Source organism: Kurthia gibsonii, assembly GCF_006539985.1.
In the GTDB taxonomy this organism is placed as follows: domain Bacteria; phylum Bacillota; class Bacilli; order Bacillales_A; family Planococcaceae; genus Kurthia; species Kurthia gibsonii.
This window is the reverse complement of the sequence record NZ_BJOB01000014.1, coordinates 1-57,055: the sequence shown is the minus strand read 5'-3', so window position 1 is coordinate 57,055 and position 57,055 is coordinate 1. Positions and strand designations below refer to the sequence as shown.

Genomic DNA, 57,055 nt, shown 5'->3' with positions numbered 1-57,055 from the left:
TGTCTTGGGAGCACTGTTAATAGGTATCCTACTTGTTTTCTATCCATAATGAATCTAAAAAGCGAGTAACACGTTCAGCGTGCTACTCGTTTTTGTTTTGAGTTTATATACTTCTTTTTATACGAGGATTCGATTATGCCATACACAATCACCGATAGAATCAATCCACCGAAATACACGATAATAATATAAGATGGAATTTTCTCTAGAGGCTGAATTTGTATAGAGGCATAGAGCAATATAAAAAAGAAAAACAGTGTCAAAGCGGATACGAGTGAAGTCCAAGAGCAATAGAGTTTGTACAGTTTCATACTTAGTTGTTTATCAAACTTTACTAAATAGCGATTGAATTTAATAAATCGAAAGCTTTTCAACCCTGCGAACAGTAAGATTGAGACAATCGGCAATATCCATAAAACATATTTTGAACCGTAGCCATCTGGACTACCTAGTAAATTAAAATGAATCGGAACTCGCTCATCTAACCCTTTCCAATACAACAGCAATATGACGATTTGAGCTAACATGAAAAATATGAAATCGCATCGAGGTAATATGTATGTTTGGGTAATGTAAGCTTCATTAGATCCCCTCCTACTTAAAATTTTGTAATTAAAGATTCACTATCAGCTAATGAAAAAGTAGTTTTCAACAAAAGCTTATACATCACATTTGAAGGCAATACTACATATATTTTAATCTAGCACCAAAAGGTCGTTTTCGTGCTACAATAAAATGGCAGCATTTTCAGCTGACTCCTTTTTCGGAAGGAGGTGTACTACATGCCTAAATACTCGCGACAAGAGAAAGTAAAGGCTGAGCGAAAGAAAAAGCGTGAAGAAGGACTGACCATCTTTCGATATGCAGCGGATCTATTTCGATTCGTGGATACAATTTATCGTTTCTTCCGTATGATGCTGTAAGAAAAAAGAGCGTTGATTCCAACTGGGCTCAACGCTCTTTCTATAGATTTAATACATAAAAAACGCCTGGTGACCAAACCAGGCGCTGTACTACATGTGATTCTCGCGACAAGAATCTTACTAACTTCATTGTATGATGATTATAGATAGAAGTCAATTAAATAAGATAGAAATAAAATAGGTTAATTAAGTGATATTATTATCGAAAGCATCTATGATTTCGTATTTATACTCAATTATCGATTATTTGTATAAATAAATAATAATCGATTATAATCGATACGATTTTAAAGTTGCCGTTTTAAAAATCGGTTTTATATTGAAAAGTGCAGCAGCAATTATTAAATATAAAAAGATGAGCTCATCTATATTCGATGAACCCACTTATTTTTATGATTTCGAACGTTTTTGAATCTCTTGTTTACTTTGCAAAATTTTATAAGCGAGATGTACGACAATTCCAAATAGCAGAAGTGCGAAAATAGAGGCTAAGCCGATAAAGATCGGTTCACCAAAGCGCCAGAAAGACTCCGGTTCTTTTGCGGCAAATGAACGTGAAATTTGTAGCAAGACAACAAAGAACAGTGTCACAATCGATACGAGCCCCACTTGTTTGACCTTCTTTTGCAAGAAGATCGCTTGCTCTTTACGCGATGTTAATTTCATTATGTAAAACTCCTTTAAAACATACTACCTTCTATAGTAATGGTTGAACTAAAAAGACGCAATTCTTTCCTATTAAATATGTATTCAGATGAAAAGGATAAGTAATTAAAAAACGAAACCGCACATATAGCGCGATTTCGTTTTTCTTATGCATGTTCTTCTTTAATTTCTTTCACGAGTGCTTCGTGTTGCTCTGGGTTGTATTCATTTTCTAGTTTTGATACAACAACTGTTGCTACGGAGTTACCAATTATGTTTGTGATGGCACGCGCTTCTGACATGAAGCGGTCTACACCGATTAGTAGGGCAATACCTGCTACTGGAATCATTGGGAACGCAGCTAATGTTGCAGCTAATGTAACAAAACCTGAACCTGTAACACCTGCAGCACCTTTTGATGTAACCATTAATACTAATAATAATGTTAGTTGTTGCCAGATCGATAGGTCAACATTGTAAACTTGTGCGATAAACATAGCAGCCATTGATAAGTAGATGGCTGTACCATCTAAGTTGAATGAGTAACCTGTTGGAATAACTAAACCAACGACTTGTTTTGAACAACCGAATTTTTCTAATTTCTTCATGATACCTGGTAAAGCTGTTTCTGAAGAAGATGTACCTAATACAAGTAATAATTCTTCTTTGATATAAGCAAGGAATTTGAAGATATTGAAGCCGAAGCCCTTCATAATACCGCCAAGAATTAAGAAGATGAATAGCGCCATTGTAATGTAGATACAAGCCATTAATAATGCTAAGCTTTTTAAAGAACCGAAGCCGAATGAGCCGATTGTGTAAGCCATTGCACCGAATGCTGCTAATGGTGAAATAACCATGACCATACCGATGATTTTGAAGAAGATTTCAGAGGCAGATGTCATAACCTTCATAACAGGTTGTGCTGCTTCACCAATTGAAGCAGATGCTAGACCGAATAGCGCCGCACATACTAAGATTGGTAATAAATCACCGTTTGCGATTGCGCCAACGAAATGCTCTGGAATAATGTTCATAATGAATGGTACGAAGCCAGACTCTTGTGCTGCTGCTTGATCTGTAAAGTTTTGAACAGCTGATGTATCAATTTTTGATACGTCAATACCTGTTCCTTTACCTGGTTGGATAATATGTACCACGATAAAACCAATTGCAAGTGCAACTGTTGAAACAATCTCGAAGTAAATTAACGCTTTACCCCCAATTTTACCAACTTTTTTCATATCCCCCATGTTACCAATACCAATCACAACCGTTAAGAAGATAATTGGTGCGATTAACATTTTAATTAATTTGATGAAAATGTCTGCTAGGATTTTTAAATCTTGACCGAATGTTGGGAAGACGCCACCAACGATGATCCCTAAGATGATCCCGATGACTACTTGAACCGTTAAGTTCTTATACCACTTTTTCTTTTTCATGTTCATCCCTCTTTGTTATTCAATTTTGTGATCGCTTACATGTATCATAAGCGCTGTTTTAGTACAAAGGAATAATTCGGTTATAAAGTTCTTTTTGGTCATAAAGTTCTTTTTACCGAAAAAGGATGAAAACGTTGATTTAACAGCATTTTAAAAGACTGAACAAAGGTGTCCAGTCTTGTATGAAAACGCTTTATGGTCATTTTTCTATTGTTGTAATACAGTTTAGGTATCTGTTTTTTTCTGAATTAATTGCTGAATTTCGTGTAGATAATGTGCATCACTACGATTTTCAAATGAACGATAGAGTGGCATAAACGCTTTTTTCCACGCTGTTTGTTGCTGCGGTGTTAAAGTGTGTATCTCAACGGAGAGATTCTTCAGTTGTTGTAAGTCATGATCGTTCATCTGCATAGCATTCTCCATATTCCATTCTGTTGCATCTTTTAACGCCTGCTCAATCAATTGCTGATCGGCTGGTTCGAGTTGTTGCCAAAACTGTTTATTAATAATGACCGCATAGGCAAGAATGCCATGATTTGAAATCGTTAAATGATTTTCTTTTTTATACAGGCTTTTTGAGTAGATATTTGAAATTGTATTTTCAAGTGCATCCATCTTTTGTTTATTGAGTTCTGTAAACAATTCGTCAAATGAAGAGGTTACAGGCGTTGCTTTCACTTGCTCGAATTGTTGTTTAAGCATATCACTCTCCATCGCACGCACGCGAAGCCCTTTAAAATCTTGTACGTCTTGAATGATTTCTTTTTCATTAATCATCTGTTTAAAGCCATTTTGCCAAAAGCCAAGTGCCTTCATATTTTCATGTTGGAGTTCGTTTAAAAGACGTTCACCGACATCACTTGTGAATACTTTTTGAACTTCAGCAGTGGATGAAAATAAATAGGGTAAATCTAGAACTTCCCAACTCGGTACTTCTTTTGTTACTTTAGAAAGAGTCGGGGCAATCATCTGAACGTCATTATCTTTTAGCGCTTGTAATTCATTCACATCATTGTAAAGCATACCATTCGGTGAAATTTCAACTTGAATACGATGATGCGAGCGCTTTTGAACGAGTTCAGCAAATTTCAACACAGCTTGTCCCTTCGGTGTGTCTTCTGCGACAACATGTGAAAAACGAATCGTAATTTGATCTTTTAATCCCTCTTGTTCTTCGTCATACGGTAATGTTTCGCTTTTGAAAAAGCCTTGTTCATAGCTCATATAACCGAGTAAAGCGATAACGACGAATAGAGCGGATAGCATATATGTACGCAACGTCGACCCTCCACTTTGATTTAATTTTTATTAGTTTAACATAATTGAAGTGGTACAATGTTAAAAAGTATAAGAGAGGTGGCTTGTTTGTTCAAACAAAAAATGACCTTAAATAAAGGGATGATTGCACTTACGTTCTTCATCATTGCCTTCTCATTATTGATTGCGGGCGTCTTTATTTTAGGGAGTATTGTCAATTCAAAAGAAAAAGAATTACAGAAGCAGTCGATGCTTGTAGCGAGAACGGTCGCGACATTACCTGAAATTGAAGAAATCTTACATAACGAGAATAATTTATCTATTGAAGCACAGGCACGTCGAATTAATCAAACCGTTGAACAGCTACGAACGGTCAATTCTGCAGACTATATTGTGATTATGAATATGGATCATATGCGATTGTCGCATCCTTTAACGAGTAAGCTTGGCACAGTTTCGACAACACCAGACGAAGAAGCAGCCTATTCAGAGCATTATTATACGTCGAAAGCAAAAGGTGAAGTGGGTGTAATGGTACGCGCCTTTGTACCGATCATGAATACTAAACATCAGCAAATCGGTGTTACAGTCGTTGGCTATCGTTTACCAAGTGTTCTTGAAGTGTTAGGTGGAATGAAGTGGGAGATTGCACTTGCACTGACACTATCAACTGCCTTTGGTTTATGGGGAGCGCTGATTCTAAGTCGTCGTGTGAAGAAGCAGATGCTGGATTATGAACCGCATGAGATTGCTAAATTATATACAGAGCGTATTGAGACATTCAATGCGATGCATGAAGGGATTATCGCCATTGATAAAGAGTTTACGGTGACCATCTTCAATCCGAAAGCGCGACAAATTTTAGGGATTGGCGAGCAGAATTTGCTCGGAAAGAAGATTTATGATATTTTACCTGATACACGCCTACCAGAGATTTTAGATTTCAATCAGCCCATTTACAATAAAGAGTTACATATTAATCAACATACGATTTTAAGTAATCGTGTGCCGATTGAAGTAGACGGTGAGACGGTCGGGGCGATTGCCATTTTCCAAGACCGTACAGAAGTGAAAAAGTTAGCGGAAGAGTTAACAGGTGTAAAAGAGTTCGTACAAGCGCTTCGCATTCAAAATCATGAGCATAAAAATAAGTTACATACGATTTCAGGACTTCTACAACTAGGTCACCATCAAGAAGCGATGGATTACATTGTAGAAGTGCAAACGACGCAGGAAAAAACAACGAATTTCTTAAATCAGCGCATTCAAAATCAAAATATTGCAGGTCTGGTACTGAGTAAAATCAATCGCGGGAAGGAACTGGGTATTGATGTCATGATGGACGAGCATAGTACACTTGAACGCTTACCAGAAAAACTTGATTTCCACGATTTTGTTGTGGTGTTTGGAAATCTTGTAGAAAATGCTTTTGATGCGCTGCAACTGACGAGTAGTTCATCAAAAGAAATCTTTATTAGTATTGACCAAAACGATGAAACATTATCGATATTAGTGGAGGATAATGGTGTCGGTATGACCGATGAACAAATTCAAAAGATTTTCGATAATGGTTTTACAACGAAGAATTCTGCCAATCATGGCATTGGTTTATATTTAATTTCAGATATTTTAAACAAAACGAACGGTAGTATTGATATTACAAGTTCGTTGAATGAAGGAACGAGTATTTTAGTTACATTTACAATGGAGTAGGGGGAACATCGCGTGATAGATGTTGTATTAATTGAAGACGATCCAATGGTACGTCAAGTCAATCGCCAATTTTTAGAGCAAATCGAAGGTATTCGTATTGTAGGAGTGGCGAAAGATGGAATTGAAGGGGTGGAGCAGCTGAAAACATTAGCGCCAGATGTAGCGCTTATGGATATTTTCATGCCAGAACAAGATGGAATTAAAACATTGCAACAAATTCGAGATCAAGGTTTACCTGTCGATGTTATTGCTGTAACTGCAGCGAATGATATGAAAACAATTGAAAAAATGCTGCAATTAGGTGTTTATGATTATATTATGAAGCCTTTTACGTTTGATCGTATGAAGCAAACCATTCAGCAATATTTAGCATATAAAGCGTATATTACGAAGAAGGAAGCACTCAATCAGGATGAACTGGATCAATTACTGCATCCAACAAGAGAGACCGACCATTATCATGATGCTTTACCAAAGGGATTAAATGGTGCAACCTTACAAAAGATTATTCAATTTATTGGGGAGCAAAAAGGTGCTGTTACAGCTATTGAAGTGGCGCAGGGGGTTGGTTTAGCACGTGTAACCGCAAGACGTTATTTAGATTATTTAGAGAAGCAGCGTCAAGTTGTCATTGATATTCAATATGGCGGGGTAGGACGACCCGTGAATCAATATCGTCTCGTGCAGAAATAAAGGTTTTAACTAAAATTAATAGGGAATATATGGATTATAATATTTAGTCGGAGGGTGTGAAAAAACTTGCTAATATTACTAATTCTCTCTATTATTGCACTAATAGGTATTCCTTTACTACTTGTGATATCATCGCTTAAATTTGAAGAACGTCAATTGGACGCGATGATTCATCAATACTATGTAGAGCATCGTACAGTTCGAAAAACGCAAAAGATGTCTGTAAAACCAGTCGTTGAAAAACAGACACAACAAAAAAGACCGTCTGCGAAAGACAAATCAAAACGTGCGTTTACACATACAATTCGTAAAAAGTTACCTGGTTATATTTATCCGTCACGTGAAGCAATGATTCGTGATCGTGCCAATAAAAACTAATTAATAGCTTTATTTGAGGGGTCTTTCACCCTCCTACATAACAAAGGGGTTCAAAAAATGCAGTCTTTAGTAAAACAATTACATTTTATTGAAAAAACAATTGTGCAACTATTTGATGAAGTGAATGAGCAAACATGGAAAGAACCAGAAGCAAAGAGGATTCGTTCTGTTTTCGAATTGTGTCATCATATGACCTACTTACCAAAAGCAGATTTAATGTTAGCAAATTCTGCGAGTCATCAGGAAATGGATGCATTTTATCAGCGCAATCGTTTGGAGACGATTTGTGAAATGAAACAGATGTTTATTTATCATATGAAGCAGCTTTACGCACATATTGAATGTATGCCAGAATGTGAAAAGCAGCGTGAATCAACCAGTTATTGGGGCGCTACATATACGCAACAAGAGTGGATACTAGAAATTCTAATGCACCTCATTCATCATCGTGCACAGCTATACCAACTCTTAATGCAACATCGAGAAAAACCTATCTCAATTTGTCTATTTCAATAATTTTCAGACTGTTTCCAAAAAGGAGACAGTTTTTTCTTTTATTTTGAAAAAGGTGCGCTATAATAAGAAAAACGAAAGAAGGCGAATGGGATGGAATTTAGTCAATTAGATGATGATGTTATTTATTTACGTCCACTTGTAATGGAAGATGCAGAAGCTTTATTTGAAGCAGGGAATCATGCGGAGATTTGGACATATACAGCACATACGATTCAATCATTAAAAGATGCAGAGGCTTATATTGAAGATGCCTTACATAAATCGAAAACGGAGCAAACTTATGCAATTGTAGATCGTCAGTCGAATCGCGTAATTGGCTCGACGCGTTTTTATCAAATAGATACTAAAAATCGTGCTGCAACGCTCGGTTACACGTGGCTAACCCCCGCATATTTTGGCACTTCGGTGAATAAGCGTTGTAAATATCTATTATTTCAATATGCTTTTGAAAAAGAAGGGCTTGAACGGATTCAAATCGTAGCAGATGAGCGAAATACACGTTCTTGTCGTGCTATTGAAGGGCTTTTAGCAACAAAAGAAGGGGTACTGCGTAAACATATTATTTGTAAAGATGGTTATATTCGAAATAGTGTTGTCTATTCGGTTATACGTGAAGATTGGCCGCGTGTAAAAGCGCATTTGGAGCAGGCGATTGGTTATAAAACAGTTTAAAGGAGAAAGACACAGCATGAGTACACTAACGTTCCGTATAGCAAAATTAGATGATTTAGAGCGCATTGTCGCGATTTATAATTCAACGATTGAAGGGCGTATAGTGACAGCTGATTTAGAAGCAGTCACTGTTGAAGAACGTACACCTTGGTTTCATGCCCATATAGCAGATCACCGACCACTATGGGTGATGGAATTAGACGGGGCGATTTGTGGCTGGATTAGCTTACAAGATTTTTATGGTCGAAAAGCCTATGATGCGACAGCGGAAGTGAGCATTTATTTGGATGCTGATTTCAGAGGACATGGCTTAGGCAAAAAGGCGATTCAATTCGTTTTAGATGCAGCGCCTTCTTTATCCATTCAAACCATACTCGGCTTTATTTTTGCTCAAAATGAACCGAGTATGAAACTATTTAAACATTTCGGTTTTGAACAATGGGCGTTCTTACCGGAAGTTGCTGAACTAGACGGTATGAAAAGAGACCTCGTTATTCTAGGTAAAAAAGTAAGTAAATAATGTAATGATAAGAAAAAACCAAAATCGCGCTTCGGCACAGTTTTGGTTTTTTCTGTTTATTTTTTAAGTGGTAACGCTAGAGGCTCATCTTGATAAATGGAATAGCTTTCTCCGCTTATCTCTACCTTTTCACAAGTCTTATCTGCACAATCAAACATATAATTGTTGTCTTTTGTTTTCACAAAAACAGACATGTAGTAAGGGAAAGCGCCACCTTTATAGCGATCTACACCATAGTTAATGGATAAAATTTGTTCTTTTTCTGCAATTTTCTTGTAATCATCACTTTCCATCGTCTTAACGACCATTTCACCTAAGATTTTATATTCTTTCTCTGTTTCTTCATAGCCTCGTTCAAAAAAGTACCATTTCCCAAGGAGGAAGAGGTTGAGAGCAATGCTGATTGTTAAAATACCAATAAGTAATTTCTTTTTCATGTATGTCAATCCTTTCCAAAAAATATTATATCATAGATAGTTGAAAAGAAATTGACATCTTTTTTATATAAGAATATGATTATATAAGTAAGTTATTATATTTTGAGGTGATTTAAAAAATGAACAAAATTCTTTATTTTTTATGTACAGGTAATTCATGTCGAAGTCAAATGGCAGAAGGTTTTGCGAAGAAGTTGCTACCAACTGATTGGACTGTAAAAAGCGCAGGAATTGAAGCGCATGGTTTGAATCCGAAAGCTGTAAAAGCCATGCAAGAGGTACAAATCGATATTACAATGCAAACTTCAGATGTGATTGATTCACAAATTCTTAATCAGGCAACATTAGTTGTAACGCTATGCGGTGATGCAGCAGATAAATGTCCTGTAACGCCACCTCATGTAAAACGGGAACATTGGGGTTTTACAGACCCTGCAAAAGCGACAGGAACAGAAGAAGAAAAGTGGGCTGTTTTTCAAGAAGTTCGCGATGCAATCCAAAAAAGAATTCAAGATTTTGTTGAAAAGGAGCTAGATGATTATGAAGGTCATTCAAATGTATGAACCAGCAATGTGTTGTCCAACAGGTCTATGTGGACCATCGATTGACACAGATTTACTGCGAATTTCATTTATTATGCATCATGTACAAAATCAACCAACAATTACAGCAGAGCGCTTTAATGTAACGAATCATCCAGATGTTTTTGTTGAAAATCAACAAGTGAATCAATTGGTTATGGAAGAAGGTATGGATTGTTTACCTATCACGCTTATAGATGGTTTACTGGCAGTAAAAGGGCGCTATCCTACTACGGAGGAATTTTCTGAATGGACGGGAATACCTACTGAAGAATTAGCGAAAAAACCAAAAATTCGTCTAAACATTAAGGGAGATGTTTCAAAGTGAAACGTTTAACAAAAGCTGATTTTCCTACAACCCCTTTCGTCTTTTTAACAGGTAAAGGTGGCGTCGGTAAAACATCTGTTTCATGTGCATTAGCTATTTCAATGGCGCGTGAAGGGAAAAAAGTGCTGTTAATTAGTACCGACCCAGCTTCTAATCTGCAAGATGTGTTTCAACAAACGATTTATGGAGAGCCGACCCATATTTCAGATACACTCTATGCGTTAAATATTAATCCAGAAGAGGCAGCAGCTCATTATAAAGAACAAATGATTCAACCGTATCGCGGAAAGCTTCCACCTGTTTTAATTCAAAATATGGAGGAACAATTATCAGGTGCTTGTACAGTTGAGATTGCTGCATTTAATGAGTTTGCTCAATTATTGACGGATCAAACCTTACTTCAAGATTTCGATCATATTATTTTTGATACAGCACCGACAGGGCATACACTACGTTTACTGCAATTACCATCGGCTTGGACACATTTTTTAGATGAAAATACGACAGGCACTTCTTGTTTAGGTCCTTTAAAGGGTTTGAATGAACATAGAGACATGTATCGTTTAGCTGTAGAGCGTTTAATGGATAAAAATCAAACGACGTTATGGCTTGTAACTCGTCCAGATGGGAATCCTTTAAAAGAAGCTGCACGTGCATCTCAAGAATTAGATGCGTTAGGTATGCAGCATCAGCAATTAATCATCAATGGCTATTTTGAAGAAGTGAGTGATGATGTGATGGAACATGCTTTCGCAAATCGTCAACGAGCAGCCCTTCAGCATATGCCGCATGCTCTACGTCATTTAAAAACATACACACTTCCATATGTACCATATACGTTGTCATCTCAAGCAAATTTAGAGTGTTGGTTACGTGATGAGTCAATTCCATTTGCTCATACAGAAACTTCATCGTTTGATGCGTATATAAACTTAGAAGAATTGGTTCAAACGTATACGAGAGAAAAGCCACATATTATTTTTACAATGGGTAAGGGTGGTGTTGGTAAAACAACCGTTGCTTCTTATATTGCTATGCGTCTTGCAGAAGAAGGGCAATCGGTTCATTTAACAACTACAGATCCAGCAGCACATCTTTCTTGGACTCTAGATGAAACACTTCCTAATCTAACAATGAGTCGAATTGATCCAAAAGCAGAGTTGGCGAAATATGAAGCAGCTGTTTTGGAAAAAGCTGAAGAAACTATGACAGAAGATGGTTTAGCACTTGTGAAAGAAGATTTAGCATCTCCTTGTACAGAAGAAATTGCTGTATTTCGTGCATTTGCTGAAGTTGTGAAAGCACATGAGCATGAAACAATCATTATTGATACAGCGCCTACAGGTCATACATTATTACTTTTAGATGCGACTGAAGCGTATCATCAAGAAGTGAATCGTACACAAGGAGAGATTCCACCTGCTGTTTCTGAGTTGTTACCAAAACTACGTGATTCAGACTATACGCGTGTGTTAATTGTAAGTTTGCCTGAAGCAACACCTGTACTTGAAGCAGCACGTCTACAAACGGATTTAGAACGCGCTGGATTATTAGTTGATTATTGGGTTATGAATCAATGCTTTACTGCAGTGGCTACAGAAAGCCCTATTTTTAAAGAAAAACAGCAAATGGAGCAGCAATGGCTTGAAGCAGTTCAAAAAGAAAGTAAACGAATGGTAGTTGTTCCTTGGTTGATGGAGGAGCCTATCGGTCAAACAGGTTTAAAGAAACTAGAAGGAGAGGTTAAATAATGAATTTAACAATAGAAGGAAAAAATTATCTAATGCAAGTTATGGAAGGACAAGCGCCTAAATTGCTTCGTTTTTATGGTACAGAAGGTTGTTGTGGTGTAAATGTTCAAGTGGAAATTGCCGAACCAACTATGCAAGATACGGTTCAACTTGTAGATGGTTTAGAGATTGCTATACAAGATCAAGTGATTCCTATATTAAAAGATGTGACAATTCATGCAGAGGAAGAAGATGGACAGATGGGGCTTGTATTACAAGGTTATAGTCCGACGTCTTGTTAAGGAGGAAAAGAAATGAAAAAATCACATGAATTTCGTACAGCAGTTCGCTTGAATTACGCAAAAGTAGCGACTCAAAATAATGACTGCTGTACAACGAATACAGTAAGTTGCTGTGATCCAGAAGAAAACTTGCAGCAATCACCGGAAGAGTTAGCTCAAAAAATGGGTTATTCTATCGAGGAATTAAATCAAATTCCAAAAGAAGCAAATATGGGATTAAGTTGTGGGAATCCACATGCTATTGCACAATTTAAAGAAGGCGAAACCGTTGTCGACTTGGGTTCAGGCGGTGGTTTTGATTGCTTCTTAGCTGCTAAAAAGGTAGGGGAGACAGGTCATGTCATCGGTGTCGATATGACACATGAAATGATCGCAAAAGCTCGCGCACAAGCTCAAAAAGCAAATTTAGCACATGTTGAGTTTCGTTTAGGTGAGATTGAGCATTTACCGATTGCCAATGAAACAGCAGATCATATTATTTCAAATTGTGTTATTAATTTATCACCAGAGAAAGAACAAGTATTTAAAGAGGCCTATCGTGTATTAAAACCAGGTGGTTATTTAGCCATTTCAGATGTGATTTTAACAGCTGAATTACCAGAAAGTTACCATGAAGATTTACAATTATATTCAGGATGCATATCAGGAGCCATATCGATTGAGACATATGAAGAATTGCTACGAAATGCAGGGTTTAAAGAGATTCGAATTGAACCAAAAGATGAATCGAAGGAATTCATACGTGACTGGGAACCGAATTATGATTTAGAAAATTATATTGTATCGGCATTGATTCAAGCACGTAAATAAATCAAACGAAGGAATATGGTTGAAAAATTCATTCAACCATATTCTTTTTTTCTCAAATATCTCAATATTATAAGTATTCTTATTAATGATACAAAACTTCCTATAATTTATATTATGTAAACTAAAAAGGAAAGAAATAAAAAGCATACAATCTCCTATGCCATTTTTAATAAAAAATACAGTCCAGACAATTGCTTCGTCCAAACTGTATAAATGCTATATTTAGTATGCTCCGCCTTTAGCTGATCGGTTGCGTTGCATAAAGCGTGTTTCAATTTGTGCGTGATTCCGTTGTTTAACCATGCGTTGTTTTCTTTTTATACGAATGAAGTAAATACTGCTTACTAATAGCATACAACTCATTAAGATAATCCATACAAACATCTTATTTCCCTCCATCTTTCGTATCACTTACATAAAATGTACCTGACGTGAATTTTGTTGTTAATTGTTTTTGACCTGCTCCAACGATTGACGCACCCTTTGAGTTTTCACCATTCGTTAAATCAACTACGACATCACCTGACGTTTCTTCATGCGTATAACGTAGGTCGCGAACAAGTTCTGTATAATGAATGCGTACATCACCACTCGTCCCATTTATGAGCATCTTTTGTAGGGGCGTAGCCATTGTAAAATCGGCTGTACCTGATGTTAGCTTTAATGTAGCTTCTTCTCCTAAAAGTTGCTTCACTTGGATATCACCAGATGTTAATTCAGCTGTCATTTTTTTCGCTTGAACATCGACGAGACGTTGTGTACCAGACGTTGCCTTCATGCGTAAATCATCCGTTTCAATTTGTTTGAGTGATACATCCCCTGATGTAAGGCGAACAGACTGTTGATCTGAAATGATATTTTGTGCTTGTATAACACCTGAGGTTGTAGAAACCTCTACATTTTGTGCCTGTAAATCTTGCACTTTCATATTGCCTGATGTCTGTTTGAATTGTAGATGATTTCCGTATATTCCTTCGACAATCATTTGATTCGCTGTGTTTTCAACATAGAGTTCTTTCCATTCCTTTTCAGGAACAGCAATCGTTAGCTTCAGTTTGCTATGTAGGATATTGAAAAAAGCATAACGAAGCGCCTCTTTATGTGTAACTTCTACTTTTAGAGTATCGCCCTGCTTCTCTACTGTGTACGCTAGCTTTTTAGCTAAAGAACTATTCATCTTACCCTCTAACTTCGCGCGTAATTTTAAATCACTCGTCGGTACCACTTCTATATCTGCAATATCGGAATAAACATGAAGATTTTGAATATCTTCTATGGAAATTTTTTGAATATCATGAATTTCTTCCTGATTAACGCTATTCGCAACAAAATAAAAAATGGAAAATAAGAACAGTGAACCTACAATAATCAATAAGAATTTTTGCATAAGCGCTCCTTTAAATTTATTTTTTGAAAATTTTGGAATATCATGCTTCATTATAAAGGATATAGCATAAAAAAGGAAGTTTTTCACAGATAGCGTCATATAGTGGTTTCATACGATGTTAAGAAGTCACTTTTTTTATGCTTTATTTTACTAAATTAGTATGAAAAATAGATTATAATGCACTTCAATGATATTTTTTTAGTAAATATGCCTTTTTTTATATAAAAAGAACACTTGTTCTATATGCCGTATGTGTTGTATATTCGATATACTAATAAAAAGGAGATGGTACACATGACAACTGTTGAGAAATATACAGAGCAAGCAGAAACATTAAAAAAACAAGGGGCATATGCGGAAGCATTAGAAACATACGTCAAAGCAATACAATTAGATAGCTCAAATAGCCGCCTATATCGCGCTTTTGGTAAAGTAGCATATCTTATGCAAGATCAGAAATTAGCAGTCGCAGCTTATCTTTCAGCCTTACATATCGAAATTGCGAAAATCGAGTATTATGGTTTAACTGAAGAAACAGAGAAAATGTTAGTTGCTCTGCCAGATGAAATGAAAGAAGCACTCCCTAAAGTAGGTGGCTTCATTATTTATTATGATACCAATACACTACGTCACTTAGCGCATGCAGTCGCAGACTTTGATGAAGAAGCAATTCGTAAACAACCAAAGATGCTCGCTTATAAAGAGATTTACGCAGCAGAATTAACAGAAGACGATGCGCTTTATGAAGAAACACTGAAACAATTCAATCGTACAGAAGACGAAGTGACAAATGAAGCAAAAGCTTTCTATATTCCTGTTGGAAAAGAACTTGCTTTTTCTTGGATTAAGTGGAACGAGCTGAATAGTTTAGATGTAGGTAAATTATATTTTCCATAATAAAAAAACAGGGCTGCTACTACTAGCATTTGCCCTGTTTTTTATTATACGGTTTGTGTAATTGTATTTAAAAAAGCTTGAATCATCTGATTCCCTTCATCTGTATGATAAGATTCTGGGTGGAATTGAAGCCCGTAAATCGGTAATGAGCGGTGGTGACAAGCCATAATCTCCCCGTCCTCTGTGACCGCATCTACATGAAGTAATGTATGCGGGAAGTTTTCACCATTTGCGACTAATGAATGATAACGCATCACTTCGGTTTCAAAAGAACAGTTAATTAATAGTCCTTCCTTTTTATGCATGAGTGGAGACATACGTCCATGCATGATTTCTTTTGCTTGTATAATTTCCCCACCAAAAGCCTGCACAATCGTTTGATGCCCTAAGCAAATACCGAGTATGGGAAACTCTTTTTGAAGTTGTGTAACGACCTCAAGGCAGATTCCTGCTTCATCTGGTGTACCAGGACCTGGTGAAAGGACAATTGCTTGTGGTTGAAGCGCTCGAATCCCTTCGATTGTTATGGCATCATTTCGTACAACTTCTACTTCCGTACCGAGTGAGGCGATTTGTTGGTATAAGTTATATGTGAATGAATCGTAATTATCAATAAGTAGAATCATGAGATCACCTCCAATAAAGCTTTTGCCTTATTTAATGTTTCCTCATATTCACTGATTGGATTTGAATGATGTACAACACCTGCTCCAGCTTGAACATGTGCTTTCCCGTCTTTTACGACCATCGTACGAATGGCAAGTGCTAAATCTAAATCACCTGAAATCGAAAGATAACCAATCGCTCCTGCATACACGCCTCTTTTTACATGTTCGAAATCATTAATCAGCTGCATGGCACGAATTTTCGGTGCGCCTGATACCGTACCAGCTGGTAAACAGCTCGCCACAACATCTAGTGGATGAATAGCTGGTCTTAATGTTCCTATCACTTCTGATACAAGGTGCATGACATATTTATAACGCTCAATTACCATGTACTTTGGCACACTGACAGAACCAATCTCACATAGTCTCCCTACATCATTACGACCCAAATCAACAAGCATACGATGTTCAGCTAATTCTTTCTCATCCTGAAGTAGACCTTCTGCAATGACATCATCCTGCTTATCGTCCTTTCCACGCGGTCTTGTGCCAGCAATTGGGTTTGTGGTCACCTGACGCTTTGAAACCTTTACAAGGCTTTCTGGAGATGTTCCAAGCACGGTATAACCATCAAAGTCAATATAATACATATACGGAGATGGATTCGCTGTACGCAGTTGACGATAAAGTGCCATCGGGTTCCCATCATACTGTGCTGAAAAACGCTGAGACAGTACAATTTGAAAAATATCTCCTGCTTCAATATGACGTTTCCCTTCCTCTACCATCTGGCAATAAGCATCTTGTGTCATACTCGGTATAAATTGAAGCGCATCCACTTGTTCTAAAAAAGGTTGAAGTGGTTTCGTTAATTGCTTTTGGATCCGTTCAATTCGTTCATCTAAAATCGCTTCTGTTAAACCTTCTTGAAATAAATCAATGGTCGCAATCGTTAATGTCTGTTTAACATGATCCATTACAACAAATGTATCAAAAAATAGTAAATGCATATCGGGCATATCGATTGGATCAACTAATACATCACCAATCTGTTCATGATAAAAAGCAGTTTCATACCCGATGTAGCCAATCGCTCCACCATAAAAAGAAAACGGATAGTCCCCTTTTACATAGGGAAGGAATTTTTTTAATTCTTCAAAAGGGTGCAGTGAATTCAATTCAATACATACATCGCCCTTTTTATACGTAAGAATCTGATTTTTCGCAACCAATGTTGCAACAGGTGAAGCAGCAATAAAAGAGTAACGACCACTCTCTTCATGTTTTGCAGAAGATTCAAATAGAATTTTTTGCTTCCCCTCTAATGCATGATAAATCGAAATAGGTGTCAGCATATCTGCTTCTAACTCTAACTGCTTGTGTAATACGGTCTGTTCTGTCATGTGAAAAACTCCTCTCAACTCAGCTCATTTTTCCTCAACATATAAAAAGTCCCCCACGAAGAAAAAATCTTCATGGAGGACGAAATCAATCCGCGGTACCACCTCAGTTGTGACCTATGTCACCTCTCGCAAGTAACGGTTGCCGCCGGATGTCTCTACTTTCATGTTCAAGGCACCACTCAAAGGTCCATTCGATTCATGCACTTTACTAACTTCCACCAACCGTTAGCTCTCTTGAAAAGTAACATTGAATGTACTACTCCTTCTCAACGTGTTGCACTCATTATATGACGAATCGTCGTATAATTCAATTTATTATTCTTTCTTTTTTTGGAAAAACTGTAGCATGTAATGTAAAAAGCGACGATTCATTCGAATTTGATCTGTTAAATCACGTGCAATAACTTCAAAAAATTCATTTGCTTCATCGGTACCGCGCAAGACACGTCGTGTTCTTTTTTCATCTGGCCATGAACCGATTAAATAGCCTTTTTCTTCTAATTCCCATGAAACGGTATAAAGATAGCTATTGGAAGGACCCCAACCGAAAAGGTCTTCAATCTGCTTTGCAACATCTGCCATTGAAAAACTGCTTCTCGTTTGTGCAAGTTTAAAGGTAACATAGCGCACAATGTCTTTCACCGAAATCAGTTTTGAAAAATAAGCTCGAAATTCTTCCGGTAGTGGATGATCTGGCTTCGGTGGCTTCTCTCCGTTTTTCGTCAATGCATAATAAAAGCGATCTAATATTAAAACAATCTCGTGGAATCGTTCATAGTAAATTTGCTGATAACGTAAAAGACGCTCTTTTCCAAGTGTCGTCGCTTCATAGTACACTTTTCTGCCTTTTGTGAACGAAGAAAGAGCACCCTCGCCTTCTAATTGCTTTGCAACACGTGCCACATATTCATAACCTACTCTGCGACCTGGGAACTGATCGACGAACTGTTCATATAATTCGGCTGCATAGAATGGTTGTGTTGAGGTTTCATGTAGCCAGAATAATGCAATCGTATCTTTTACACTAAACCCTACTGCATCTTGAAATGTTTTCTCTTTCACAGTTTAGAAACCTCCTTTTTTCTTTTAGTTTACCATGTTTTAACGATAACGTATGACTCTGACCGTAGTCGATTTAGAGACATTTCCAGCCTGATCGACTGCCTTCACTTCAAATACATAGACTTTTTTCTTTTTAAGTTTCGGTATAATAACTTGCGCTTCACGCGTTTCTTTGATACGTTTTCCGTTCATATAAAGAATATTTTTAAAAAAATCCTTACTACTCGACTGCTTCCACGTTAATTTTACTTGTCCTGTTGGTAGTAAATCAGCCGTTAGCTGTTTTGGAGCTCGTGGTTTTGTGATATCTTTTTTTGTTCGAATTGTTGTCGTGACCACTTCCGAAAAATCTCCGTAAGCATTTACAAAACGGAATGAAAAAGTTAGCTTTTTATTTGCAGGAAGGTTTTTTAAGGTTAATTTATTAGCTTTACTGCGCTGAATCACGCGTTCATTTTGTAATACGATAACGTCTTCTTTTTTACGATTTGTTAGTGAAAAAGAAGCTTCATGATCCGTCACTTTTCTTGTTGAGATGACGGGCGTTTTATCTAATGGTATAGGAGCTTTTATCGCTAAAATCGGATAGGGCTTCTCTTTTTGCATCTGTTTTAACTTTTGAACAAGCTGCGTATTTGAACTATATGGATAACGTTCTTTTAATAAAGCAAGTAACCCTGTAATATGCGGTGCTGCAAACGACGTACCCGTTACATAACTCACTGTACCAGAACGGTTAATCGCTGGTACATCTTCACCAGGTGCTAAAAAATCAACCCGTCCTTGATGGTTTGAAAAACTACTAATATCTTGATAACGATTAATCGCCCCAACACTGACCACTTCGTTATAACTTGCTGGATAACGAACCTTTTCATAGTAACCATCATTGCCTGTAGAAGCGATCATTAAGATACCTGCCTTATTTGCCTTTTGAATGACTTGGTGAAGTGCTGCTAAATCATTCGGAAGTCCAGAAGATAAATTAATGAAATCGATTTGATGATTAATCGACCACTGAATCGCACGTACAATATCAAAAGCAGAGCCTCTTTTTGTGCCATCTGCATATTTTAAAGCATATATTTGAACATCGGGTGCAATCCCTTGCGAAAATCGATTAAGTAGGTGCGGCTTAGCAGCAATAATCGACGTAACGAGTGTACCATGTCCTAAACCGTTATGACCGCGGTCAATCGTATCCGCTTCATTCACAGTCGTATTCGGATCGTCTGGTGCAAATACGAGTTGTTGCTTAATGGCGTGTTGCAAACTCGGTATTGTCGCTACACCGGTATCAATAACAGCTACTTTCACATTTTTCCCTGTATAAAGTGATGCAGGTATGACAGGAATACGTAGAAGCGATAAATTCCACGTTGGTTTAGTCTGTTCATTTAATAATGTGACAGCTGTATTTTTTTCAATCGTACTATCTGGGAAAGCTTGGTGAAAAGTACGCTGTTCAGCTACTGTAAGGTCCGTTAAGATGAGTTGTAAATCTGGCAATATCTCAGCGTTTTTCGGTAACTGCTGCTTCATATCATGTACATCTTGATGTGGTGTAGAGATGATGACTTCTTCTGCGGAAGCACTTATGAAAGATGTTGCAATGAGACCTAGACAACAACTTGCCGCCAATAATAACCTTTTCATACCAAACCCTCCTTTAAAGTGTTGTTACTCCATTATATGAAAAATGAAGTCCTGTATTCAATAGTTGTTCTGAAAATTGAAAAAGAGCAGCGATTACTACGCTACTCTTTCAAATTAAGTCGTCTGCATGACCCCGTATTTAATTTTTAGCCGCTCTAGCTTGTCACCAATTGGTTTTGTAAGTAACCACAGGAAGATGACATTCGAAATCATATACGTAATAGTAAATGGAATCGCTGTGATGATTTTAGAACCATAGACAATCCAACTAAAGCCGTTACCAAGCGATAAAACCGTCCAAATATCCATGAGCATCGAATACATGATACCTGAGAAAATCCCGTAAAATAGTAATGAGATTTTTGATTCCATCCATTTCGTTTTGCCGAGTAATCCAGCAATGTAGCCGAGAATACCGAGCGTGAACATTTGGAAAGGTGTCCACGGACCTTGACCGAATAAGATATTCGACGTAACAGCAGATACAGCACCCGTTAGAAAACCAGCTTCTGGACCAAGTTTAAAGCCTGTAATCGCCACAAGCGCTGTCATCGGTTTAAATGCTGGGATAAAGGCGAATGCTGCACGTCCTGCCACCGTAATTGCCGACATCACTGCGATAATTAATACTTCTCTCGCATCGGGTTTTCGTCTTTCAAATGATAAAAAGAAAGGAATACAAGCAAATACCATGACAAACATGGAGATTAAATTGTATTTTCCATCTTCTAATAAAGTCGCTCCAATTAAAATCCCAATGGGAATAATCACAAAAAAGATAATGAGTGAAATCACCTTTTTAGACATGTGTCATCACCTCTTGTTGAGATTGGCAACGTGCAATTAACTGCTCTGTCGTTACAACATCTTCAAATAATTGACGACACATACGATTTGTCGCTGTTGTATAGAAGTGATTGCCACTATAAAAGGCTGCCGGTGTCCCTTTTGCGACAATCTCACCATCAAAGAACATCGCACAAGACGTTGCATGTTCAGCGGAGAATTCGACATCATGCGTCACCATTAAAATCGATGTCCCTTGACTTTGTAAGTCATGTAGAATACGAGCTAATACTTGTTTAGATTCACCGTCTAGCCCCTTCGTTGGCTCATCTAGTACTAAGATTTTTGGATTTTTAAGTAGTACTTTTCCAAGTGCGACTTTTTGCTGCTCCCCACCGCTTAAATCATATGGATGTTGAGCAAGTAGATGGCGAATTTGAAGTAAGTTAATTACGCGATCAATAGCTGTTTGATCTTTTGACATCATGGCGAGTTCAAGTTGGACTTCTTTTTCGACCAGTAATGTTGTAGGGTCTTGTGGCAGCATCGAAATCATACCTTGATACAATTCTTTTTTCGCATATTTTTTAAGCAGTTTATTAAAAATCGTTACTTTTCCTCGATGTGGCTTTAGTAGCCCTGTAATTAAGCCGAGTGTTGTGGATTTACCCGTCCCGTTTCCACCAACAATACTTAGAAATTCACCTTGATGGAGCTGGAAATTCAATCCTCGAATTAAATCTTCTGCATGACGGTCATAGCGAAACCATAAATCTTGCACATCTAGTACGACTTCTCCAGAAGGCTCTGCTTCTTGAATTTGCTTATGGTCTTTTTCGTAATGCTTTTCAAGCCATGTGCGTCCGTCACGAATCGTTAAAGGTGTTTCATCTGATTGCTTAAGTGCATGATGTACACGAAGTGGCGTTGGCAAACCTAGTAACATCGGATGATGTGCATCAACATGACGTAAACGTGTCGCCGCTTTAATCGGTGTATCATTTGCAATAATTTCACCTGCATCTAAAATAATGACACGGTCTGCAATCGGATATACTTCCTCTAATCGATGTTCAACCAGTACAATTGTTAGACCGAGTTCTTTATTAAGCTTTTGAAGTGTTGCGATAAATTCACTCGCTGCAATTGGGTCAAGTTGTGATGTAGGTTCATCTAGAATCAGTAGTTGTGGTTGCATCACCATAATACTCGCTAAATTGAGCAATTGTTTTTGCCCACCTGATAAGTCTGTTGTATTTTTTCGGAACCATGTTTGAATACCAAAGAAGCTTGCCATTTCAGCAACGCGACGACGGATTGTCATGGAATCGTAACCGAGATTTTCAAGACCAAAGCTCAATTCATGCCATACTTTATCCGTTACAATTTGTAGTTCAGGTTTTTGAAGTACATAACCAATTTGACTGGCTGCTTCACGCTGAGGCAAGTCTTGTAAAGCGACACCATTGAAATGAATCGTTCCAGACGTTTGACCATGTGGCGTTAATTCACGTTTTAAATGCTTTAATAATGTACTCTTACCACATCCTGATGTTCCGCATAATACGACGAATTCACCTGCTTCAATTTCAAGAGAGATGTTTTTTAAAGTTGGTTTTGTTGCAAGTGGATAACTAAACATTAATTGATTGATTTCAATGAGCGCCATTTGAATGCCTCCAGTACTTCAATAAAAATAGGTAGTGACACGAGTATACCATAACTAATGGTCATGAAAATCATCGGACCATTCCAAACGATTGGTGAGAACGTTGGATAGTAGTAGAATTCATTCCAACCGAAATAGCTACATAGTAATTGAATGATAAATAAAATAAAAATACCGCTGAGTGCAAATCCATCTAATCGATCAAAGCGAAATAATGAAAAAGTTGAGCGCCCCTTTAATCCGTAGCCGCGTGCTTTCATCGAATCGGCTGTTTCAATTGCACTTTCTAAAGCCCAAGAGATAAGGATGGATAAAATACGAGTTCCAGCTTTAATACGATGCCAAACCGAACCTGAACTAGGGTCCATGCCAATCGCACGCTGCGCATACATAATCTTCTTAATTTGATGACCAAATAAAGGAACGAGGCGCATCGTTAATGAGATCAGTAATGCCACAGCAGGGGATATTTTCGTAAATAAATATAAAAATTTATCAGATGTCATGACTGCATTAAATGCACTAAACCAAAAGATAATGGCGATTAACATGACAGAAGCAGCAAATCCATAAACAATAGCTTCGACTGTAATCGGTTGTTCATTGATATAGAGAATCGCTGTTTCGCCTTCATGAATGAGTAAAGGGTTTAAAATAGCTGCTACCAACATGAATGGAAGCAGCCATTTAATCGATTTCAAAAAACTTTTCTTTAATAAAAGAAAGCTTGTGACAGTTGCACCCGTAAAACTAATTATAAGAAGAATAGGATGCATATAAAACATTGTTAAACCAATAACAGCGAAAAAGTAACTGAAAATAACGAGCGGGTGAAAATCATGAAGTGATTTCATCTAACTACCACCCTAAGTCCGTTCCACCATTAGTTGTATATTGCAACTCAATGCGGTCACCATCTTCAAGTTGATAATTACCTACGCCAACAGGTGCTTTTACACCGTTAACTGTATACATCCAGCCACTTAATGAACCTGCTTGTTTTTCGTTTATATGATTAATCCCGATAATATAAATACCGTACATTGGATTTTTTTCGTAATTAATATAAATACCGTATTTTGAACGTAGTTTTGAAATGGCATCCCAAGCTGTATCGCCTTCTTTAATTTCAATTTTTGCGTTATTTAGTAGTACGCCACTTGCTGGTACATATTGTTCACTTTGTAGGTTTTTCGGTAATAGCTCATAATGATCAGGATTTAGTAATGTACGCATGCCAATTGTAATCGTTGCATACTCTTTTTTCACTGGTTTTTCTATAGGTTTTTCAGGTGTTGACGGTTTTGGTGTCGATGGCTTCGGTGTAGAAGTCGTTGTCTCTGGTTTTTTCGTTACCGTCGTTTCTTTTTTCGGTTCGTCTTTTTTGACTGGTTTTTCTGTTTTTGTTGGTTGTTCTTTAGAGGTCTTATTAGATGTTATTGTTTCCTTTTTTGCCTCTGTTTTTTGTGTTTGAGATGGTGTCGATGTTGGTTTCTCTACTGTAGAAATGGACGAATTCGTTGACGTTGTCGTGTCGTTTTCAGATGTAGTAGCCACTTCTTTCGTTACAGAACCTTTATCATCTTGCGCCGTTTCTTTTGTTTTTTCTTTTACTTTTTTCTGTTCTTCGTCATTTAGAACAACGACTTTTTTCGCTTCTTCCTCTTGCTCATTTTCATATTGCTGTGCGGTTTGCACTTTACAGCCTGTTAAAAGTAAGGTTGCAGATAGCGCAAATAGTATAATTTTACTTTTCATGTTGTCCCTCCTTTTAAGATAGCAATAGGGCTGTTCCAAGATTTACATCTTAGAGCAACCCTTATTCGCTATGTGTAAATCTTATTTGCTTTTTACTGCAACTGTAACGGATTTACTTGTGTAATTTGATTTTTTCGCATACACTTTTACTTTTGTTTTTTCTTTTAATGTTGGCACTTTAATTGAGAAAGAACCTGTTTTTGTGCTGGCAGTTGCTTTATATGTTTTGTTTCCAATTTTCGCATATACTGTTGCACCTTTTGTTGTTGATCCGGTTACTTTTTTAGCGCCTTTTACAAGTTTACTTACTTTTGGTGTTGCAGGTGTTAAACGATCAGCCACTTTTTGTGTAATGGCTTTGCTCTTATTACTAGCTAAGTCGGTTACATAGAATTTTACTGTCGCATTGGCCTTGAACGCAGTTTTTACTGGATATGAGAATTTACCTTTTGCATCTGCTTGAACTGCTGCTAATTTTTTCGAACCATTATAGATTGTAACCGTTGCATATGGTTCTGTCGTACCTGAAATTGTTTTTGTTGTGTTCGCCACTTTTGTAACACTTAATGATTTTGGTGCAGTTGTATCATACTTTAAAGAAGAAGCTTTTGCGTCTGCTAAATCAAAGAATGTATTTTTATCTGATGCATAACGATCATACGCAACAAGACCTAACATTGCACTTGTTGTTGCAAATAGTTGTGGACTTTTTTGATCTGGTGTTATTTTAAAACCACCTGTTGTTGCATCAAAGTTTAATAACATATTTGACACAGCCCATTGACCATTTTTAATAAATGAACGTGCTGTTTTTGGATTAATGCCATTCTCTGTTAGAGCGATGACCACTTGTGCTTGTGAATCGACACTATTACCGCCCCATGGACTGTAACCTGCAACATCCGTTAATTGGCTTGACATATAGTCTAAACCTTTACGAATTGACGCTTTAACGGCTGGGTCTGAATCATAGTTCGCAAGTGCGCTTAACACCATTGCAGTCATGTCGACACTCACGCCATTTTCAACGTCTTCAGCCCAAGAGAAGCCACCATTTTCAAATTGTGTACTTACTAAATAATCCACCATTGATTTACGTGAGAAATCAGCGTATTTTGTACCTGCTGGGAAGCTATAATCTTTCGCTTCTAAAGCACGTAATACATATAAATAATCTGTGATGTATAAACTTTTCGCTGCTTTACCTGCTACTAATTTATCACCTAATAAGTTAATTAAGTTATAACCCGCCACATTTTTCGGATCTTTACCGATGGCAGTAATCGCTAAAATTATTTTTGATAATGCGCCTGGCGAGCTATTAAATTGACCTTTTTGCTTCTTTAATTCACGTTCAACATCTTTATAGAATGTTGTGTAGTAATCTTTACTTACAGCGTAATTTGAACGCGCAAAATTAAGTACTGCATCTGAACTTTGGTAAGTTGGTGTTGATACATCTGGTAATGAATAATAATAGTTCGATGTTGCTTGTAATGTATTCGCTACATCAACTTTTTTAACTGTTGGTACTTTTGCTTCTGCTTGTAAAGCCGTTGCTGGTACAGCTGAAACGACTAAAGCTGCTGATAATGTTGCTGGAATCACCCATTTTGATTTAAACATAAAAATAACCCCCAAATGGTTTTGATTTGGAGGATTAGCTAACACGAAAAGCTCACGTTCCGAAGACATGAAGAATTATGTAACAACAATTATACATACGTGCGTCTAATCCACCCCTCGAAGATTGAAACGAATGATGAAAGCAGGTCTCCTGGCTCTATGATCATATTACTTTGACAACTTCCCGTATAAACACAGTGTTTGTATGTCATTTCATCCCATATTACAGTAGCGGGGCTGCATCGGATTTTCACCGTTTTCCCTATTATCTAGCCTAAAACTAGTACTCTCACCTGAAAGAATATTCAATTATCTTAATAGAAAGTATTCCATACTCTATAAAAAAAGTAAATAACTTTTCGTAAAAGAAGGTCTTAGGACATACAAAAACCTCTACTTTACACATTAAGTGGAAAATAGAGGTTTAATACCTAGCTAATCTCTTGAATTGTGGCGTCTCTCTTATACTCATTAAATGCATACAATTGCTCCTCTGTTAATTGTTTGACATATAAATGGTAATTCATCGACTCCAACCCATAGTTTTCGCAAGCTTGACAATACGTCTGATAACCTTCCATAAAGTGTTCCATTAAACATCTCTCCTTTTGTTATATAACAGTTTTACTTGTTGTATTTAATATATAACAGAAGAAAAGAGGTGTCAACTAATTTTCTGAAAATTCAACAAAATATTTAGTTTACATAATAATATTATTTTTAAAACAAAAAACACCTTGAGATGACAAGGTGTTCCACGACAAATGAGTCTGTATAGTTTAAGGCGAATGAGCCATTATTAATTCGGTGTAATCGCAAATGAGCGTACGGGAAAACCAGATGCTTTTTCAGGTTTAGCCACGATATTAAAGATAACTGCCCCCTTTGCCGGAAGTTGATCTAAATTCGTTAAAAGTTCGACTTGATACGTATCTTGTTCTAAAACGAAATACTCTGCGGCTAATGAGCCATGTTTTCGATATTCTTCACTCGAATCTGTATCAAATGTTTCATGACCAATCGCTTTAATGCCTCGTTCTTTGAATAAAAAAGATAATACTTCGACAGACCAACCTGGCACATGAGCCACGCCTGCTTCATCAATATTATTAAAGGTATCATGGTCGGGCCAGCGCTTCGACCAGTCTGTGCGTAATGCGACAAATGAGTCGGCTTCAATGATGCCATTTTGATCCTCAAATGAGAGGATGTCTTCAATCGTTACCGTGTGACCTGGATTCTTTTGTACTTGAGCTGTAATATCTACAACAATAAGTGGCAGTACTAATTCCTGAAGATGAAGTTCCTCAATATAGCGTGTATCTCGTACAAAGTGTATCGGTGCATCAAGATGTGTTCCATACTGACCTGCAAAAGAAAATTGTTGTGCAAAAAAGCCATCATCATGTGTAAAAAGTGTATCAAATTTTGCTGGATTGAATGCATGGAAGTGAGGTGACTGGCTATTAAATGTATGTGTCAAGTCCACCCATTTCTGCTTTTTCAATGTTTGTAATGCTTGTAAAACATCTTGCTGTAAAACCGATTCGCTCATAACATCACTCCTTTTTAATCTACAAAAAAACCTCTCCTGATAAGAAGAGGTTTTGAATAGTCAAAGGAACTCTTCTTATCTTTTAGCTTACGCTACAGGATTTAGCACAGTTCATTTTAACATTGTCTGTTGCTGAAGGGTCAACGGGCCAGTCCCTCGCCTTCTCTTGATAAGAGATACGATTTTTTTGTTAACTTTATATTACAGTAAGCAAATCGGAATTGCAACTGTTTTCTGAATATTATTTTATTTTTAGATTTAATTGCGTTCTTGCTTCTTCAATTTGCTGTTCAAATTGCTCAAATAAAGCTGCAACAGTTGGAATGGAATGAATGAAACCAATACTTTGACCTGCATATCCAAAACCATCTTGCTGCTCTTCATAAATATAACGACGATTTGCTGCGCCGCTAGTATAATCTTTTAATGCCTCATATGTAGGCGTCTTTTGTTCAATTTCTAAAATTTCATCTGTGAATGGTGTGTGTAATACACGCGCTGGACCACCAATGGAACGTTTAATAACGACCGTATCCATTTCATCATGTTCAATCAATGCTTGTTTGTACAGTGGTGCTGCATCTACACATTCTTCTGTCGCAATAAAACGTGTCCCAATCTCAACTCCGTCTGCTCCTAGTGCAAAAGCAGATAAGATACCACGACCATCTGCAATGCCTCCTGAAGCGATTACAGGGATGTTGACAGCATCGACAACGCGCGGAACGAGTACATGTGTCCCTAAATCATTTAAACCGAGGTGACCGCCCCCTTCTTGTCCAACAACGACAACAATATCTGCCCCTTTTTCTTCGGCCTTTAAAGCCAATTTAACAGAAGAAACGAGTACAAGCTTCTTCATATCGGTGTCTTTCACCATTTCTAATATAGGACTTGGATTTCCTCCTGTAATCGAAATGATTTGAATACCTTCTTCTATTGCTACTTGTACAAAAGGTTCGTAATGTTCACGGTGTCGTCCAATCGCAAAGTTCACACCAAAAGGACGATCTGTTAATGTGCGTGTTTTATGAATTTCTTTTCGTAAATCTTCTGGAGAATCTAAACTGAGTGCTGTCACTTGGCCCAGTCCTCCAGCATTCGAAACTGCTGCTGCTAAATCTGCATAACCAAGATAGGCGAGACCTCCTTGAATAATTGGTTTTTCAATTCCTAATAATTCCGTTACACTTGTTTGCCACTTCATCTCAAAATCCCCCTTATGCTATTCTAAATAGAAATCTTAAATATCTTTTTTCGTTTGTTCATCAATATGATATTCTTCTTTTAAATACATCTCAATCGTACCATATTTTTTAAAATCTCATCATGTACTTGGTCGAACAATATTTGATTGACTCCTGCTAATACCTGCAGAATTTCTGAATCCTTTACAGCTAATTCAAGAGGTTTCTACCAATATATGTCATACTATTACCTGCTTTTATAGTTCAATCCATGTATAAACACTAATTGTATATACCCCAAAATCATTATTGTAAATAAAAACCCTTCCTTGCAATCTATTAATGATTTTAGATCTTTGTAAAAGACGTGCATAATAGCTCCATATTACATAGTTTTTTAGTTTACATAATATAATTATTTATTAATAAAAAAGAATTACAAAACTGCAATTCTTTTCACATCTGATTATTCAAAGTGATGATGTATAATTTGCTTAGTTTGATGTAACATATCCGCATGTATTTCATAATTATCGATAAAATAATGATAATACAATAAATTTACAATATACTGTTGAGCAATAATTGATGTAATCGCAGCAGTACGAATAATATCAATACCTTCTATTTGACTATGAACTAAAACAACTGTCGATTTGGAAGCTAAACGACTTGAAGGGTTAGATACAATACTAATGAGCGGAATGCCTAATTCATTACACACTGTAGCCAATGTATTCGTTTCTTCTCTTTCTCCTGAATTCGAAATGAAAATTCCTACTTTTTTCTTCTGCTTAGCAGTTAATGCTGTCGCAATCAAATGTGCGTCCTCTGTGTGAAGTACGGATTTTCCAAGTCGAATAAATTTTTGAGCTATATCTTGTGCGATAAGATTAGAAGAACCTACACCATAGACGATAAGTTCATCAGCATTCTTTAATAACTTCGTACAAGATTCAATGATATGATCACTCATTAATTGTTCTGTTTCATTTAGCGCTGCAGTCATACGAAGATTCAATTGGTGTTTAATTTGCTTAAGTGAATCGGTCGTTTTAATCTCTTGTTGTACTTGATTCCCATGTGAATTTTCTGCGGACAATATAATTTTTAAATCTGGAAACCCTTTTACCCCAACTGATTTACAAAATCGTGTAATCGTCGCATTACTTACTCCTACGCGTTTTGCTAATTCTTGTGTTGATAAATAAATGACTTCTTGTGAATGAGCTATTACATATTGTGCAACAGCTTGTTCTGCTTCGGATAGTGTAGATAATTTAAATTGTATTTGAAAAATTAAGTTATTTGACATCTCAAAAGTCCTCCTTACAAAACTGCTCGTTCTACATGATTTCTAACTTCTCTGCATGAATCAGTAAATGTAAACCTACTATAATATGTATACATAATCCTATTATATAGGACAAAGTATGTCCTTGTGTAATGAAATTAAATTTACTCTAATGTGAAAAAGGAATCTCTTACGCAAAAGCGACTCCTTTTCTTATAGACGTATTCATTTCTTCTAGCTTAATCTTCTGATTACGTGGGCAAATTGACAATAAGGATTGATTTTCTTTTCGAATTTTTCCGATTGTAAAGACATGCTCACTCTATGGTAAATATCCTTTAACTGAGATCTACTTCCCTAACATACGAACCCATGCCAAGTATATTCATCGTAATATCTCCCGCTTTTTTCCCTCTAGATTTACCAAATAGAACATTTTCGGAAACATAAGAGCGACTCTCTTGTAAGCAAATAACGTCGCTTGAAAGATCAGAACGCGTATGAAAGGTGAATTGATGTATTAACTGGATTGCATGCGCGAATATAGGGCTTGTACGATGTTTTTCGAGCGTTGGTGCACTGTTTAAGGTAGTAGAGATGTCGCTCTAGAGGAATATTTTCACGCTGTATCAACTGATTCTACTGTTAAAAGAATGAATCATCTAACACGAAGGATTGAATGGGGATTTCTTTTAGTCCAGATAGTAAAGCTTTTGCTTGTTTTGTCATTTGTACATATCGTTGTAAATCGAATTAAGGATTTTTCATAAACATAAAAAAACAATTCATCGCTACTAAAAGGATGAATTGCTTTTTTATTAAACAAGTAGTGCTTCAATTTCTTTGGCTGGAAGTGGTTTTGAGAATAAATAGCCTTGTAGATAATCACAATTTGATTTTTCAACAATGCTTTGTTCCATAACCGTTTCAATACCTTCAGCTACCACCTTCATATTAAAGATTTTAGCTAATCCTATAATGGCACGAATCATATTTTCCTCATTCGTATTTTCATGGATACCACGTATAAAGTCACGATCAATCTTCAATGTATCAATCGGAAACGTTTTTAAATAACTTAATGAAGAATAGCCCTTTCCAAAATCATCTAGCGCAATTGTTACCCCGAGTTTTTTTAATTCACTAAATGTTTTTGTTAAAATGTCGCTATTATGCATTAAAGAATTTTCCGTAATTTCAATTTCGATTAATGTAGGATTACAATTATTTTTCTTTAGAATATACTCTAATGTATCGACGAAATTTTTCTCTTTTAAGTGTAGTGGTGAAATATTAATCGCGATTTTTATTGGTTCTGGCAAGGTCTTTTGCCATAATACAGCCTGTCTACAAGCTGTCTCAATTACAAACTCATCAATTGCTGTTGAAAGCCCTAATTGCTCAGCGAAATGAATAAATAACTCGGGAGAAACCCAACCAAAATCTTCATCATACCATCTAATCAGTGCCTCTACGTCCACTATCTTTTTCGTATGTACATGGTACTTTGGTTGGTAGTAGAGTAAGAAGTCTTGATTACGAATGGCATTGCGCAATTTTTTTTCAAATAAAATATGATTTTGAAACTTTGTATTCATGATTGTTTGATATTCTACATAGTAATTTCCTTTGCGTTCTTTTGCATTCATAAGTGCGATGTCAGCTGTACGAATCACTTCATCAAACGATGCAACTTCAAGGACAGAATAACGAACGCCAATACTAACCGAACTATAAAATTCAAACCGATCTACTTCAAATAAATCATTAAAACGAAATAAAATAGCATTAATTAAACGAAGTGCGTCTTTATTTTTACACATTACTACAAATTGATCGCTACCATAATGATAAACTTGTCCATATATATTCACAATTTCTGTAAGAATCGAAGCGACATTTACTAAGAATAAATCGCCAATATGATGACCAAAGCTTTCGTTAATAATCTTAAAACGATTAATACCGATTAGTAAGAAGGCGTAACCTTCTTTACGCTTTGAATTTTTCATCATTTGTTCGTAAGTCATACGTAATTTCCGGCGATTTTGTAGTCCAGTTAGTTCATCATGGTAAGCTAAATGCTCATAATGTTGTGCATTCTTTTGTTCTGTAATATTTGTGCGAATCGAGATATATTGATAAGGCTTACCCTTTTCATTTAAAAAAGGCACAATGGTCGTCTGTACCCAATAAAGCGCCCCATCTTTTGCACGATTACAAATCTCACCTTTCCATACCTTACCGTTACCGATTGTTCGCCACATTTCTTTAAAGAATGTTTTAGAATGATAGCCGGAATTGACAATTTTATGGTCTTGTCCAATCAATTCAGAAGCTGAATACTTCGAAATTTCGCAAAAGGGTTTGTTGACAGAAATAATTTTCCCTTGCGCATTTGTAATCGCAACAATGACGGATTGATCAATGGCTGCTATGATATCAGCCATTACTGACTGATCAAATTGTGCATTGTCTAATAGTTCTAAAGTAGCGTTCATTGAAACATCCATCTGCACCCCTCCCCTAAGTGACGTATAATCGAACCTATTTTACCATAAACTTACGTATAAATGCTCATTTCACATTTAATTTTTAGGAAATTAAATATTTATTTATATTTATTAAATAAATAGACCCGCAACTTTTTACTTATTTTTTACAAATGGTGGTTTTTAATTTTTATTTCTTATTCAAAGGATGTTCCGTCATTACACGCTGAATTTCTTTATTTTCAACATGTGTGTAAATCTGGGTTGTTGAAATATTCGAATGCCCTAAAATTTGTTGTAAACTTCGAATGTCTGCTCCTGATTTATAAAGGAGTGTGGCCGATGTATGGCGTAATTTATGCGGCGTGAGTTTCTTTTTTTCAAGACCAGAATCTTGATTGATTTTTCGTACCAAATTCGATATGGCTTGTCTTGTTAAACGCGTCCCTTTTTGTGATAAAAATAACGCCTGCTGTTCTCCTCTTACTTGTAAATAGCGTGAGCGAATCTTCATATAAGAAGAAAGAGCTTCTAAACATTGCTCATTCAAATATAAGTTACGTTCTTTATCCCCCTTTCCACGTACTGTTAGAATATCATTGTGTACGGAATCCATATCTAAAGCGCATAACTCGCTCACACGTATTCCTAAATTCAAAAAGAATGTCATCATGCAATAATCACGTTCAGGGTGTCTCGAGTGTTCTACGCCCTCTAAAAACTGATGTGATTCTGTAATATTCATATAAACAGGTTGTTTTTTACTTAACTTAGGTGCCTCTAATTCATCTGCTGGGTTTTGCGTAATTAAACGTTTTTTCGATTTTAAATAGTTGAAGAATGATTTAAGTGTCGCTACTTTGCGCGAACGCGAAGCAGCTCCGTTCCCTCGTTTCACTTCACAATACTCTAAAAACAGATAGAGATCTTCCAAGGTTAATTGTTGTAAATCCTCTATTGTAAAAAGATTCGAATCTACTTCATTTATTTTATCTAAATCTAAATCATGTGAGATTGCAATTTGAAATCGTAAAAATAATCGTAAATCATATTCGTATTCTTTTCTTGTTCTTTGGGATTTTCCTTTAATCGCTGTTAAATAAACTAAGAAGTCGCGTACATATTTCGGAAGCATTCTTCCACCTCTTTTACTAAATTCTAGTCTATTATATCATTAAAAAACTTTCCCAAATGTATATTTGGGAAAGTTTTTGTGTTTTAAAGCTCTTTTAACCTATTTCCCCGTAAAATGGTGCGTTAAATACAGTAAATCTATTGCATCCAAATGAACTCTGTTTTACTTATATGTGATGTTTTTCACATAGTGATTTACTTTTTCTAAAACCACTATCTAATTTAGCAAGTAGTATTACCTTTCATTTAACGAATGATTAGTAATTCGTTAAATGAATCATATTCCTAAAAAGTATACACAAAGAGCAACTCTAATATATGAAGTTGCGTTTAAAAGTAATCCACGCAACTTCATTTGAATATTCAGATAATTTATCGTGGAAGATAATAATTTTAAAATCAACATATATGGTAATAAATGTTTTATGGAAAATAGATAAAGGGTATGTAAAAAGAAAATAATTTTTCTTTTTACATCTATCGATTTAAAAAGTTACTTTTCCTTTAATTAGTAAATAAATCAAAAAAATATCATTTGTTGTTTTCGTTCTTTTATGTCTTTTACAATAAATAAAATACGTTCATTCGATTTTTTTATGCTTAGAACTATAAAAATCTCGTTAAAAACAATTTTTTCTCTGATTTTTTTCGTTTTTGATACAAAACAGGGAGTGATCGAAAAACTGTCATAAAACAGCTAAAATTCGCTTTTTCGACTAACAGACATCATAAAAACATCATATATTTTGAGATATTTTTCTCTTTAAATAGAATTTTAAGTACCTATTAAAGAAAATTTTTAATTTTTTAAAGAAAAAAGTGTTGCATTTTAAAACGCTTTCAAATAATATTAACTCAGAGCTAGGAAATAATTACCTTGCTCGCCAAAAAAACTATATAAAAAGGAGGCATACTTTTATGGATCAAAACTTAAACGGTTCTGATGTTCTAAATGTAAAAGCAACATCAACTGAAGTTGATAAAGCAGTTGAGTTAACAGAGCAAGAGTATGTGAAAATTTCAGAAAGCTCAGAATATCATGCGCTTGTGAAAAAGAAAAACAAATTCCTTGTTCCAATGACGATTTTCTTCTTAGTATTTTACTTCACGTTACCATTACTAACTTCGTTTACAAAAGTATTACACGCAAAAGCAATTGGAGATATCACTTGGGTATGGATTTTTGCTTTAGCGCAGTTCATAATGGTTTGGGCATTTGCTATGATTTATGTGAAAAAAGCAAACGCATTCGATAAAGACGCAGCAGTTATTATCGAAAAGGCTAAGGATGGTGGATACAAATGACAAGTGGCATGAGTGGAATTGGTATCGCGTTTTTCGTCGGTATCGTAGGGGTTACATTACTTGTAACATACTTTGCTTCTAAAAACACAAATTCAGCACAAGATTTCTACACAGCTGGTGGTGGATTAACAGGTTGGCAAAACGGGATTGCAATTGCTGGTGACTATCTATCAGCTGCTTCATTCCTAGGTATCGCAGGTGCGATCGCTTTAACAGGTTTCGACGGTTTCTTCTATTCATTAGGTTACTTAGTAGCTTATCTAGTTGTGCTTTATATTGTAGCTGAACCTTTACGTAACTTAGGTAAATATACTTTAGCAGATATGATTACAGCTCGTTTCAATCAAAAGAAAATTCGCGGAACTGCAGCAGTAAGTTCAATCGTTATCGTTTTATTCTACATGATTGCACAATTAGTAGGTGCAGGCGCTCTTATTCAATTATTATTAGGTATCGATTACAAATTTGCTGTATTAATCGTAGGTGTAATGATGACAATCTACGTATTATGGGGCGGTATGGGTGCCACTTCTTGGGTACAAATTATTAAAGCCGTTCTATTAATGTTAGGTACTGTTATTATCTCGGTATTAGTTCTTGTGAAGTTCAACTTCAATATCTTAGAAATGTTCTCTTATGTAAAAACACATCAACCACATGGTGAAGCATACTTAAATGCAGGTGTAAAATATACAAATGGTATTGACACAATGTCAATGATGATCGCACTTGTACTTGGTACAGCAGGTCTTCCACATATTTTAATGCGTTTCTTCACTGTAAAAGATGCAAAAACTGCACGTAGCTCAGTTGTTACAGCAACTTGGATTGTAGGTATCTTCTATATCTTAACAATCTTCTTAGGTTTCGGTGCTGCAGCATTCGTAGGTACTGATGCAATCTTAGCTGCTAACCCAGCTGGTAACATGGCCGCACCACTGTTAGCGGAAGTATTAGGTGGCGACATTCTAATGTCCTTCATTTGCGCGGTAGCGTTCGCAACAATCTTAGCCGTAGTAGCAGGTCTTGTATTATCAGGAGCTTCTGCATTCGGACATGATATTTATGGTCAAATCATTAAAAAAGGTAAAGTAACTGAAAGACAACAAATGTTAGCTGCTCGTTGGGCTTCATTAGGAGTATCAGCATTCTCAATCCTTTTAGCACTTGGTGCACAATCATTAAACGTAGCATTCTTAGTATCGCTTGCATTCTGTATCGCCGCTTCTGCGAACTTACCAGTAATTATTTACACAATTTACTACAAAAAGTTCAATACAACAGGTGCGATGGCAGCAATGTTAACAGGTTTAATCACTGCATTAGTTCTTGTAGCAGTAAGTCCGAATATCTGGAATCCTGAAGGTACTGCAATTCTTACAGGTACACCTTTATTCCCTCTTACTAACCCAGCAATCGTATCAGTTCCACTTGGTTTCTTGGCAGGTTGGATTGGTTCATTAGTTGGCGCGAAAGCAGACGCGAAGAAATACGCTGAAGTTGAAGTACGTGCAAACACTGGTATCGGTTCTTCTGGTTCAGTTGATCACTAATTCAACGCAAAAAAGGAATCTCCTCGGAGGTTCCTTTTTTAATATACGAAAATGATTTATCTACCATACACAGGATTACTAATTGGTTACATCAATGAAACGTATAACGATTCCCTACCGAACATGACCTTGTCTCCTACTACAAGCAAGATACAAAGCTCTCTTGATTTTACTTCAACTGTTAAAATAGACTGTAAATATACAACCGCATTTCATTTAAAGATCTATAATGATTATTTTCGCTTTATTGTGTAGCATTTTAATAAAAGAAAACACAAAAAAAAAGGAAACTGCCGAAGCAATTTCCTTTTTGATTGTAACTCGTTAAAATTAAAATTTTACGATGTTTACTGCTTGTGGTCCGCGTTGGCCGTCTTCGATTTCGAATTCAACTTTTTGACCTTCGTCTAAAGATTTGAAACCTTCGCCTTGGATTGCTGAGAAGTGAGCGAATACGTCAGAACCGCCTTCAACTTCGATGAAACCGAAACCTTTTTCTGCGTTAAACCATTTTACTGTACCTTGTGTCATTTAAATGACCTCCAATTAAGTTATTAATACATAAGCTTTTAAAAAACAAAAAATTCACATATTACAAAAAGTACCGAACAAACACGATTACTCTTTGTAACATGCGAATTCATCTCTAATAAGAACTATTTGATTAATCTTATTATATAACACTTATTACGGTTTGTAAAGCATTTACTGAAAGTTAATTATACCAAAGTTTTTTCTAATATCCATTCCATCTTGAATTGCAATTTGATTCGTAGAAAATAATGGAATGGTCGGTTTGATTAAACGTGCACGCTTAACCGCATCTAATCGAATCTCTGTCACGCGATACCCTTTCTTTTGATAATCGCGAATTGTATGTAAATTATCATTTTTGCATACTTCGAAGTCCCTTTAATAGAAAAAGAACCGCATGACTGCGATTCTCTCCTTTTATCTATGAATTTGTTTCGACTGGTTCTTTTTGAAAGAATTGCTCAATTGTATCATAATCTTTACGGTGCAATGCGTCAACAATCGCACTTCCTACAATCACACCATCAATTCCTTCACTCATTTTCTCTGCTGTTTGTCGATTCGAAATACCGAACCCTGCAAGGACAGGTAAAGATACCAACGATTTAATCTCTTTTAGGTGTTGCATAACATGATCTTGGAAATCTCTTTGTTCCCCTGTCGTTCCATTGACAGTTACCGCATAAATAAATCCTTCTGCTGCTTCCGCAATTTCTTGAATACGCGCTTTAGAACTTGTTAATGATACAAGCTGTACAAGTGCGATATCCGTTCCTTCTAAGAATGGCTGAATTATGTCGCATTCTTCCAGTGGCATATCAGGAATGATTAACCCTTTTACCTTCGCTTTTGTAGCTGCCTTCACAAAATCTTGTAAACCAAAATGAACAAGCGGATTTAAATATGTCATCAAAATAACTGGTGTTTGCACATCTTCTTTTATTTCTTCTAGCATCGCTAAAATAGTACGTAAATTCGTTCCTTCTGCTAAAGCACGCAATCCTGCTTTTTCGATAACAGGCCCATCTGCAACAGGGTCCGAAAAAGGAATCCCTACTTCAATAGCAGTTGCACCCAGTTGTTGTAGATAGCGAATCGTTTCTTTCGTGTGCGTTAGTCCCTCGTCTCCTGCCATAATGTAAGGAATGAATGCTTTTTCACCTTGTTCATTTTTTTGTTCAATTACTTGTTGTAATGTTTTAGTCATGTACTCGTCCTCCTAATGCATCACGTACTTGTGCAACATCTTTATCGCCACGGCCTGATAAGCAAATCACCATGATTTCATTTTTTGTCATCTCTTTCGCTAACTTACTTGCAAAGGAAATCGCATGCGATGTTTCTAAAGCAGGAATGATTCCTTCGATTTTCGATAATAGTTTAAAACCTTCTAATGCATCTTCATCAGTAGCAGATTTATATTCAACGCGTCCAATATCATGTAAATAACAATGCTCTGGTCCAACACCTGGATAATCTAAACCAGCTGATATCGAAATTGCTTCTTGTACCATCCCGTGATCATCTTGTAGTAAATACATATAAGAGCCGTGTAAGACACCTTCTTTTAAATCAGCAAATGCAGCTGCATGTTCCCCAGTTGCAATACCATGACCTGCAGCTTCTACACCATATAAACGAACATTCTCATCTTCTACAAAAGGTGTGAACATACCAATCGCATTACTTCCCCCGCCAACACATGCGACAACTGCGTCTGGTAGGCGTTGTTCTTTTTCTAAAATTTGACGACGTGTTTCGTCACCAATAATACGCTGGAAATCGCGTACAATCGTTGGGAACGGATGTGGTCCGAGTGCCGAGCCTAAAATATAATGTGTGTCTTCTACATTTGTAACCCAGTAGCGCATCGCCTCGTTACATGCATCTTTTAATGTAGCAGAACCTGAATCAACTGGTTGAACTGTCGCGCCAAGTAACTCCATACGAAATACATTTAATTCTTGTCTTTTGACATCTTCTCGCCCCATAAATATTACACATTCCATATCGAACAATGCACAAACCGTGGCAGTTGCTACACCATGTTGTCCTGCACCTGTTTCAGCAACAACTTTTTTCTTCCCCATACGTTTTGCGAGTAAGACTTGCCCTAGTGCATTATTGATTTTATGTGCGCCGGTATGATTTAAATCTTCGCGCTTAAAGTAGATTTTTGGTCCACCTAGATGTTCTGATAATCGCTTTGCAAAATAAAGTGGATTTTCACGACCTACATAGTTGTGTAAGTAATCTTGTAGTTCTTCTTGGAAGCTCGGGTCTTGTCTTGCTTCTTCATATGCTTGTTCTAATTCATTTAAAGCTGTCATTAATGTTTCGGGTACAAATTGACCACCGAATTTACCAAAACGCCCTTTTTTCTCTGTTGTTGTTACCATTTATACCACTCCGTTTCTTGTTTGATTCATAAATGCGCGCATACGCATTTCATCTTTTTGTCCGTCTATTTCAACACCACTTGATACATCAATTCCGTAAGGTTCTACTTGTTCAATCGCACGTCCTACATTCTCAGGGCTTAATCCACCTGCTAGGATGATGTTTTGTCGATTGATTTTCGTATTTTCTAATAATGTCCAATCAAACGTATTACCACTACCACCTTCATATTCAATGCCAGGTGCATCGAATAGATAGTAATCGACGTTATATTGTGCTGCTTTTTGTACATCTTCTTTTGTTCGGACTGAAATGGCTTTAATAGTCGTATATGGTTTTAAAGCTTCAACGACTTGTTGGGGTTCTTGACCATGTAATTGAATCACGTCTAGAGGCACTTCTTTTGCAATGTGTAACATATTCTCCACTGTTTCATTGACGAATACTCCCACTTTTTGAATGGGTTCAGGAATCGACTGAGCTAAAACTTTTGCTTGTTCAACGGTTACTTGGCGTTTACTCTTCGCGAATACAAATCCGATATAATCCACTTGTTCTTCAACAGCTACTTGAATATGCTCTTTTTTAGTTAATCCACAAATCTTCACGCGTACCATTAATAAACACCTTCTTTTTGAACTTGAAAACTTCGAAGTGTTGATTCAACATCTTCTGCGCGCATCAATGTTTCACCAACTAGGATGGCATCTGCACCGTCTTTTGACACAAGTTCTGCATCAGCAATAGTTTGAATACCACTTTCGCTAATAAATACATGTTGATCCATTTCATTACGTGCTGCGGCAATCGTTTTTGTATGTTCTAAGTCCACTTCAAATGTTTTTAAATTTCGATTATTAACTCCGATGATTTTTGCACCGATTCTTTTAGCAATCGCATATTCTTCTAAATCATGTACTTCGACCAGAACTTCTAATTGTAATGATGTTGCATAATCATGTAGTTTTTTTAATCGCTTTTCAGGAAGAGCCGCCACAATAAGTAGAATAACGGATGCACCTGCTGTTCTTGCATCTTCAATTTGTACCTCATGTAAGATGAAATCCTTTCGTAGAACAGGTATCGTCACTTCATTTGCGACAGCTTCTAAATCAGCTAATGAACCTTTGAAAAAATGCTCATCTGTCAGTACCGAGATACATGCTGCTCCCGCACGCTCATATTTTTTCGCTTGCTCAACAGGATTGATATGCGATTGAATCATTCCTTTAGAAGGTGATGCTCTTTTAATTTCTGCGATGACTTGTAAATGAGGTGTTTGAAGCAGTTGATTATATAAAGAATAGACCGGTTTGTCTGTTCCTACTTTCTTTTCCGTGCGTAATCGCTTTTGAATTTCAATCTCTTTTTGTTGTAAGATTTTATCTAAAATCGTCATTTCGTCATCTCCAGTCGTTGATGGTACTGTCGAACTGCTTGTAATTTTTCATATGCTTTTCCTTGTTCAATCGCTTGGTTTGCACGATGAATTCCTTCTTGAATCGTCTGTACTTTACCAGCTGCATATAAACCAAGTCCCGCATTAAAAAGTACTGCATCATAATAAGCATCCTTTTTACCAAGTAACAATTGTTCTAATATTCTGGCATTTTCAACTGGCGTACCACCTTTAATTGCTTCGAGTGGATACTCGGGTAAGCCAATTTCTTGTGCGGTAATGGTAAACGAAATAATTTCGCCCTCATCGAGTAAGGCGCATGTCGTTTCGCCGCAAAGTGAGGCTTCATCCATTCCTTGTTCACCACTAACGACTAATGCACGTTTTCTTCCTAACTTCTTTAAAACTTCTGCATAGGGAATGACAAAATCAGGACGATTAATGCCTGTTAGTTGATACGTTAAATCAACAGGATTCACAAGAGGACCCACTAGATTAAAAATTGTAGGTGTTCCTAATTGACTTCGAATTTGTCCAATTCGCTTTAATTTTGGGTGCGCAGCAGGTGCGAAAATAAAAGCTAATTTCTCTTGTTTTAATAAAGGACTTACTTTTGACAAGTCCATCGTAGCTGGAATGCCTAGTTCTTCTAATAAGTCTGTACTGCCAGAAGCACTCGATACTTTTCGATTACCATGTTTTGCGATTGGAACATCACAAGCAGCTAAGACAAAAGCGGCTGTTGTACTGATATTAAAACTTTTTAAACCATCGCCACCCGTTCCACAGTTATCTAAATAAGCTAGTGACTGTACACCTTGAACTTCATTTGCATGTTCTTTCATCGTTTTAGCGAGAGCAGCGAGTTCTTGTGCTGTCTCTCCTTTTTTAGCTAGTGCTACTAAGAACGACATAATCTCTTGTTCGGGTGTTTGTTCATCCAACATCTTATGTGCTGCAATCGTCATTTCTTGATTTGTTAAGTGTTCTCTCTGTTCCACTTTTTCAATGAATGCTTTCATACACTTCTCCACTCTCCTCAACTCAACTTTACTTTTGAAAGAAATAAAAAAAGTCCCCATGAAGGAAAAAACCTTCATGAGGACGATATTATTCGCGGTGCCACCTCAATTTCAGATTGCTAAACAATCTGATCTCGACATCCGTAACGAGGATGATTCGTTATCTACTACTACAAAATGGTTCATAGATACTCTCATAAGTCCATTCATATAGCGACTAGATCAGTTTTCACCAACCACTGATTCTCTATAACTAGCTTAACTATACTACTACTCTTACTCTTCAATTTCTCGGCTCTGCTATTTTGATGAGACTGACACTGCTCTCAGTGCCTTCTGCTCATATACGTTCAAAAGTATTGCTTACATCTTATTCCATAGAAAATAGAATGTCAAGTGATTCATTTATTAAGATATATGTTGTTTTAAGAAACGAATAATTTCACGTTGTACTTCAGGTGTAACACCGTGACCGTCTTCAAATGCCATAAATGTTACATTAGCTTGTTGGTCTTTATAGAAGTCGCGTGCTTCTTCACCCCATTGATATGGTAGTACATAGTCCATCTTACCATGTGAAATAAAGACTGGTAGCGATACAACGCTACGTTTACTATATTCTTCTTTGACATGTCCTGGTAAATAACCACTTAATGCGATGGCTCCAGCTAAGCGTTCTACTCCTAAAACAAATGGTAATGTTTCAGCTAATGCTGCACCTTGGCTAAAACCGAGTACGAAAACTTTTGTTGCATCAATTGAATACGTTTGAATGGCTTCTTCAATAAATGCTTGAATATGTAAGACGATTTTATCGAAAATTTGACGATCTGGTTTGCCGAAATCTTCATCAATGAAGAACGCATAACCAGGTGCTTGTGTAATTGGTCCACGCAAGCTGAAAATATGGTATTCATCTTGAAGTTCTGTTAATAAGCCTGGTAAATCCTTCTCGTTACTTCCCATACCATGTAACAAGAAAACGGCTGGATATAACTTTCCTGCTTCTTGTTCTTTTGGTGCAGTGTGTTCAAATGTAAATGGCGATTTCATCTATAAATCTTCCTTTCAAAACGAATTACTTGTATCATAGCATATCGCTCGATTCCACGTAAATCCATTATGCACCAGACACAAAATACCGTATTAAGTGCAAACTTTTTGCTTGGTTCATGCGTCTAATGTATAAAGGAGGGACTCTTGTGGTGAGAAGATGGTTTTCAAAGCGAAAAAAACAGCAGCGTATGGTTGAGCAGATATTACAAAATAATCGTCACATGCTATATAAAATTCTCTATTTGTATGTAGGTGATGAGCAGACAGCACTTTCTATTTTAGAACAGAGCCAGACAGCTTGTTTGAATGCGCACTGGTCAATTGAACAACCCGACTTGTTGTTTAGAAAGATTATGCAAAAGCATATCGAGTATGCGATGAAAGCTGCACCACTTCCAGCAACCCAAGAGCCATATCGTGCAATTGCTTATTTATATTTTGGCGCACAGTTACATGACGAATTGTTAAGTCGCTTACTGCATTGCGATGAAGATGCACTACAACAAATGATTTTACAAGTGATGGTCAATGCAGAGGGTAAACCACAAAAGATCCAACAAGCTTATGAACATATTCAAGTACCAGCAAATCTTACATAGCAAAAACAAGCTGGGATATCGGTGTAAAAAACACCATCCCACATCATATAAGCATAAGAAAAACTAGAATCGCGCTTTGGTGCGATTCTAGTTTTTCTTTGTGAACTCTTAGTGAGATATTTTGTCTCAGCTTGTTTTATTTTTCTTTCGCATTAAATGCATCTACTAAACGCTGAATCGCTTCATGTTGTGAGAACATCATTGGGTAGCCTTGCCACTTCACAAGTAAATGTTCATTCATTAAAAAGTCATTCAACCGATCATTCGGTAACTTCTTTTTCAATTGTAGCAGTTCTACTACGTAAAGTGTTTTACCCTTTACTTTATAACTCACAATAAAGCGTGGCTCTTTCTCAAAATAATTATGGTCTGTTCGTTCATACTTTTCAATATGAACAAGTGGTGTAGACTCAATAAAAGGTGTTGCTTCTTTCCCTTTAAAAGTCATGCTTTTTTCACCATTTGAAATCGTTACCTCATCTACTTGTTGTACGTGATTCAGAATATCTTCTGTGGCTCTTTGTTGTTTTTGATTCTGATTGTACATATTCCAAGCAGCAATTCCAATAACAACAAGTATCGAGATAAAGATCATCCATCTTCTTTTCATTCTATCTACTCCTATATGTAACACATCTTTTACGATTGTATCACATCTAGTCGTTATTCAACATGCACACGTTTTACAAAGAATGTTGAGATGAAGCCAATTAACGCAATTCCAGCAATATAATGGAATACATGGTTTGTTCCAGCTGCAATCATCTCTGTTGGTGCTGATTGTGGATTTTCAGACATGAAGATTTTTTGACCCTGTACCATTAAAGTAATCGCAACTGCTGTTCCAGCTACTATTTTTGTAATAATAAAGGTAACATTTTTACGATATCTTGAAGTGGTTGATTTGATTTTTTAGTGAGGCTAAGTGTTACTGCCCCCTCAATCAACGCATTCAATGTACTGCTAATTAAACGAGCTTGTTCTTTTGAATAATCAGATGCTACTAGTTTTTCAATATAAATTTCTTCAAAACGTTCAAAAACAGCTTCACATTTTAAACGAAGACGTTCATTCACTAATGCTGTTTCGGCAGCCATCAATCCAATTGGCAATGAATCTGCACAAAGCGGTATATTTTCAACCACTGCAAATTTATCTGCAATTTTTAAAATATGTGCTTGAAAAGCTTTTAATGGCTCTACTTCGTTTTGTGTGTCTTCTAAAATATTTGCGGCAACCATCGCACCGAATCGTTCGATTGCTTCGCTCGCTAACTGTTCTTTACCATTTGGGAAGTGGTAATAGAGCGAACCTTTTGGCGCACCGCTCTCTTTAATAATCTGATTTAATCCTGTTGCATGATAACCATTCATATGAAAAAGACGCGTAGCTGTTTGTAAAATTCGTTCACGTGATTGATTTTTACTTGTCATCGTAAGGCACCTCGAAATTATAGTGATTGGTCTAATTAATGATATTAAATACTTTTTAAATGATTGTCAATGTGCTTTTCTTTAGTACGTTTTTTTAATTTTTATATATAGACTAGAGAGGTTTATTTATATTTAAAATAAATATGTAATATAAAAACCTATCACTTGTTTTAAGAAGTGATAGGTTTGCGTTTGAATTTATCGAATATATTGGTTTGATACAAGTAATGATTGAATAGCTTTTGTTGGAATAACAAATTTCACTGGTCCCATACTACCTGGAGCTACTTCATATTCGTTGAATGAAATAACTAATTCATGTTTCTTGTTAATATAGAACGATTGATTTGCTTGAATTTGATCAAAACCATCTGTTGATTCTGAGTTCATCCCTTTAATAAAATAGACTTTTTCGCCTTTGCTATCAGCCATTTGTTTTTTCATTTGTTGCTTAATTTCATCTGAAATCACTTGAACATAGTCTTTATTTTTAAATAGTGACGGTAATGTAATCACTTGTTTTAATGTAGGATCTACTACATCATACTGTAATGTTGTTGCACTACTTGCTTCTGTCTCCGTTGTTTCACGTTCAATTACAAGTAATTGTTTTGTATCTTGTAATACACGATAATCACTTGTTACACTCGCATGTCCTTCACCTTTTAATGCTTTCATACGTTGTTCAAACTTTGTATATTGCTCTTTTGCTTCTTTTTCATATTTTTCATTCAATGTTTGTTCAACGTCTTTATTTTCTAAGTCTCGTACTTTTGGTGTTTTAATGTCTGCTGCATACTGTTCATCTTCATATTGGAACGTCATCGCTTGGAACACATGACCAACGACAGGCATTCCTCCCATCGCACGTGCAACTGATGCATTAGTATTTAATGTAACGAATAAAGCAATAATAGCTGCTGCAATTGCTGCACTCATCCAATACGGACGATAGTTTTTCTTCTTTGTCCCTAATTCTTTTCTCACCATTTGTTGTAGTTCTGGTGGAATCGGTGTATTTTTATAAGCTGTTCGCTCTTTTTTTAATTTTGGATTCATATTAGAATTCCTCCTCCGTTTTTAAATCAGCACGTAATAGGCGTAATGCCTTATATAAACGTGTTTTAATCGTATTTGTATTTTCTTCTAAAATAAAAGCAATGTCTTCAATTTTTAAGTCTTCAAAGAATCGTAAAATTACAACTTCACGATAAATCGTCGGTAAGTCGTCAAGCGCGTGCTCTAAATCAACATTTTCATAAGCATCATGAAAATTTCTTTGATTCGCTTGTAATTGTTCATCTTCCATCACTTGAACTCGTTTATGTTTTCTTAAAAAATCGAGTGATGTATGTACAACAATTTTATAAAACCAACTTTTTAATTTTTCTTTTTCGATTAGCTTTTCATAAGACTGCATTGCTTTTTGGATACTATCTTGTACGACGTCCAATGCATCTTGCTCATTTTTTGTATAACTATAAGCAAGGCGATAAAAATCGTTTTGATAGCGTTCGATTAATTGGATCAGCTGATCATCGTAGTGTAGCTTTTTACGCGTAAATTTCATGCTAAGGGCTCCTTCTATGTTTGTATACGTGTAATAGACGTATGTCCTTCTATAAAAAGTTTGCATTTAATATAAAAAAATGAGGTACGCTTTTCTGCGCCCCTCATTTCTTTATATTTCCTGATACACAATAACAAAAGGTACAATGATTGTAACCGTTGTTCCTTTGTTTTGTTCAAACTTCACTGTACCATTGACGAATTGAATCCGTTCTTGGATGCCTTTAATTCCATTCCCCTGCTCACCTTGCTCTTGATTATAACCAATACCATCATCTGAAATCGTCATACGAATTTCTTTATCTGTTTGTTCAATACGAATCGTACATTTTTTTGCTTGACTATGACGCACGATATTATTAACGACTTCTTTTAAACACATACTTAATGTATTTTCTAAAATGAGTGGTACTTCTTCAAGTTTTAATTTTCCTTTAACTTTTAAATCGATATTAGCAATTTCTAAAATCTGTTGGACATGCAATAATTCATCTTCAATTTTTATTTTTTTCATATCGGATACCATTTCACGCACTTCTTTTAATGCCATACTTGCCGTTTTACGAATATCTGATAGCTCATTTTTCGCTTGTTCTTGATTTTTATCAACTAAACGAATCGCTAAATCGAGTTTAAGACCAATCATTGATAATTTCTGTCCAAGTGTATCATGTAAGTCACGTGCAATTCGTTGTCTTTCTTCTACAACACTTAATTCAGAAATACGATTCTCTGCTGATTTCAACTTATTTTCTAAGCGGTCACTCTGTGTACGGCTGAATAAATAGAATGGTGCTAAAATCGTACCGAACACGATGACAACCATGAATGGAATTTGCTGAATATAAATAGCCGTTTCAATGAAAAAGCCACCAATAATCGCACCAACTGTTGCCGCAATGTGTAAGCCATACATAATATAAAAGCCGACTTTACTACGAATACGTCCAATTAAAAATGACGTAAAAATAGAAAAATAAAAATAGCCATATAAAATCGACATAACGGCATTTATAATCATCTCAAATGATAGCCACATATACGTCAAACCACTTGGTAGTTTGAAATCTAAATACACACAAATCAAATATGTAATCAGAATGGCTGCTGCAATGCTTTGCGTCGTATGATCTTGATTTTTAAATACGGAATAAAATGGAATAAAGCAAATAAATACCCATGCTAAAATACTTTGAATGGGATGTTTCGGTATAATAGAATACCATTTTGACACACGCGTTCAACTCCTTAATTCTCTGTCTATCATATAACAAAATACTGTTTCAAGCTAGAAACATCTTGTTTTCTGTAGTTTCCTTTTACAATATCGTGTACTATTAAAATGACGACGTAAATTTCATTTATTGGAGGCATCAAGTGATGTTAATTCAACTTTTTATTTTAGGGATTTTATCTGAAAATAATTACCATCCCTACTTTATCAAAAAGCTCTTCACAAATATTGTTGATATTGATCCAAGTTTTAAATTAAGTGATGGAAAACTTTATTATCATTTCGACTCGTTAGAAAAAAAGGATATATTAAAAAAATCGAAGTCATTCATACAGAAAATCGTCCTGAAAAATCCGTTTATGCCATTACAGATGCTGGACGTGCGTATATGGTAGAACTCATTTATAAAACATTCAACTTGATTAATTTAGCAGATGTACAAAGTCTCTATATTCCTATTTTATTTTTAAAGTATGCTGATTTAAAACGTGTAATTGGTCTATTAGATTAGGCAATCGAGCGTGAGAGTAAGCGAGTCGAGTCGATTCAATTATTGAAGCTGGTTCACATCCTTCTGTAAAAGATGTTGATTATATTCAATTAATTATCCGACATGCAAATCGACAATTTAACGAAAACTTAAAATGGCTACAAGATATTCGTGAGGCAATTGCAGAACATATTTAAGCACACAAAAAAGACTTAGGCACTGGGCCCAAGTCTTTTTGTTATTTAATCTGTCACTTTACTCCGGAATAAACTTCCTAACGAAAAAGCAATTGTATGAATGATTAAAAAGACAGATTCATTAAAATACCAATCATTTGTATAACTATTAAACGGTGAACGACCGTAAATAATCGATTTCGGATCATTCCATGTTCCACCAAAAACTTCAATTTGGCTTGTTACATATTGATATTCTGTACCGCCTGCTAAAATAAAAATCACGACCATAATAAGAAGTGCTGATGCCAGCTTACCTTTTGTTGCTGTTTCAAAAAAAGATACGCCAACGCTCCACGTAATAAACAGACTGACACACAGGAAAGGCACTAATAAAACAATTAAAAAGAAAGCGGGATTTAAGTTTCCAACTTTTTCAGTAGGGCCCAACGTAAAATAATAATTGATGACCACGAAACCTAAAAAACTAATCCCTAAAGAAATATACCACGATAGATTTTTCACACAATTTCCCTCCATACTTGTTCTCATTATACAAGACAACCTATTTTTACTAAAGCGGAACCTTGCAAAATGATCTAAATATGGTATGCTCTAACCATACTAGATTTGCGGGGGGACTCTTAGGAGTTGAGAAGGTAAAACCTGACCCTTTGAACCTGTCAGTTAATACTGGCGTAGGGAGCAGCTGTTTTTCGCATGTAATGCTGTTCTACGATTAATTCGTTGAGCAGCTTTTTTATTTTTATAGTGAAAAAGCAGAAACCCGTCCTCTAGTTTAGTGAAACTGAGTATGAGAAGCTTCATGAATTTGCTTTTCATTCATCAATGGAGGTAACTAAAAATGAGTATCCAATCAATTCATTCAACGAAACCAATTGTCCACTGTATTACGAATTATGTCGTAACAAACTTTACTGCAAATGGACTTTTAGCAGTAGGTGCATCGCCCATCATGGCGGATGAAATACAAGAAATGCATGATATTATTCAAATCTCAAATGGATTATTAATTAATATCGGTACGTTAAATACACGCACAGTCGATGCGATGATATTAGCTGGACAAGCTGCAAATAAAAAAGGGATTCCAGTCGTTTTAGATCCTGTAGGCATCGGTGCTTCTAAATATCGTAAACAAACAGTTGAACAACTATTACAACATGTACAATTTACAGCCATTCGCTGTAATGCTGGTGAGTTAGCGGCTCTTGCGGAAATTAAAGTCGCCTCTCGTGGTGTCGATGCAGGTGAGGTGTCTTTTGAAATTGAAGAAGCAGCTAAACAAGTCGCAACACGCTACAAAACGATTGTTGCTGTAAGTGGTGTAGAAGATTTAATCACAGATGGCACGACGGTTCACATAATAAACGGCGGACATGCATGGATGGAACAAATTACAGGAGCTGGTTGCTTATTATCTGCCCTAACAGCTGCTTCAATCGCATCACATACAGACGCACTACAAAGTGTTATCACAATTCACAAAGACTATAAACAAGTCGCAGAAACTGCACATCATCACAGCAATGGTATTGGCGATTTTCAAATGCACATCCTAAACCAACTACAACAAATGAGTTTTGGAGGGATTAAATAATGTTACCGATTACACTGACGATTGCCGGATCTGATTCAGGTGGCGGTGCCGGTATTCAAGCTGATTTAAAAACATTTCAAGAATTGAAAACATTCGGTACATCTGTTTTAACAGCTGTTACAGCACAAAATACGTATGGCGTGCAAGCTGTTCATGCGTTACCCGAAGATTTTATTGTGGAACAATTACAGTCGATTCAAACCGATTTTAACGTGAATACACTAAAAACAGGGATGCTTTTTTCAGCTTCAATCATTAAAGTTGTTTCGAAGCAATTAGAAAATATACAAGCACCTATTATTGTCGATCCCGTCATGATTGCAAAAGGTGGTGCTACACTACTGCAACAAGAAGCGGTTGATGCGATGATTACTCACCTATTCCCACTAGCGACTGTTCTCACACCGAATATTCCAGAAGCAGAGACACTGACAGACATGAAAATTCAAACTTATGATGATGTTGAACAGGTAGCTAAAAAATTACTCGCTATGGGACCTGAAGTCATTGTGATGAAAGGTGGACATTTTGCACCTGAACAACAAGCTGCGATTGACCATATTTTCTTTAAAAATGGCGATAAACTATCCCTTTCTACTCCGCGTGTTCAAACGAAAGACACTCATGGTACAGGATGTACGTATTCAGCAGCACTAACTGCCTTCTTAGCAAAAGGTCTACCAATGAAAGAAGCACTTATTGAAGCGAAGCGATTTATCCATGCGGCTATTTCACATGGTTTAGGTATTGGGCATGGCCATGGTCCGACGAATCATTTCGCTTATAACACAAAAGCAAAAGTGGAGGTCGAGATAATTGAATAAACAATTACTTGAAACGTATTTTATTATGGGAAGTCAAGACGTTGTAGGTGATCCACTCTTTGTATTAGAAGCTGCATTACAAAATGGGATTACTTTATTTCAGTGGCGAGAAAAAGGTGAACAATGTTTAACAGGTGACGCTTATGTTCAATTTGCAAAAGACTGCCAAACCCTTTGTAAACGTTATGACGTTCCCTTTATCGTAAATGATGATGTTGAATTGGCAATCAGACTCGATGCAGACGGGATTCATGTTGGACAAGATGATGTCGATGCAAAGAAAGTACGTGAACAACTACCGCATAAAATACTCGGTGTTTCTGTTCATACACAAGATGAATTACAACAAGCAATACAGGACGGTGCTGACTATGTTGGAATCGGCCCTATTTTTTCAACACAATCTAAAAAAGATGCAAAAAAGCCTGCTGGTACAACATTTTTAACAGAAGCCGCACAATCTACTCCTACGCTACCGATTGTCGCAATCGGTGGTATTCAACCAGAGCATGTTTACGATTTACGTCAAGCTGGCGCTGATGGTGTATCGATTATTTCTGCCATTTCAAAAGCAGAAAATCCTGGCGAAGCGACACAGGCTTTTCGTAAAGAAAATGAACGCTTTTTACAACAACTTTAATACTTATGTAAACAGAATGGGACAAAGCATTTCAGCTCCTTCTCAGCGTTTATAATAAAAAACTGGAACCATAACTACAGTGTGATTCCAGTTTTTCTTATGGTCATGTAGGATGGTGTTTTTTACACTTATGTCTCAGCCTGTTTCTTTTTCATACAAAAGGCTTAAATAAAATATTTTTACAGAAGATTTAGAGCATTTCATTATTTTTTCTATACAAAATGTTACAATAAATGTATTCTAATGCATTTGGAGGCTTACATATGGACGTTAGACAATTAATTTATTTTACAGAAGTAGCAAGACAACAAAGCTTTACAAAAGCTGCTGCTTCTCTACATGTAACACAACCAACTCTCAGTAAAGTTGTGAAGCTACTTGAAACAGAATTGAATACGACTTTAATTGATCGTTCCCAACGAAAAAGCGTACTAACAGATGCAGGCGAATTAGTTTACGAGCGAGCACTCAAAATTATTCAAATGGTCAATGAAGTACATCTCGTATTAGAGGACTTAGAAGATTTAAAAAAAGGACATATTAAACTCGGTATGCCACCGCTTATTGGCATTTTATTTTTCCCAGAAATGATGAAAGCTTTTCAAAAAATCTATCCTGAAATTACGATTACACTAGATGAAGTAGGTGCAAATGTCGTAAAAGAGCGTGTATTTGATGGTGATTTAGATGGTGGATTTGTTATGTTACCTGCACATGAAGAGGATTATGACTTACTTCCCTTCACTACAGAACAAGTACAGCTTATTGTTCATCAGGATCATCCTCTCGCTGCAAAAGAGAATGTATCAATGCTCGATTTAAAAAATGAAAAAATGCTGTTATTTAGTGACGACTTCACCATTCATGACCGTATTATCGAAGAATGTGAAAAAGCAGGATTCATGCCAGATGTTGCATTTATTAGTTCGCAGTGGGATTTCATTAGCCAAATGGTCGAACATAATCTAGGTGTAGCTCTTTTCCCAGAATCCATCGCCGCAAAAGCGAATGCTGATATCATTAAAACGATTCCCGTATATCCTGTCATTCCTTGGGAAATTTCATTCATTACGAAAAAAGGACGCTATTGTTCACACGCTATGAAAAAGTTTATCGAATTTATTAAAGATAATTATTCCAAAATGGAATAGAAAATATAAAAATATTTAATTTTACGAATGGTTAAAACAGGTGTACAATTTGATATAGACTTATTAGATAGAAGGAAACTATATGAAAATTATACAAATTTGTGTGCAAATTTTAATCATCACAACTTTTTTACTCATAGGGAATGCAATACATTCGTATGCACACTTACCAATTCCGGGAAGCGTCATCGGTCTTGTACTTCTCTTTTTGGCACTGTACCTCCGTATTATTCCATTAAAATTGGTAGATGTTGGAGCGAAATTATTAACTGCCGAACTACTTTTATTTTTTATCCCTTCAGCAGTGGGAATCATGAATTACCCTGACTTATTCGGTATAGTGGGTATAAAACTTATTATTATTATTTTTATAAGTACAGTTTTTGTCATGATGGGTACAGGCGTGACAGCTCACTTTCTTTCCAGAAAGAAGGTGCAAACTGATGATTTCAAGTCTTAGTCTTGGTATCGTTTTAACTTTATTCATTTATATGCTCAGTAAAATGCTCGCAAAGCGTTATCCATATCTTTGGCTTTCACCTCTTATTATCTGTCCTGTTACGCTCGTACTATTTTTAAGTGTGTTTCATGTTAACTATACGACATACGCGCGTGGCGCACACTATATTAGTTTATTATTAGGTCCTGCAACAGTGGCTTTTGCAGTTCCTATTTATAAAAATCGCGCGTTAATTAAACAATATGCTACTGCTATTCTTGGTAGCCTCGTTATTGGGGTAATCATTGCTTTCACATCATCTTATTTTTTAGCAAAATCATTAAATTTTTCAAGTCAGATGGTTCATAGTATGATGCCACGCTCAATTACAACACCGATTGCCATGGATCTTTCTACCATGCTAGGTGGACAACCCAATCTAACAGCAATTTTCGTTATTGTCACTGGATTAGCTGGTAGCATTGTTGGGCCGCTAGTTATTCGATTCATGCGAATTCGCAGTGCTTCTGCTCGGGGGTTATTACTCGGTATGGGTGCGCATGGTTGTGGCACATCAACTGCTTTTTCCATTGGTGAATTGGAAGGATCTTTCGCTTCTGTTGCGATGATTTTAGCAGCGCTTGTTAGTATTATTTTATCCATCTTTTTCTTTTAAAACTAATATCCAATAAGAAAGAAGTCGCCCTAATATCCAAGGCGACTTCTTTCTTATTGATATATATTAATTTTTCAACAAGATTCTCAATTCATTCTTCTTGAATGATTTTTCAAGTAAATTATATTGATTTCCGAAGTATCAACAAAAAGTCGCACGATTAATCCTCACTTTTTTGTTATTTGGTCAAACTTAACTTCTTCTAACATTTGTAGATACTTTCATTCTTTATACGTCTCTATTTCTATTTTCTTCAGACTAATGATGTAATTTGTAGCTTATATGACACATCTGAAGTTTTGTTGCTAGGTTATTTAATCAATTCAAACTATAATAAATTAAACAATGGCTATTCAAATAAAAAGTAGAAATAGCACTACTTTATATCGAAAGAAGGAATTTCATGACACAAACATCACGCTTCATACGAGAAATAAAAGACTTTTGGTATCCTACTTATAATCAAAATGGTTACCCGCATGTACAACAAGCTTTTCTTTTACCACCTGAAAGACAAACAGAATTTGATCCCTTTATTTTATTAGCTGAAGATTGGTTTAAACGTGGCGTATTCGGTGATCATCCACATCGTGGTTTTCAAACCGTAACGTATGTAGTAGATGGACGTTTAGAGCATATCGATAATGCTGGCGGATACAGTATATTAGATGCTGGTGACATACAGTACATGAATGCGGGATGGGCAGCACGTCACGCTGAAGAGGCTTATGAAGATGATTTAATTCACACTTTACAGCTTTGGTTGAATTTACCCAAGGCTTTAAAAAATACCGAAACAAGCTATCAAAATATCCGTTTAGAAGATGCACCAGTTGTTGCCATCGAAAAAGGCTTCATTCGAATTTATTCTGGTGAGTTTTTAGGTGTAAAAGGTCCCATGAATAGTTTAGTTCCGATTACAATGACCGAAATTACGTTATATGAAGGAGCTGAATATACCCATATTCTCCCAGAAAACCATAATGCTTTTCTTTATATGTTAGCTGGTGAGATGACTTTTGGTGAGTCATCTACTTCTCTTAACAAAACAGGTGTTGCAACGATTTCTTATAATGAAGATATAAATGCTTCAAAAGAAAGTGAATTAAAAATAACAGCGAAAACACGTGCAAAGGTACTGATTTATTCAGGTGTACCTATTCGTGAACAAGTGGCATTAGGTGGTCCTTTTGTGATGAATACACGCGCAGAGATTATGGAAGCTTTTCAAGACTTACAGCGTGGCGTATTTGGTCCACCTGCTATTAAAAAATAATCGTTTGAATCAGAAAAAGAGCAGAAAGGCATATGCCTTTCTGCTCTAAATTTTCGTTCTGTATTTATTATTTCTCTACTTATTCTTTTTGCGTTGATCGGCATGTGTTTCTTGTTTACGATTTCGATCATTTTTATGCTCAATTGCAGTAGCTTGTAACTCAATATAGAGTGAGATGACGACAATGGCAATAACCGAAATGATGACAATGATTTGGAACCAAAACGGCCAATCAAAACCTAGAATATACAATGTTGCTGAAATAATAAAGAAAAAGTAAGCGATAATTCGTGCTTTTTGTCTCCACCAAATCTGTAGTACAACAAATACTAGAAATAATATGAGCGCAATCACTTTTACATATTCCATATCAACACCTCACATTCATCATACCATGTTTTAATACAGGAAGCTAAAATTTTAAAATTGATACATACTATGCAAAATATGAATTGGCTTTTAAATATGAAAATGACTCAGCAAATGACTTTCTCAGTTCATCTCGCATAGAACCGTTTGTTGTTTTAACAATTTGTCCAAAAATTTTATACTGTGTTAATTCTGGATCTTTTAACTTTACGATATCTGTAGACATTACATGAATTAGTGCTTTTTCATTTTTTTCACGGATTTCTTTAATTAATTCAATTGCTGGCATTGTTTCAACTAAATCTAAGCTGATGTAATATAACTCTGCTTGATCTGACCCTAAAAAGCGTATAATGCTTGACGGCTTTCTTGTTGTCAAATTAAATTCTGCATTGATACCTTTTACTTTAGCAAATTTAAATAATGTACTATGTACTAATTCAATATATGAGTAATCTTCTTCACAAATTATTACTTTCATATTACTTTCCCCCAAAGCGATGTTAAATCGTGCTTTCTCTATATACAATCTATATCATAATATCGTTAATATTATCACTAAGATGGTATTTCTTTCAACAAAATTCGACAAATTAATCTTTTATTTTTTATTTTTTATTTTTTACATTATATTACACTTTTTTAACAATAAAGGTTATAAAAAGTTATTTTATAATTATTTACGTTTATAAAGAAAGAAAATCTAACCATTTATTTTATAAGATAAAAGTTAAAAAACTCTTGTTTTTATAGGTGTTTTTTTTATTTTTCAATAATTTTTAATTACCATAATGCAACTTTATATTAAAAATACATTTTTCGACAATTCCATTTCGTTAATAATTCTCTTTTTTGGGGTATAATAATGAAAAGAGGAGGGATTATTCGTATGACTGAATCAACAAAAATTCATGCACAACCTTTCGAAAAGACCGGGAAAGATGTAGGCATCTTTTTAATTCATGATTTTGGTGGCTCCCCTGCACATTTATATCCAATCGCCACTGCTTTTGCAGATGCGGGTTATTCTGTTAAACTTCCTCGCTTACTTGGACATGATACGTCTCCAGAGGAATTAAATCAAGTAAATTATACGGAAATTTTAACATCTCTTGAACTAGAATTTGAACCATTCTTTGAAGAAATGGAATACATTATTTTACTCGGCTTCGCAACAGGTGGCGCACTTGCTCAACAACTTGCTACAAAATATGAAGTTGAAGGACTTATTTTAATCAACTCTCTCTTCCAACCACCTTTAAAATTAATGGAGGATGCTGAAACAGCTTTAAAACGAGATGTTGACTATGTTCCACGTGGTACAGTAGATGTTAAAAATGAACGTGCTGAGCATGCACTTTATGCTAAATATCCAACACGACTCATTTTAGAATTAAAAGAAGTAAGTGAAAAAATTCAAGAACAAGCTAATCTCATTACAACACCCGTCTTAGTATTACAGTCTATTGAAGATCATGTATATCCACCTTCGAATGCAGATCACCTTGTGAACGCTTTTAACTCACGTGAGAAGCATTTAATTATGTTATATGATAGTTATCACTACGCTGTAATTGATTATGATCAACAACGCATTTTTAAACAGTGTTTATATTTCGTGAAGGGATTGGACCCTACACGCGAAGATTAAATAGTATGTAACACAAAATGAGAAGTGGCTAAAAGCCATTTCTCATTTTTTCTATGGAATTTGAATTAGTACCAGCCGTTTGAAACCCAGAATTGTTTTGCTTTTTCCCATGAACCATAACGTTGTTTTACATAGTTATCCGCTACACGTTCTTGGTTAGCTGCTGAATAG

65 protein-coding genes, 3 riboswitches and 2 other annotated features are annotated in these 57,055 nt (G+C 36.1%); of the genes, 25 read left to right on the top strand and 40 right to left on the bottom strand.

The window, feature by feature from the left end:
- Positions 1-74: 74 nt before the first annotated feature.
- On the bottom strand, positions 75-527 hold the full coding sequence (locus tag KGI01_RS14200; protein ID WP_141274011.1) for a DUF1648 domain-containing protein: 453 nt from the start codon (positions 525-527) through the stop codon (positions 75-77).
- A 255-nt stretch (positions 528-782) separates the two neighbouring features.
- On the opposite strand from KGI01_RS14200, the gene KGI01_RS13845 reads away from it, so the two are divergent.
- Positions 783-923: a hypothetical protein gene (locus tag KGI01_RS13845; RefSeq protein WP_156422352.1), complete on the top strand. Its 141-nt coding sequence runs from the start codon at positions 783-785 to the stop codon at positions 921-923.
- A 390-nt stretch (positions 924-1,313) separates the two neighbouring features.
- Here KGI01_RS13845 and KGI01_RS06450 read toward each other — a convergent pair whose 3' ends face one another.
- The 3 genes from KGI01_RS06450 to KGI01_RS06440 all read right to left on the bottom strand — a co-directional run bounded on the left by KGI01_RS06450 (position 1,314) and on the right by KGI01_RS06440 (position 4,294).
- Positions 1,314-1,589: a hypothetical protein gene (locus tag KGI01_RS06450; protein ID WP_068453433.1), complete on the bottom strand. Its 276-nt coding sequence runs from the start codon at positions 1,587-1,589 to the stop codon at positions 1,314-1,316.
- A gap of 146 nt (positions 1,590-1,735) precedes the next feature.
- Positions 1,736-3,013, bottom strand: a complete 1,278-nt coding sequence (gene dctA / locus KGI01_RS06445) for a C4-dicarboxylate transporter DctA (RefSeq protein WP_141274010.1) — start codon at positions 3,011-3,013, stop codon at positions 1,736-1,738.
- Positions 3,014-3,238: 225 nt separating this feature from the next.
- Positions 3,239-4,294 carry a DctP family TRAP transporter solute-binding subunit gene (locus KGI01_RS06440; RefSeq protein WP_087680763.1) on the bottom strand — a complete coding sequence of 352 codons (1,056 nt, stop codon included), beginning with the start codon at positions 4,292-4,294 and terminating at the stop codon, positions 3,239-3,241.
- A gap of 102 nt (positions 4,295-4,396) precedes the next feature.
- On the opposite strand from KGI01_RS06440, the gene KGI01_RS06435 reads away from it, so the two are divergent.
- The 6 genes from KGI01_RS06435 to KGI01_RS06410 all read left to right on the top strand — a co-directional run bounded on the left by KGI01_RS06435 (position 4,397) and on the right by KGI01_RS06410 (position 8,765).
- On the top strand, positions 4,397-5,986 hold the full coding sequence (locus KGI01_RS06435) for an ATP-binding protein (RefSeq protein WP_255314751.1): 1,590 nt from the start codon (positions 4,397-4,399) through the stop codon (positions 5,984-5,986).
- Positions 5,987-5,998: 12 nt separating this feature from the next.
- Positions 5,999-6,679, top strand: a complete 681-nt coding sequence (locus KGI01_RS06430) for a response regulator (protein ID WP_121177242.1) — start codon at positions 5,999-6,001, stop codon at positions 6,677-6,679.
- A 66-nt stretch (positions 6,680-6,745) separates the two neighbouring features.
- Positions 6,746-7,057 (top strand): hypothetical protein, encoded by a 312-nt coding sequence (locus KGI01_RS06425; protein WP_141274008.1) that lies wholly within the window; start codon positions 6,746-6,748, stop codon positions 7,055-7,057.
- Between the two features lie 57 nt (positions 7,058-7,114).
- Complete coding sequence (locus KGI01_RS06420; RefSeq protein ID WP_141274007.1) at positions 7,115-7,573, top strand: DinB family protein; 459 nt, start codon at positions 7,115-7,117, stop codon at positions 7,571-7,573.
- Between the two features lie 90 nt (positions 7,574-7,663).
- A complete protein-coding gene (locus tag KGI01_RS06415; RefSeq protein ID WP_141274006.1) occupies positions 7,664-8,245 on the top strand; it encodes a GNAT family N-acetyltransferase in 582 nt (193 codons plus the stop codon).
- A 16-nt stretch (positions 8,246-8,261) separates the two neighbouring features.
- A complete protein-coding gene (locus KGI01_RS06410) occupies positions 8,262-8,765 on the top strand; it encodes a GNAT family N-acetyltransferase (RefSeq protein WP_141274005.1) in 504 nt (167 codons plus the stop codon).
- A gap of 56 nt (positions 8,766-8,821) precedes the next feature.
- On the opposite strand, the gene KGI01_RS06405 is transcribed toward KGI01_RS06410, so the two are convergent.
- Positions 8,822-9,202, bottom strand: coding sequence for a hypothetical protein (locus KGI01_RS06405; RefSeq protein WP_141274004.1), 381 nt, complete (start codon positions 9,200-9,202; stop codon positions 8,822-8,824).
- Between the two features lie 119 nt (positions 9,203-9,321).
- Between KGI01_RS06405 and arsC the strand changes: the two genes are divergently transcribed.
- The 5 genes from arsC to arsM are packed head-to-tail and all read left to right on the top strand — an operon-like array spanning position 9,322 to position 12,953.
- Entirely contained in the window at positions 9,322-9,765 is a 444-nt protein-coding gene (gene arsC, locus KGI01_RS06400; protein ID WP_141274003.1) for an arsenate reductase (thioredoxin), read from the top strand.
- A complete protein-coding gene (arsD, locus tag KGI01_RS06395) occupies positions 9,743-10,111 on the top strand; it encodes an arsenite efflux transporter metallochaperone ArsD (RefSeq protein WP_141274002.1) in 369 nt (122 codons plus the stop codon). The genes arsC and arsD overlap by 23 nt, the downstream gene beginning before the upstream one ends.
- Positions 10,108-11,862, top strand: a complete 1,755-nt coding sequence (arsA, locus tag KGI01_RS06390; protein WP_141274001.1) for an arsenical pump-driving ATPase — start codon at positions 10,108-10,110, stop codon at positions 11,860-11,862. The genes arsD and arsA overlap by 4 nt, the downstream gene beginning before the upstream one ends.
- Entirely contained in the window at positions 11,862-12,143 is a 282-nt protein-coding gene (locus KGI01_RS06385) for a Fe-S cluster assembly protein HesB (protein ID WP_068453408.1), read from the top strand. Before arsA ends, KGI01_RS06385 begins: the two co-directional genes overlap by 1 nt.
- A 12-nt stretch (positions 12,144-12,155) precedes the next feature.
- Complete coding sequence (arsM, locus tag KGI01_RS06380; protein WP_141274000.1) at positions 12,156-12,953, top strand: arsenite methyltransferase; 798 nt, start codon at positions 12,156-12,158, stop codon at positions 12,951-12,953.
- Between the two features lie 222 nt (positions 12,954-13,175).
- On the opposite strand, the gene KGI01_RS13840 is transcribed toward arsM, so the two are convergent.
- Both KGI01_RS13840 and KGI01_RS06375 read right to left on the bottom strand, forming a co-directional pair.
- Positions 13,176-13,337 (bottom strand): hypothetical protein, encoded by a 162-nt coding sequence (locus tag KGI01_RS13840; protein WP_170214749.1) that lies wholly within the window; start codon positions 13,335-13,337, stop codon positions 13,176-13,178.
- Position 13,338: 1 nt separating this feature from the next.
- The gene (locus KGI01_RS06375; protein WP_170214748.1) at positions 13,339-14,340 is read right to left on the bottom strand and encodes a DUF4097 family beta strand repeat-containing protein; all 1,002 of its coding nucleotides are present in this window, start codon (positions 14,338-14,340) and stop codon (positions 13,339-13,341) included.
- A gap of 294 nt (positions 14,341-14,634) precedes the next feature.
- Here KGI01_RS06375 and KGI01_RS06370 point away from each other — a divergent pair, with 294 nt between their 5' ends.
- Positions 14,635-15,237: a tetratricopeptide repeat protein gene (locus KGI01_RS06370; protein ID WP_068453402.1), complete on the top strand. Its 603-nt coding sequence runs from the start codon at positions 14,635-14,637 to the stop codon at positions 15,235-15,237.
- A gap of 44 nt (positions 15,238-15,281) precedes the next feature.
- Here the strand turns inward: KGI01_RS06370 and KGI01_RS06365 are convergent, their stop codons facing one another.
- The 15 genes from KGI01_RS06365 to KGI01_RS06295 form a co-directional block, all read right to left on the bottom strand.
- A complete protein-coding gene (locus KGI01_RS06365; RefSeq protein WP_141273997.1) occupies positions 15,282-15,863 on the bottom strand; it encodes an anthranilate synthase component II in 582 nt (193 codons plus the stop codon).
- Entirely contained in the window at positions 15,860-17,248 is a 1,389-nt protein-coding gene (gene trpE / locus KGI01_RS06360) for an anthranilate synthase component I (RefSeq protein ID WP_141273996.1), read from the bottom strand. The genes KGI01_RS06365 and trpE overlap by 4 nt, the downstream gene beginning before the upstream one ends.
- A 72-nt stretch (positions 17,249-17,320) precedes the next feature.
- Positions 17,321-17,527 (bottom strand) — a binding site (T-box leader).
- A gap of 36 nt (positions 17,528-17,563) precedes the next feature.
- Positions 17,564-18,310, bottom strand: a complete 747-nt coding sequence (locus KGI01_RS06355) for a hypothetical protein (RefSeq protein WP_141273995.1) — start codon at positions 18,308-18,310, stop codon at positions 17,564-17,566.
- Positions 18,311-18,349: 39 nt separating this feature from the next.
- The gene (locus KGI01_RS06350; protein WP_141273994.1) at positions 18,350-19,966 is read right to left on the bottom strand and encodes a S8 family serine peptidase; all 1,617 of its coding nucleotides are present in this window, start codon (positions 19,964-19,966) and stop codon (positions 18,350-18,352) included.
- A 114-nt stretch (positions 19,967-20,080) separates the two neighbouring features.
- On the bottom strand, positions 20,081-20,773 hold the full coding sequence (locus KGI01_RS06345) for an ECF transporter S component (protein ID WP_141273993.1): 693 nt from the start codon (positions 20,771-20,773) through the stop codon (positions 20,081-20,083).
- Positions 20,766-22,421: an ABC transporter ATP-binding protein gene (locus tag KGI01_RS06340; protein WP_141273992.1), complete on the bottom strand. Its 1,656-nt coding sequence runs from the start codon at positions 22,419-22,421 to the stop codon at positions 20,766-20,768. Before KGI01_RS06340 ends, KGI01_RS06345 begins: the two co-directional genes overlap by 8 nt.
- Complete coding sequence (locus KGI01_RS06335) at positions 22,394-23,275, bottom strand: energy-coupling factor transporter transmembrane component T (protein WP_141273991.1); 882 nt, start codon at positions 23,273-23,275, stop codon at positions 22,394-22,396. The genes KGI01_RS06340 and KGI01_RS06335 overlap by 28 nt, the downstream gene beginning before the upstream one ends.
- A gap of 4 nt (positions 23,276-23,279) precedes the next feature.
- Positions 23,280-24,179 (bottom strand): DUF4430 domain-containing protein, encoded by a 900-nt coding sequence (locus tag KGI01_RS06330; protein WP_141273990.1) that lies wholly within the window; start codon positions 24,177-24,179, stop codon positions 23,280-23,282.
- Positions 24,180-24,260: 81 nt separating this feature from the next.
- Positions 24,261-25,805 (bottom strand): Ig-like domain-containing protein, encoded by a 1,545-nt coding sequence (locus KGI01_RS06325; protein WP_141273989.1) that lies wholly within the window; start codon positions 25,803-25,805, stop codon positions 24,261-24,263.
- Between the two features lie 124 nt (positions 25,806-25,929).
- A riboswitch (cobalamin riboswitch) is annotated at positions 25,930-26,111 on the bottom strand.
- Positions 26,112-26,236: 125 nt separating this feature from the next.
- Positions 26,237-26,398: a transcriptional regulator gene (locus KGI01_RS06320; protein ID WP_087680783.1), complete on the bottom strand. Its 162-nt coding sequence runs from the start codon at positions 26,396-26,398 to the stop codon at positions 26,237-26,239.
- Positions 26,399-26,604: 206 nt separating this feature from the next.
- Entirely contained in the window at positions 26,605-27,360 is a 756-nt protein-coding gene (locus KGI01_RS06315) for a cyclase family protein (RefSeq protein WP_141273988.1), read from the bottom strand.
- A gap of 72 nt (positions 27,361-27,432) precedes the next feature.
- Positions 27,433-27,536, bottom strand: a riboswitch (SAM riboswitch).
- Between the two features lie 65 nt (positions 27,537-27,601).
- Entirely contained in the window at positions 27,602-28,567 is a 966-nt protein-coding gene (locus KGI01_RS06310; RefSeq protein ID WP_141273987.1) for an NAD(P)H-dependent flavin oxidoreductase, read from the bottom strand.
- 446 nt (positions 28,568-29,013) lie between these two features.
- Positions 29,014-29,862, bottom strand: coding sequence for a MurR/RpiR family transcriptional regulator (locus KGI01_RS06305; protein WP_141273986.1), 849 nt, complete (start codon positions 29,860-29,862; stop codon positions 29,014-29,016).
- 797 nt (positions 29,863-30,659) lie between these two features.
- The gene (locus tag KGI01_RS06300) at positions 30,660-32,354 is read right to left on the bottom strand and encodes a sensor domain-containing protein (RefSeq protein WP_141273985.1); all 1,695 of its coding nucleotides are present in this window, start codon (positions 32,352-32,354) and stop codon (positions 30,660-30,662) included.
- A gap of 169 nt (positions 32,355-32,523) precedes the next feature.
- Positions 32,524-33,468, bottom strand: a complete 945-nt coding sequence (locus KGI01_RS06295) for a tyrosine recombinase XerC (RefSeq protein WP_141273984.1) — start codon at positions 33,466-33,468, stop codon at positions 32,524-32,526.
- 917 nt (positions 33,469-34,385) lie between these two features.
- Between KGI01_RS06295 and KGI01_RS06290 the strand changes: the two genes are divergently transcribed.
- Both KGI01_RS06290 and KGI01_RS06285 read left to right on the top strand, forming a co-directional pair.
- The gene (locus tag KGI01_RS06290; protein ID WP_141273983.1) at positions 34,386-34,772 is read left to right on the top strand and encodes a DUF485 domain-containing protein; all 387 of its coding nucleotides are present in this window, start codon (positions 34,386-34,388) and stop codon (positions 34,770-34,772) included.
- An 8-nt stretch (positions 34,773-34,780) separates the two neighbouring features.
- Entirely contained in the window at positions 34,781-36,325 is a 1,545-nt protein-coding gene (locus KGI01_RS06285; protein WP_141274014.1) for a solute symporter family protein, read from the top strand.
- Positions 36,326-36,655: 330 nt separating this feature from the next.
- On the opposite strand, the gene KGI01_RS06280 is transcribed toward KGI01_RS06285, so the two are convergent.
- The 8 genes from KGI01_RS06280 to KGI01_RS06250 form a co-directional block, all read right to left on the bottom strand.
- Complete coding sequence (locus KGI01_RS06280; RefSeq protein WP_141273982.1) at positions 36,656-36,856, bottom strand: cold-shock protein; 201 nt, start codon at positions 36,854-36,856, stop codon at positions 36,656-36,658.
- 174 nt (positions 36,857-37,030) lie between these two features.
- Positions 37,031-37,168 carry a hypothetical protein gene (locus KGI01_RS13835; RefSeq protein WP_170214747.1) on the bottom strand — a complete coding sequence of 46 codons (138 nt, stop codon included), beginning with the start codon at positions 37,166-37,168 and terminating at the stop codon, positions 37,031-37,033.
- Between the two features lie 112 nt (positions 37,169-37,280).
- A complete protein-coding gene (trpA, locus tag KGI01_RS06275; RefSeq protein WP_141273981.1) occupies positions 37,281-38,066 on the bottom strand; it encodes a tryptophan synthase subunit alpha in 786 nt (261 codons plus the stop codon).
- Entirely contained in the window at positions 38,059-39,258 is a 1,200-nt protein-coding gene (gene trpB / locus KGI01_RS06270) for a tryptophan synthase subunit beta (RefSeq protein ID WP_141273980.1), read from the bottom strand. Before trpB ends, trpA begins: the two co-directional genes overlap by 8 nt.
- Positions 39,259-39,876, bottom strand: coding sequence for a phosphoribosylanthranilate isomerase (locus KGI01_RS06265; RefSeq protein ID WP_141273979.1), 618 nt, complete (start codon positions 39,874-39,876; stop codon positions 39,259-39,261).
- Positions 39,876-40,658, bottom strand: coding sequence for an indole-3-glycerol phosphate synthase TrpC (gene trpC, locus KGI01_RS06260; RefSeq protein ID WP_141273978.1), 783 nt, complete (start codon positions 40,656-40,658; stop codon positions 39,876-39,878). Before trpC ends, KGI01_RS06265 begins: the two co-directional genes overlap by 1 nt.
- Positions 40,655-41,680, bottom strand: coding sequence for an anthranilate phosphoribosyltransferase (trpD, locus tag KGI01_RS06255; RefSeq protein ID WP_141273977.1), 1,026 nt, complete (start codon positions 41,678-41,680; stop codon positions 40,655-40,657). Before trpD ends, trpC begins: the two co-directional genes overlap by 4 nt.
- Positions 41,681-41,755: 75 nt before the next feature.
- Positions 41,756-41,973: a binding site (T-box leader), on the bottom strand.
- 115 nt (positions 41,974-42,088) lie between these two features.
- Complete coding sequence (locus tag KGI01_RS06250) at positions 42,089-42,733, bottom strand: alpha/beta hydrolase (RefSeq protein ID WP_141273976.1); 645 nt, start codon at positions 42,731-42,733, stop codon at positions 42,089-42,091.
- Positions 42,734-42,885: 152 nt separating this feature from the next.
- On the opposite strand from KGI01_RS06250, the gene KGI01_RS06245 reads away from it, so the two are divergent.
- Entirely contained in the window at positions 42,886-43,335 is a 450-nt protein-coding gene (locus tag KGI01_RS06245; protein ID WP_141273975.1) for a hypothetical protein, read from the top strand.
- A gap of 136 nt (positions 43,336-43,471) precedes the next feature.
- On the opposite strand, the gene KGI01_RS06240 is transcribed toward KGI01_RS06245, so the two are convergent.
- The 6 genes from KGI01_RS06240 to KGI01_RS06220 form a co-directional block, all read right to left on the bottom strand.
- A complete protein-coding gene (locus KGI01_RS06240; protein WP_141273974.1) occupies positions 43,472-43,945 on the bottom strand; it encodes a hypothetical protein in 474 nt (157 codons plus the stop codon).
- 53 nt (positions 43,946-43,998) lie between these two features.
- Positions 43,999-44,133, bottom strand: coding sequence for a hypothetical protein (locus KGI01_RS14060; protein ID WP_255314750.1), 135 nt, complete (start codon positions 44,131-44,133; stop codon positions 43,999-44,001).
- Between the two features lie 53 nt (positions 44,134-44,186).
- Positions 44,187-44,768 (bottom strand): TetR/AcrR family transcriptional regulator, encoded by a 582-nt coding sequence (locus tag KGI01_RS06235; protein ID WP_141273973.1) that lies wholly within the window; start codon positions 44,766-44,768, stop codon positions 44,187-44,189.
- A gap of 198 nt (positions 44,769-44,966) precedes the next feature.
- Entirely contained in the window at positions 44,967-45,827 is an 861-nt protein-coding gene (locus KGI01_RS06230) for an anti-sigma-V factor RsiV (protein WP_141273972.1), read from the bottom strand.
- Position 45,828: 1 nt separating this feature from the next.
- Complete coding sequence (locus tag KGI01_RS06225) at positions 45,829-46,338, bottom strand: RNA polymerase sigma factor SigV (RefSeq protein ID WP_087680805.1); 510 nt, start codon at positions 46,336-46,338, stop codon at positions 45,829-45,831.
- Positions 46,339-46,449: 111 nt separating this feature from the next.
- On the bottom strand, positions 46,450-47,571 hold the full coding sequence (locus KGI01_RS06220) for a sensor histidine kinase (RefSeq protein ID WP_255314749.1): 1,122 nt from the start codon (positions 47,569-47,571) through the stop codon (positions 46,450-46,452).
- 388 nt (positions 47,572-47,959) lie between these two features.
- Here KGI01_RS06220 and KGI01_RS14055 point away from each other — a divergent pair, with 388 nt between their 5' ends.
- Positions 47,960-48,082, top strand: a complete 123-nt coding sequence (locus tag KGI01_RS14055) for a hypothetical protein (protein ID WP_255314748.1) — start codon at positions 47,960-47,962, stop codon at positions 48,080-48,082.
- A gap of 221 nt (positions 48,083-48,303) precedes the next feature.
- Here the strand turns inward: KGI01_RS14055 and KGI01_RS06215 are convergent, their stop codons facing one another.
- Positions 48,304-48,762 carry a hypothetical protein gene (locus tag KGI01_RS06215; protein WP_141273971.1) on the bottom strand — a complete coding sequence of 153 codons (459 nt, stop codon included), beginning with the start codon at positions 48,760-48,762 and terminating at the stop codon, positions 48,304-48,306.
- A 99-nt stretch (positions 48,763-48,861) separates the two neighbouring features.
- Positions 48,862-48,959, top strand: a riboswitch (TPP riboswitch).
- Positions 48,960-49,102: 143 nt separating this feature from the next.
- On the opposite strand from KGI01_RS06215, the gene thiM reads away from it, so the two are divergent.
- From thiM to KGI01_RS06180, 7 genes are all read left to right on the top strand, one after another.
- The gene (gene thiM / locus KGI01_RS06210; protein ID WP_141273970.1) at positions 49,103-49,858 is read left to right on the top strand and encodes a hydroxyethylthiazole kinase; all 756 of its coding nucleotides are present in this window, start codon (positions 49,103-49,105) and stop codon (positions 49,856-49,858) included.
- Positions 49,858-50,682, top strand: coding sequence for a bifunctional hydroxymethylpyrimidine kinase/phosphomethylpyrimidine kinase (gene thiD / locus KGI01_RS06205; protein ID WP_141273969.1), 825 nt, complete (start codon positions 49,858-49,860; stop codon positions 50,680-50,682). Before thiM ends, thiD begins: the two co-directional genes overlap by 1 nt.
- A 25-nt stretch (positions 50,683-50,707) precedes the next feature.
- Complete coding sequence (gene thiE / locus KGI01_RS06200) at positions 50,708-51,322, top strand: thiamine phosphate synthase (RefSeq protein ID WP_218026241.1); 615 nt, start codon at positions 50,708-50,710, stop codon at positions 51,320-51,322.
- Between the two features lie 263 nt (positions 51,323-51,585).
- Positions 51,586-52,473, top strand: a complete 888-nt coding sequence (locus KGI01_RS06195) for a LysR family transcriptional regulator (protein ID WP_141273967.1) — start codon at positions 51,586-51,588, stop codon at positions 52,471-52,473.
- A gap of 82 nt (positions 52,474-52,555) precedes the next feature.
- Entirely contained in the window at positions 52,556-52,933 is a 378-nt protein-coding gene (locus KGI01_RS06190) for a CidA/LrgA family protein (RefSeq protein ID WP_068453328.1), read from the top strand.
- The gene (locus KGI01_RS06185) at positions 52,917-53,588 is read left to right on the top strand and encodes an LrgB family protein (RefSeq protein WP_141273966.1); all 672 of its coding nucleotides are present in this window, start codon (positions 52,917-52,919) and stop codon (positions 53,586-53,588) included. The genes KGI01_RS06190 and KGI01_RS06185 overlap by 17 nt, the downstream gene beginning before the upstream one ends.
- Positions 53,589-53,991: 403 nt before the next feature.
- Positions 53,992-54,864: a pirin family protein gene (locus KGI01_RS06180; RefSeq protein WP_141273965.1), complete on the top strand. Its 873-nt coding sequence runs from the start codon at positions 53,992-53,994 to the stop codon at positions 54,862-54,864.
- 75 nt (positions 54,865-54,939) lie between these two features.
- Here KGI01_RS06180 and KGI01_RS06175 read toward each other — a convergent pair whose 3' ends face one another.
- A complete protein-coding gene (locus tag KGI01_RS06175) occupies positions 54,940-55,233 on the bottom strand; it encodes a hypothetical protein (RefSeq protein ID WP_141273964.1) in 294 nt (97 codons plus the stop codon).
- Positions 55,234-55,300: 67 nt separating this feature from the next.
- Positions 55,301-55,714, bottom strand: a complete 414-nt coding sequence (locus tag KGI01_RS06170) for a hypothetical protein (RefSeq protein ID WP_141273963.1) — start codon at positions 55,712-55,714, stop codon at positions 55,301-55,303.
- A gap of 408 nt (positions 55,715-56,122) precedes the next feature.
- On the opposite strand from KGI01_RS06170, the gene KGI01_RS06165 reads away from it, so the two are divergent.
- A complete protein-coding gene (locus KGI01_RS06165; RefSeq protein WP_170214746.1) occupies positions 56,123-56,884 on the top strand; it encodes an alpha/beta hydrolase in 762 nt (253 codons plus the stop codon).
- Between the two features lie 65 nt (positions 56,885-56,949).
- Here the strand turns inward: KGI01_RS06165 and KGI01_RS14250 are convergent.
- Positions 56,950-57,055, bottom strand: a 106-nt coding sequence (locus KGI01_RS14250) for an aggregation-promoting factor C-terminal-like domain-containing protein (RefSeq protein WP_458859445.1), incomplete at its 5' end; no start/stop codon positions are given.

Excerpts from the sequence above, each read along its gene's own strand:
- KGI01_RS14200 (WP_141274011.1), bottom strand. The coding sequence starts at position 527 with ATGTTAGCTCAAATCGTCATATTGCTGTTGTATTGGAAAGGGTTAGAT.
- KGI01_RS13845 (WP_156422352.1), top strand. The coding sequence starts at position 783 with ATGCCTAAATACTCGCGACAAGAGAAAGTAAAGGCTGAGCGAAAGAAA.
- KGI01_RS06450 (WP_068453433.1), bottom strand. The coding sequence starts at position 1,589 with ATGAAATTAACATCGCGTAAAGAGCAAGCGATCTTCTTGCAAAAGAAG.
- dctA (WP_141274010.1), bottom strand. The coding sequence starts at position 3,013 with ATGAAAAAGAAAAAGTGGTATAAGAACTTAACGGTTCAAGTAGTCATC.
- KGI01_RS06435 (WP_255314751.1), top strand. The coding sequence starts at position 4,397 with ATGACCTTAAATAAAGGGATGATTGCACTTACGTTCTTCATCATTGCC.
- KGI01_RS06420 (WP_141274007.1), top strand. The coding sequence starts at position 7,115 with ATGCAGTCTTTAGTAAAACAATTACATTTTATTGAAAAAACAATTGTG.
- KGI01_RS06415 (WP_141274006.1), top strand. The coding sequence starts at position 7,664 with ATGGAATTTAGTCAATTAGATGATGATGTTATTTATTTACGTCCACTT.
- KGI01_RS06410 (WP_141274005.1), top strand. The coding sequence starts at position 8,262 with ATGAGTACACTAACGTTCCGTATAGCAAAATTAGATGATTTAGAGCGC.
- KGI01_RS06405 (WP_141274004.1), bottom strand. The coding sequence starts at position 9,202 with ATGAAAAAGAAATTACTTATTGGTATTTTAACAATCAGCATTGCTCTC.
- arsC (WP_141274003.1), top strand. The coding sequence starts at position 9,322 with ATGAACAAAATTCTTTATTTTTTATGTACAGGTAATTCATGTCGAAGT.
- arsD (WP_141274002.1), top strand. The coding sequence starts at position 9,743 with ATGAAGGTCATTCAAATGTATGAACCAGCAATGTGTTGTCCAACAGGT.
- KGI01_RS06385 (WP_068453408.1), top strand. The coding sequence starts at position 11,862 with ATGAATTTAACAATAGAAGGAAAAAATTATCTAATGCAAGTTATGGAA.
- arsM (WP_141274000.1), top strand. The coding sequence starts at position 12,156 with ATGAAAAAATCACATGAATTTCGTACAGCAGTTCGCTTGAATTACGCA.
- KGI01_RS13840 (WP_170214749.1), bottom strand. The coding sequence starts at position 13,337 with ATGTTTGTATGGATTATCTTAATGAGTTGTATGCTATTAGTAAGCAGT.
- KGI01_RS06375 (WP_170214748.1), bottom strand. The coding sequence starts at position 14,340 with ATGCAAAAATTCTTATTGATTATTGTAGGTTCACTGTTCTTATTTTCC.
- KGI01_RS06370 (WP_068453402.1), top strand. The coding sequence starts at position 14,635 with ATGACAACTGTTGAGAAATATACAGAGCAAGCAGAAACATTAAAAAAA.
- KGI01_RS06365 (WP_141273997.1), bottom strand. The coding sequence starts at position 15,863 with ATGATTCTACTTATTGATAATTACGATTCATTCACATATAACTTATAC.
- trpE (WP_141273996.1), bottom strand. The coding sequence starts at position 17,248 with ATGACAGAACAGACCGTATTACACAAGCAGTTAGAGTTAGAAGCAGAT.
- KGI01_RS06350 (WP_141273994.1), bottom strand. The coding sequence starts at position 19,966 with ATGAAAAGGTTATTATTGGCGGCAAGTTGTTGTCTAGGTCTCATTGCA.
- KGI01_RS06345 (WP_141273993.1), bottom strand. The coding sequence starts at position 20,773 with ATGTCTAAAAAGGTGATTTCACTCATTATCTTTTTTGTGATTATTCCC.
- KGI01_RS06340 (WP_141273992.1), bottom strand. The coding sequence starts at position 22,421 with ATGGCGCTCATTGAAATCAATCAATTAATGTTTAGTTATCCACTTGCA.
- KGI01_RS06335 (WP_141273991.1), bottom strand. The coding sequence starts at position 23,275 with ATGAAATCACTTCATGATTTTCACCCGCTCGTTATTTTCAGTTACTTT.
- KGI01_RS06330 (WP_141273990.1), bottom strand. The coding sequence starts at position 24,179 with ATGAAAAGTAAAATTATACTATTTGCGCTATCTGCAACCTTACTTTTA.
- KGI01_RS06325 (WP_141273989.1), bottom strand. The coding sequence starts at position 25,805 with ATGTTTAAATCAAAATGGGTGATTCCAGCAACATTATCAGCAGCTTTA.
- KGI01_RS06320 (WP_087680783.1), bottom strand. The coding sequence starts at position 26,398 with ATGGAACACTTTATGGAAGGTTATCAGACGTATTGTCAAGCTTGCGAA.
- KGI01_RS06315 (WP_141273988.1), bottom strand. The coding sequence starts at position 27,360 with ATGAGCGAATCGGTTTTACAGCAAGATGTTTTACAAGCATTACAAACA.
- KGI01_RS06310 (WP_141273987.1), bottom strand. The coding sequence starts at position 28,567 with ATGAAGTGGCAAACAAGTGTAACGGAATTATTAGGAATTGAAAAACCA.
- KGI01_RS06305 (WP_141273986.1), bottom strand. The coding sequence starts at position 29,862 with ATGTCAAATAACTTAATTTTTCAAATACAATTTAAATTATCTACACTA.
- KGI01_RS06300 (WP_141273985.1), bottom strand. The coding sequence starts at position 32,354 with ATGGATGTTTCAATGAACGCTACTTTAGAACTATTAGACAATGCACAA.
- KGI01_RS06295 (WP_141273984.1), bottom strand. The coding sequence starts at position 33,468 with ATGCTTCCGAAATATGTACGCGACTTCTTAGTTTATTTAACAGCGATT.
- KGI01_RS06290 (WP_141273983.1), top strand. The coding sequence starts at position 34,386 with ATGGATCAAAACTTAAACGGTTCTGATGTTCTAAATGTAAAAGCAACA.
- KGI01_RS06285 (WP_141274014.1), top strand. The coding sequence starts at position 34,781 with ATGAGTGGAATTGGTATCGCGTTTTTCGTCGGTATCGTAGGGGTTACA.
- KGI01_RS06280 (WP_141273982.1), bottom strand. The coding sequence starts at position 36,856 with ATGACACAAGGTACAGTAAAATGGTTTAACGCAGAAAAAGGTTTCGGT.
- trpA (WP_141273981.1), bottom strand. The coding sequence starts at position 38,066 with ATGACTAAAACATTACAACAAGTAATTGAACAAAAAAATGAACAAGGT.
- trpB (WP_141273980.1), bottom strand. The coding sequence starts at position 39,258 with ATGGTAACAACAACAGAGAAAAAAGGGCGTTTTGGTAAATTCGGTGGT.
- KGI01_RS06265 (WP_141273979.1), bottom strand. The coding sequence starts at position 39,876 with ATGGTACGCGTGAAGATTTGTGGATTAACTAAAAAAGAGCATATTCAA.
- trpC (WP_141273978.1), bottom strand. The coding sequence starts at position 40,658 with ATGACGATTTTAGATAAAATCTTACAACAAAAAGAGATTGAAATTCAA.
- trpD (WP_141273977.1), bottom strand. The coding sequence starts at position 41,680 with ATGAAAGCATTCATTGAAAAAGTGGAACAGAGAGAACACTTAACAAAT.
- KGI01_RS06250 (WP_141273976.1), bottom strand. The coding sequence starts at position 42,733 with ATGAAATCGCCATTTACATTTGAACACACTGCACCAAAAGAACAAGAA.
- KGI01_RS06240 (WP_141273974.1), bottom strand. The coding sequence starts at position 43,945 with ATGAAAAGAAGATGGATGATCTTTATCTCGATACTTGTTGTTATTGGA.
- KGI01_RS14060 (WP_255314750.1), bottom strand. The coding sequence starts at position 44,133 with ATGTCTGAAAATCCACAATCAGCACCAACAGAGATGATTGCAGCTGGA.
- KGI01_RS06235 (WP_141273973.1), bottom strand. The coding sequence starts at position 44,768 with ATGACAAGTAAAAATCAATCACGTGAACGAATTTTACAAACAGCTACG.
- KGI01_RS06230 (WP_141273972.1), bottom strand. The coding sequence starts at position 45,827 with ATGAATCCAAAATTAAAAAAAGAGCGAACAGCTTATAAAAATACACCG.
- KGI01_RS06225 (WP_087680805.1), bottom strand. The coding sequence starts at position 46,338 with ATGAAATTTACGCGTAAAAAGCTACACTACGATGATCAGCTGATCCAA.
- KGI01_RS14055 (WP_255314748.1), top strand. The coding sequence starts at position 47,960 with ATGGTAGAACTCATTTATAAAACATTCAACTTGATTAATTTAGCAGAT.
- thiM (WP_141273970.1), top strand. The coding sequence starts at position 49,103 with ATGAGTATCCAATCAATTCATTCAACGAAACCAATTGTCCACTGTATT.
- thiD (WP_141273969.1), top strand. The coding sequence starts at position 49,858 with ATGTTACCGATTACACTGACGATTGCCGGATCTGATTCAGGTGGCGGT.
- thiE (WP_218026241.1), top strand. The coding sequence starts at position 50,708 with ATGGGAAGTCAAGACGTTGTAGGTGATCCACTCTTTGTATTAGAAGCT.
- KGI01_RS06195 (WP_141273967.1), top strand. The coding sequence starts at position 51,586 with ATGGACGTTAGACAATTAATTTATTTTACAGAAGTAGCAAGACAACAA.
- KGI01_RS06190 (WP_068453328.1), top strand. The coding sequence starts at position 52,556 with ATGAAAATTATACAAATTTGTGTGCAAATTTTAATCATCACAACTTTT.
- KGI01_RS06185 (WP_141273966.1), top strand. The coding sequence starts at position 52,917 with ATGATTTCAAGTCTTAGTCTTGGTATCGTTTTAACTTTATTCATTTAT.
- KGI01_RS06180 (WP_141273965.1), top strand. The coding sequence starts at position 53,992 with ATGACACAAACATCACGCTTCATACGAGAAATAAAAGACTTTTGGTAT.
- KGI01_RS06175 (WP_141273964.1), bottom strand. The coding sequence starts at position 55,233 with ATGGAATATGTAAAAGTGATTGCGCTCATATTATTTCTAGTATTTGTT.
- KGI01_RS06170 (WP_141273963.1), bottom strand. The coding sequence starts at position 55,714 with ATGAAAGTAATAATTTGTGAAGAAGATTACTCATATATTGAATTAGTA.
- KGI01_RS06165 (WP_170214746.1), top strand. The coding sequence starts at position 56,123 with ATGACTGAATCAACAAAAATTCATGCACAACCTTTCGAAAAGACCGGG.